54 protein-coding genes (2 of these 54 running past the window's edge) are annotated in these 55,588 nt (G+C 61.3%); 22 read left to right on the forward strand and 32 right to left on the reverse strand.

What is annotated here, in order from left to right; genetic code table 11:
- From CAG02_RS07980 to CAG02_RS08005, 6 genes are all read left to right on the forward strand, one after another.
- Positions 1 to 334, forward strand: the end of a protein-coding gene (locus tag CAG02_RS07980) for a pitrilysin family protein (protein WP_085713060.1). Its footprint begins 1,058 nt before the window's first position; only the last 334 of its 1,392 coding nucleotides appear in the window; the start codon falls outside the window, past its left edge; its stop codon occupies positions 332 to 334.
- 76 nt (positions 335 to 410) lie between these two features.
- Positions 411 to 1,439 carry a DUF5924 family protein gene (locus CAG02_RS07985; RefSeq protein WP_085713059.1) on the forward strand — a complete coding sequence of 343 codons (1,029 nt, stop codon included), beginning with the start codon at positions 411 to 413 and terminating at the stop codon, positions 1,437 to 1,439.
- Between the two features lie 55 nt (positions 1,440 to 1,494).
- Positions 1,495 to 2,643 carry an ABC transporter permease gene (locus tag CAG02_RS07990; RefSeq protein ID WP_085713058.1) on the forward strand — a complete coding sequence of 383 codons (1,149 nt, stop codon included), beginning with the start codon at positions 1,495 to 1,497 and terminating at the stop codon, positions 2,641 to 2,643.
- Positions 2,644 to 2,657: 14 nt separating this feature from the next.
- A complete protein-coding gene (locus CAG02_RS07995) occupies positions 2,658 to 3,443 on the forward strand; it encodes an ABC transporter ATP-binding protein (RefSeq protein WP_170931578.1) in 786 nt (261 codons plus the stop codon).
- A 1-nt stretch (position 3,444) separates the two neighbouring features.
- A complete protein-coding gene (locus CAG02_RS08000) occupies positions 3,445 to 4,383 on the forward strand; it encodes an MlaD family protein (protein WP_085713056.1) in 939 nt (312 codons plus the stop codon).
- A complete protein-coding gene (locus tag CAG02_RS08005) occupies positions 4,380 to 5,003 on the forward strand; it encodes an ABC-type transport auxiliary lipoprotein family protein (protein WP_085713055.1) in 624 nt (207 codons plus the stop codon). The genes CAG02_RS08000 and CAG02_RS08005 overlap by 4 nt, the downstream gene beginning before the upstream one ends.
- Before the next feature lie 3 nt (positions 5,004 to 5,006).
- Here CAG02_RS08005 and CAG02_RS08010 read toward each other — a convergent pair whose 3' ends face one another.
- The 5 genes from CAG02_RS08010 to CAG02_RS08035 form a co-directional block, all read right to left on the reverse strand.
- A complete protein-coding gene (locus CAG02_RS08010; protein WP_085713054.1) occupies positions 5,007 to 6,236 on the reverse strand; it encodes a nucleoside recognition domain-containing protein in 1,230 nt (409 codons plus the stop codon).
- Between the two features lie 102 nt (positions 6,237 to 6,338).
- A complete protein-coding gene (gene gltP / locus CAG02_RS08015) occupies positions 6,339 to 7,670 on the reverse strand; it encodes a glutamate/aspartate:proton symporter GltP (RefSeq protein WP_085612511.1) in 1,332 nt (443 codons plus the stop codon).
- Positions 7,671 to 8,367: 697 nt separating this feature from the next.
- A complete protein-coding gene (locus tag CAG02_RS08025; protein ID WP_085713053.1) occupies positions 8,368 to 8,832 on the reverse strand; it encodes an inhibitor of vertebrate lysozyme family protein in 465 nt (154 codons plus the stop codon).
- Between the two features lie 2 nt (positions 8,833 to 8,834).
- A complete protein-coding gene (locus CAG02_RS08030; protein ID WP_003177151.1) occupies positions 8,835 to 8,999 on the reverse strand; it encodes a DUF1328 domain-containing protein in 165 nt (54 codons plus the stop codon).
- Positions 9,000 to 9,066: 67 nt separating this feature from the next.
- Complete coding sequence (locus CAG02_RS08035; RefSeq protein ID WP_085713052.1) at positions 9,067 to 9,351, reverse strand: hypothetical protein; 285 nt, start codon at positions 9,349 to 9,351, stop codon at positions 9,067 to 9,069.
- A 427-nt stretch (positions 9,352 to 9,778) separates the two neighbouring features.
- Here CAG02_RS08035 and algB point away from each other — a divergent pair, with 427 nt between their 5' ends.
- Together algB and CAG02_RS08045 are read left to right on the forward strand one after the other, a co-directional pair.
- Positions 9,779 to 11,125, forward strand: a complete 1,347-nt coding sequence (gene algB / locus CAG02_RS08040) for a sigma-54-dependent response regulator transcription factor AlgB (RefSeq protein ID WP_025112294.1) — start codon at positions 9,779 to 9,781, stop codon at positions 11,123 to 11,125.
- A gap of 10 nt (positions 11,126 to 11,135) precedes the next feature.
- Positions 11,136 to 12,926 carry a KinB sensor domain-containing domain gene (locus CAG02_RS08045; protein WP_085713051.1) on the forward strand — a complete coding sequence of 597 codons (1,791 nt, stop codon included), beginning with the start codon at positions 11,136 to 11,138 and terminating at the stop codon, positions 12,924 to 12,926.
- On the opposite strand, the gene CAG02_RS08050 is transcribed toward CAG02_RS08045, so the two are convergent.
- From CAG02_RS08050 to CAG02_RS08085, 7 genes are all read right to left on the reverse strand, one after another.
- On the reverse strand, positions 12,923 to 14,536 hold the full coding sequence (locus CAG02_RS08050) for an EAL domain-containing protein (RefSeq protein ID WP_085713050.1): 1,614 nt from the start codon (positions 14,534 to 14,536) through the stop codon (positions 12,923 to 12,925). The genes CAG02_RS08045 and CAG02_RS08050 overlap by 4 nt on opposite strands.
- Before the next feature lie 74 nt (positions 14,537 to 14,610).
- Positions 14,611 to 15,390 (reverse strand): N-acetylmuramoyl-L-alanine amidase, encoded by a 780-nt coding sequence (locus CAG02_RS08055; protein ID WP_085713049.1) that lies wholly within the window; start codon positions 15,388 to 15,390, stop codon positions 14,611 to 14,613.
- A gap of 95 nt (positions 15,391 to 15,485) precedes the next feature.
- On the reverse strand, positions 15,486 to 17,576 hold the full coding sequence (locus tag CAG02_RS08060) for a GGDEF domain-containing protein (RefSeq protein ID WP_085713048.1): 2,091 nt from the start codon (positions 17,574 to 17,576) through the stop codon (positions 15,486 to 15,488).
- Positions 17,573 to 18,451, reverse strand: coding sequence for an endonuclease/exonuclease/phosphatase family protein (locus tag CAG02_RS08065; protein ID WP_085713047.1), 879 nt, complete (start codon positions 18,449 to 18,451; stop codon positions 17,573 to 17,575). Before CAG02_RS08065 ends, CAG02_RS08060 begins: the two co-directional genes overlap by 4 nt.
- A 14-nt stretch (positions 18,452 to 18,465) precedes the next feature.
- Positions 18,466 to 19,107, reverse strand: coding sequence for a thiol:disulfide interchange protein DsbA/DsbL (locus tag CAG02_RS08070; protein WP_085713046.1), 642 nt, complete (start codon positions 19,105 to 19,107; stop codon positions 18,466 to 18,468).
- A 211-nt stretch (positions 19,108 to 19,318) separates the two neighbouring features.
- Entirely contained in the window at positions 19,319 to 19,930 is a 612-nt protein-coding gene (locus tag CAG02_RS08080) for a cytochrome c (RefSeq protein ID WP_065260178.1), read from the reverse strand.
- A 32-nt stretch (positions 19,931 to 19,962) separates the two neighbouring features.
- Complete coding sequence (locus CAG02_RS08085) at positions 19,963 to 20,268, reverse strand: cytochrome c5 family protein (RefSeq protein ID WP_085713044.1); 306 nt, start codon at positions 20,266 to 20,268, stop codon at positions 19,963 to 19,965.
- Between the two features lie 191 nt (positions 20,269 to 20,459).
- Between CAG02_RS08085 and yihA the strand changes: the two genes are divergently transcribed.
- Positions 20,460 to 21,110, forward strand: coding sequence for a ribosome biogenesis GTP-binding protein YihA/YsxC (gene yihA / locus CAG02_RS08090; protein ID WP_085713043.1), 651 nt, complete (start codon positions 20,460 to 20,462; stop codon positions 21,108 to 21,110).
- Positions 21,111 to 21,533: 423 nt separating this feature from the next.
- Here the strand turns inward: yihA and polA are convergent, their stop codons facing one another.
- Complete coding sequence (gene polA, locus CAG02_RS08095) at positions 21,534 to 24,338, reverse strand: DNA polymerase I (RefSeq protein WP_085713042.1); 2,805 nt, start codon at positions 24,336 to 24,338, stop codon at positions 21,534 to 21,536.
- A gap of 74 nt (positions 24,339 to 24,412) precedes the next feature.
- Here polA and CAG02_RS08100 point away from each other — a divergent pair, with 74 nt between their 5' ends.
- Together CAG02_RS08100 and CAG02_RS08105 are read left to right on the forward strand one after the other, a co-directional pair.
- Entirely contained in the window at positions 24,413 to 24,703 is a 291-nt protein-coding gene (locus tag CAG02_RS08100) for a DUF2782 domain-containing protein (protein ID WP_085713041.1), read from the forward strand.
- 60 nt (positions 24,704 to 24,763) lie between these two features.
- Positions 24,764 to 25,717: a homoserine kinase gene (locus CAG02_RS08105; RefSeq protein ID WP_085713040.1), complete on the forward strand. Its 954-nt coding sequence runs from the start codon at positions 24,764 to 24,766 to the stop codon at positions 25,715 to 25,717.
- A gap of 42 nt (positions 25,718 to 25,759) precedes the next feature.
- Here CAG02_RS08105 and CAG02_RS08110 read toward each other — a convergent pair whose 3' ends face one another.
- The gene (locus CAG02_RS08110) at positions 25,760 to 26,689 is read right to left on the reverse strand and encodes a zinc ABC transporter substrate-binding protein ZnuA (RefSeq protein ID WP_085713039.1); all 930 of its coding nucleotides are present in this window, start codon (positions 26,687 to 26,689) and stop codon (positions 25,760 to 25,762) included.
- 57 nt (positions 26,690 to 26,746) lie between these two features.
- Between CAG02_RS08110 and zur the strand changes: the two genes are divergently transcribed.
- From zur to CAG02_RS08130, 4 genes are read left to right on the forward strand one after another with little or no spacing between them, the layout of a single operon-like run.
- Complete coding sequence (zur, locus tag CAG02_RS08115) at positions 26,747 to 27,229, forward strand: zinc uptake transcriptional repressor Zur (RefSeq protein ID WP_011331783.1); 483 nt, start codon at positions 26,747 to 26,749, stop codon at positions 27,227 to 27,229.
- On the forward strand, positions 27,229 to 28,014 hold the full coding sequence (znuC, locus tag CAG02_RS08120; RefSeq protein ID WP_065260667.1) for a zinc ABC transporter ATP-binding protein ZnuC: 786 nt from the start codon (positions 27,229 to 27,231) through the stop codon (positions 28,012 to 28,014). The genes zur and znuC overlap by 1 nt, the downstream gene beginning before the upstream one ends.
- Entirely contained in the window at positions 28,007 to 28,795 is a 789-nt protein-coding gene (gene znuB, locus CAG02_RS08125; protein WP_065260666.1) for a zinc ABC transporter permease subunit ZnuB, read from the forward strand. Before znuC ends, znuB begins: the two co-directional genes overlap by 8 nt.
- Before the next feature lie 37 nt (positions 28,796 to 28,832).
- Entirely contained in the window at positions 28,833 to 29,546 is a 714-nt protein-coding gene (locus tag CAG02_RS08130) for a PA5502 family lipoprotein (protein WP_085713038.1), read from the forward strand.
- Between the two features lie 96 nt (positions 29,547 to 29,642).
- On the opposite strand, the gene katE is transcribed toward CAG02_RS08130, so the two are convergent.
- Positions 29,643 to 31,850 carry a catalase HPII gene (katE, locus tag CAG02_RS08135; RefSeq protein WP_256576828.1) on the reverse strand — a complete coding sequence of 736 codons (2,208 nt, stop codon included), beginning with the start codon at positions 31,848 to 31,850 and terminating at the stop codon, positions 29,643 to 29,645.
- A 194-nt stretch (positions 31,851 to 32,044) separates the two neighbouring features.
- Between katE and CAG02_RS08140 the strand changes: the two genes are divergently transcribed.
- The 3 genes from CAG02_RS08140 to CAG02_RS08150 all read left to right on the forward strand — a co-directional run bounded on the left by CAG02_RS08140 (position 32,045) and on the right by CAG02_RS08150 (position 34,574).
- Positions 32,045 to 33,052, forward strand: coding sequence for a methionine ABC transporter ATP-binding protein (locus CAG02_RS08140; protein ID WP_085713036.1), 1,008 nt, complete (start codon positions 32,045 to 32,047; stop codon positions 33,050 to 33,052).
- On the forward strand, positions 33,052 to 33,726 hold the full coding sequence (locus CAG02_RS08145; protein WP_065260662.1) for a methionine ABC transporter permease: 675 nt from the start codon (positions 33,052 to 33,054) through the stop codon (positions 33,724 to 33,726). Before CAG02_RS08140 ends, CAG02_RS08145 begins: the two co-directional genes overlap by 1 nt.
- A gap of 77 nt (positions 33,727 to 33,803) precedes the next feature.
- A complete protein-coding gene (locus tag CAG02_RS08150) occupies positions 33,804 to 34,574 on the forward strand; it encodes a MetQ/NlpA family ABC transporter substrate-binding protein (RefSeq protein WP_085713035.1) in 771 nt (256 codons plus the stop codon).
- A 61-nt stretch (positions 34,575 to 34,635) separates the two neighbouring features.
- On the opposite strand, the gene CAG02_RS08155 is transcribed toward CAG02_RS08150, so the two are convergent.
- From CAG02_RS08155 to CAG02_RS08175, 5 genes are read right to left on the reverse strand one after another with little or no spacing between them, the layout of a single operon-like run.
- Positions 34,636 to 35,271: an SCO family protein gene (locus CAG02_RS08155; RefSeq protein ID WP_085713034.1), complete on the reverse strand. Its 636-nt coding sequence runs from the start codon at positions 35,269 to 35,271 to the stop codon at positions 34,636 to 34,638.
- On the reverse strand, positions 35,268 to 36,167 hold the full coding sequence (cyoE, locus tag CAG02_RS08160) for a heme o synthase (RefSeq protein ID WP_085713033.1): 900 nt from the start codon (positions 36,165 to 36,167) through the stop codon (positions 35,268 to 35,270). The genes CAG02_RS08155 and cyoE overlap by 4 nt, the downstream gene beginning before the upstream one ends.
- Positions 36,155 to 37,234, reverse strand: coding sequence for a heme A synthase (locus CAG02_RS08165; protein WP_085713032.1), 1,080 nt, complete (start codon positions 37,232 to 37,234; stop codon positions 36,155 to 36,157). The genes cyoE and CAG02_RS08165 overlap by 13 nt, the downstream gene beginning before the upstream one ends.
- 10 nt (positions 37,235 to 37,244) lie before the next feature.
- Complete coding sequence (locus CAG02_RS08170) at positions 37,245 to 37,838, reverse strand: hypothetical protein (protein WP_085713105.1); 594 nt, start codon at positions 37,836 to 37,838, stop codon at positions 37,245 to 37,247.
- Positions 37,804 to 38,544 carry an SURF1 family protein gene (locus CAG02_RS08175; RefSeq protein ID WP_085713031.1) on the reverse strand — a complete coding sequence of 247 codons (741 nt, stop codon included), beginning with the start codon at positions 38,542 to 38,544 and terminating at the stop codon, positions 37,804 to 37,806. The genes CAG02_RS08170 and CAG02_RS08175 overlap by 35 nt, the downstream gene beginning before the upstream one ends.
- A 71-nt stretch (positions 38,545 to 38,615) precedes the next feature.
- Here CAG02_RS08175 and CAG02_RS08180 point away from each other — a divergent pair, with 71 nt between their 5' ends.
- Positions 38,616 to 38,819 (forward strand): twin transmembrane helix small protein, encoded by a 204-nt coding sequence (locus CAG02_RS08180; RefSeq protein WP_065260656.1) that lies wholly within the window; start codon positions 38,616 to 38,618, stop codon positions 38,817 to 38,819.
- 13 nt (positions 38,820 to 38,832) lie between these two features.
- Here CAG02_RS08180 and CAG02_RS08185 read toward each other — a convergent pair whose 3' ends face one another.
- The 4 genes from CAG02_RS08185 to coxB form a co-directional block, all read right to left on the reverse strand.
- The gene (locus CAG02_RS08185; RefSeq protein ID WP_085713030.1) at positions 38,833 to 39,720 is read right to left on the reverse strand and encodes a cytochrome c oxidase subunit 3; all 888 of its coding nucleotides are present in this window, start codon (positions 39,718 to 39,720) and stop codon (positions 38,833 to 38,835) included.
- Between the two features lie 25 nt (positions 39,721 to 39,745).
- Complete coding sequence (locus CAG02_RS08190) at positions 39,746 to 40,297, reverse strand: cytochrome c oxidase assembly protein (RefSeq protein ID WP_085713029.1); 552 nt, start codon at positions 40,295 to 40,297, stop codon at positions 39,746 to 39,748.
- Positions 40,298 to 40,324: 27 nt separating this feature from the next.
- Positions 40,325 to 41,911: a cytochrome c oxidase subunit I gene (ctaD, locus tag CAG02_RS08195; protein ID WP_085713028.1), complete on the reverse strand. Its 1,587-nt coding sequence runs from the start codon at positions 41,909 to 41,911 to the stop codon at positions 40,325 to 40,327.
- An 82-nt stretch (positions 41,912 to 41,993) separates the two neighbouring features.
- Positions 41,994 to 43,121, reverse strand: a complete 1,128-nt coding sequence (gene coxB, locus CAG02_RS08200; protein WP_085713027.1) for a cytochrome c oxidase subunit II — start codon at positions 43,119 to 43,121, stop codon at positions 41,994 to 41,996.
- Positions 43,122 to 43,490: 369 nt separating this feature from the next.
- Between coxB and CAG02_RS08205 the strand changes: the two genes are divergently transcribed.
- Positions 43,491 to 44,123, forward strand: coding sequence for a hypothetical protein (locus tag CAG02_RS08205; RefSeq protein WP_065260651.1), 633 nt, complete (start codon positions 43,491 to 43,493; stop codon positions 44,121 to 44,123).
- Positions 44,124 to 44,173: 50 nt separating this feature from the next.
- Here the strand turns inward: CAG02_RS08205 and CAG02_RS08210 are convergent, their stop codons facing one another.
- The 3 genes from CAG02_RS08210 to CAG02_RS08220 all read right to left on the reverse strand — a co-directional run bounded on the left by CAG02_RS08210 (position 44,174) and on the right by CAG02_RS08220 (position 47,796).
- Positions 44,174 to 45,700, reverse strand: a complete 1,527-nt coding sequence (locus tag CAG02_RS08210) for a SulP family inorganic anion transporter (RefSeq protein ID WP_085713026.1) — start codon at positions 45,698 to 45,700, stop codon at positions 44,174 to 44,176.
- Between the two features lie 90 nt (positions 45,701 to 45,790).
- On the reverse strand, positions 45,791 to 46,522 hold the full coding sequence (locus tag CAG02_RS08215; protein ID WP_085713025.1) for a carbonic anhydrase: 732 nt from the start codon (positions 46,520 to 46,522) through the stop codon (positions 45,791 to 45,793).
- A 215-nt stretch (positions 46,523 to 46,737) separates the two neighbouring features.
- Positions 46,738 to 47,796 (reverse strand): PA0069 family radical SAM protein, encoded by a 1,059-nt coding sequence (locus CAG02_RS08220; RefSeq protein ID WP_085713024.1) that lies wholly within the window; start codon positions 47,794 to 47,796, stop codon positions 46,738 to 46,740.
- 233 nt (positions 47,797 to 48,029) lie between these two features.
- On the opposite strand from CAG02_RS08220, the gene CAG02_RS08225 reads away from it, so the two are divergent.
- On the forward strand, positions 48,030 to 48,332 hold the full coding sequence (locus CAG02_RS08225; RefSeq protein ID WP_085713023.1) for a hypothetical protein: 303 nt from the start codon (positions 48,030 to 48,032) through the stop codon (positions 48,330 to 48,332).
- Between the two features lie 53 nt (positions 48,333 to 48,385).
- Here the strand turns inward: CAG02_RS08225 and CAG02_RS08230 are convergent, their stop codons facing one another.
- From CAG02_RS08230 to CAG02_RS08240, 3 genes are read right to left on the reverse strand one after another with little or no spacing between them, the layout of a single operon-like run.
- Positions 48,386 to 49,687, reverse strand: a complete 1,302-nt coding sequence (locus CAG02_RS08230) for a cytochrome c (protein ID WP_085713022.1) — start codon at positions 49,685 to 49,687, stop codon at positions 48,386 to 48,388.
- Between the two features lie 12 nt (positions 49,688 to 49,699).
- Positions 49,700 to 51,484, reverse strand: a complete 1,785-nt coding sequence (locus CAG02_RS08235; RefSeq protein WP_085713021.1) for a GMC family oxidoreductase — start codon at positions 51,482 to 51,484, stop codon at positions 49,700 to 49,702.
- 2 nt (positions 51,485 to 51,486) lie between these two features.
- Entirely contained in the window at positions 51,487 to 52,233 is a 747-nt protein-coding gene (locus CAG02_RS08240; RefSeq protein ID WP_085713020.1) for a gluconate 2-dehydrogenase subunit 3 family protein, read from the reverse strand.
- A 300-nt stretch (positions 52,234 to 52,533) separates the two neighbouring features.
- Between CAG02_RS08240 and CAG02_RS08245 the strand changes: the two genes are divergently transcribed.
- Positions 52,534 to 53,178 carry a dual specificity protein phosphatase family protein gene (locus CAG02_RS08245; protein ID WP_085713019.1) on the forward strand — a complete coding sequence of 215 codons (645 nt, stop codon included), beginning with the start codon at positions 52,534 to 52,536 and terminating at the stop codon, positions 53,176 to 53,178.
- Here the strand turns inward: CAG02_RS08245 and CAG02_RS08250 are convergent.
- Together CAG02_RS08250 and CAG02_RS08255 are read right to left on the reverse strand one after the other, a co-directional pair.
- Positions 53,165 to 55,216, reverse strand: coding sequence for a M3 family metallopeptidase (locus tag CAG02_RS08250; RefSeq protein WP_085713018.1), 2,052 nt, complete (start codon positions 55,214 to 55,216; stop codon positions 53,165 to 53,167). The two genes, CAG02_RS08245 and CAG02_RS08250, sit on opposite strands and share 14 nt — an antisense overlap.
- A 112-nt stretch (positions 55,217 to 55,328) precedes the next feature.
- A protein-coding gene (locus CAG02_RS08255; protein WP_007953955.1) for a YheV family putative zinc ribbon protein crosses the window boundary here: on the reverse strand, positions 55,329 to 55,588 show its 3' portion. 31 nt of this gene lie beyond the right edge of the window; 260 of the gene's 291 nt are visible here — the last part of the coding sequence; its start codon lies off the right edge, out of view; it ends in the stop codon at positions 55,329 to 55,331.

A 55,588-nucleotide genomic window follows, 5' to 3' on the forward strand; every position in this document is an offset into this window, starting at 1 on the left:
CGATACCTTCAACCGTATCAAGCAAGCAGCCATCGCCCACCAGGCCTGGGCCGTGCAGGGCAACAGCGGCATGGCCGACTATTACTGGAGCGCGCTGGGCGACTACGAAGATGGCCGTTTCGCCGATCCCGCCCGGGAACTGCAAGGGGTCACGCTGGAGGCGGCGAACAAAGCCATGCGTGAACTGCTGTTGCAGCCGGGGTATCTGCGGATCGAGAAGCCGCTGTTCAGTGACGATCAGGTGCTGTGGCTGATTGGCGGCGCGGTCGGTGTTCTGGGGCTTGTCCTGCTCGGCTGGCATCTGCGCCGGCGCAAATCCGTGCCTTCAGACTGATCGACAGCCTCGCCACAGCCCCCGGCGGGCGGTACTCTGTCGAGGTTTTTTTCTTCGACTGTCGTGAACCGCCCAAATGCCCAAATTGACCCTTCTGATCCAGCGCATCCTCGAACTGATGAAGCGCTACCCCGGGGTCATTGCGCTTGGTGGTTTCATCGCCGGCGTCGGCAGTTTCATCCTGGTCGACCGGCAACAGGGGCTGGCGAGCTGGATCACCACGATCATGCTGCTGAGCTGGATCTGGCTGATGCTGGAAAACAGCCTGACCGAGCTGTTCACGCGGGTTTTCAAACGGGAAATCCCCCAGCCGCTGCTGCGTTATGCGACGCAGATGATCCATCAGGAAAGCCTGTTTTTCGTCCTGCCGTTCTTCTTTATCACCACCACCTGGAACAGCGGCCAATTGGTGTTCACCGGGTTGCTGTGCATCGCCGCGCTGATCTCGATTGTCGACCCGCTCTACTACAAATGGCTGGCGCCGCGACGCTGGGCGTTTCTCGCGCTGCACACTCTGACGCTGTTCGCCGCCTTGCTCACCGCGTTGCCGGTGATCATGCACCTGACCACGTCGCAGAGTTTCAAATGGGCTCTGGGGACTGCCGTGGTGCTGTCGTTCCCGAGCCTGGCGTCGATCTTCCCGATCCGCACCGTGCGCAACGCGCTGGCGATCCTCAGCATCACCATTGGTATCGGCGGCGTCGGTTGGGTGCTGCGCTCTTGGGTGCCGCCAGCGACACTGTGGATGACCGATGTGGCGATCAGCACCCAGTTGCAGGATCGCACCCCCGGCGCCAGCCTCGAACAAGTCAGCGCCGAGCAGATCCGCAACGGCGGGCTCTACGCCTACACCGCGATCAACGCACCGCGCGGGCTCGATGAGCGGATCTATCACGTGTGGCAGTTCAACGGCAAAGAGGTCGACCGCATTGCCCTCGACATCCACGGCGGGCGCAAGGAAGGCTACCGGGCGTGGACCCACAAGCAGGTTTTCCCCGGCAACCCGGTCGGTGACTGGCAGGTGCGGGTGCTGACCGAAGACGACCAGGTGATCGGCGTGCTGCGCTTCGAAGTCACGGACAGCACACCGACCAAAGAAAAGTAATCCGGTTCGTGCTATTACGTAGGTTCGCGAATTCAGCCGAACAAGCACGGAGCTTATGACCAGCAGCTCGATGACCGGTAATGCCCGACTGGACACCACGATCAGCCCTGCCCGTCTGCGGGTCACCGGGGACTGGACGCTCGCCCATTACGCCGAACTCAAGCATCTGAGCGAAACGCTCCGCGGTCAGTACGACGCCAGCACCACCATCGATCTCAATGGCCTCGGCGCCCTCGACACCGCCGGCGCCTCGCTGCTGGTGGAACTGCTTGGCTCCGAGCGACTGGGCAAATCCGCCGAACATCCCGACTGCACGATTTCCACGGCCGACCGCGCGTTGCTGCAAACCGTGTATCGCTCGCTGACCGACTTCTGCGTGCCGATCAAGGAGCCGGAAATCAGCGTCAGCGTGCAGCTGCTGACCCGCATCGGCCGCGCCGTGGACACGGTCTGGCAAGACACCCTGCAATTGCTCGGTTTCGTCGGCCTGATCCTCGAAACCATCGCCCGCAGCCTGTTCCGGCCCAAGCGCTGGCGGATCACGCCGATGATCGCGCACATCGAACAGACCGGCCTCGACGCCGCGCCCATCGTGGCGTTGCTGACCTTTCTGGTGGGCGCCGTGGTGGCGTTTCTCGGGGCGACGGTGCTGGCCAGTTTCGGCGCCAGCGTGTTCACCGTGGATCTGGTGGGCTTCGCCTTCCTGCGCGAGTTCGGCGTGTTGCTCACGGCGATCCTGATGGCCGGCCGCACCGCCAGTGCCTTTACCGCACAGATCGGCTCGATGAAGGCCAACGAGGAAATCGACGCAATCCGCACCCTCGGCCTCGACCCCATGGAATTGCTGGTGGTGCCCCGCGTGCTGGCGTTGCTGGTGGCGCTGCCGATGCTGACCTTTCTCGCGATGATCTGCGGGATCATCGGGGGCGCGGTGGTCTGCGCCGTGTCGCTGGATATTTCGCCGGCGATGTTCCTGTCGCTGCTGCAAAGCGACATAGGGATTCAACATTTCCTGGTTGGCCTGGTCAAAGCCCCGATCTTCGCGTTCCTGATTGCCGCCATCGGCTGTCTGGAAGGCTTCAAGGTCAGCGGCAGCGCCGAATCGGTCGGCGCCCACACCACCTCGAGCGTGGTGCAATCGATCTTCGTGGTGATCGTGCTCGATGCGGTCGCCGCGCTGTTCTTCATGGAGATGGGCTGGTGAGTCGTCTACCCCGCATGCCGTCCGAGGCGGTGATCGAAGTCCGTGGCCTGTGCAATCGCTTCGGCAGCCAGAGCGTGCACGAGAACCTCGACCTGGACTTGTACAAAGGCGAAATCCTCGCCGTGGTCGGCGGCTCCGGCAGCGGCAAATCGGTGCTGCTGCGCAGCATCGTCGGCCTGCGCCGGCCCAGCGAAGGCAACGTGAAAGTGTTCGGCCAGAACCTGCCGAGTCTGTCCGAGCACGAGCGGTCGTTGGTCGAGCGGCGCTTTGGCGTGCTGTTCCAGAAAGGCGCGCTGTTCTCCTCGCTGACGGTCACCGAGAACGTCGCCCTGCCCCTGATCGAACATGCCGGCCTGAGCCGTGACGACGCCGAGCATCTGGCGGCGGTGAAGCTGGCGCTGGCCGGGCTGCCGCTGTCGGCGGCGGACAAATACCCGGCGTCGCTGTCCGGCGGCATGATCAAGCGCGCGGCGCTGGCCCGGGCGCTGGCACTGGACCCGGACATCCTGTTTCTCGACGAACCCACTGCCGGCCTTGATCCGATTGGCGCGGCGCAGTTCGACCAGTTGATCCTGACCCTGCGCGATGCCCTGGGCCTGAGCGTGTTTCTGGTGACCCACGACCTCGACACGCTCTACACCATCACCGACCGGGTGGCGGTGCTGGCGCAGAAAAAAGTGCTGGTGGCCGGGCCCATCGACGAGGTCTCGGAAACCGACGACGCGTGGATTCACGAATATTTCCACGGCCCTCGCGGCCGCTCGGCGCTGGACGCCGCCAAACTGCTCAACGAGGTCTGACATGGAAACCCGAGCCCATCATGTGTTGATCGGCCTGTTCACGGTGATTGTGGTGGCCGGCGCCCTGCTCTTCGGTCTGTGGCTGGCCAAGTCCAGCGTCGACACCGAGTTCAAGGATTACGAAATCGTCTTCAACGAGGCGGTCAGCGGCCTGTCCCGGGGCAGCCCGGTGCAGTACAGCGGGATCAAGGTCGGGGATGTGGTCAGCCTGCGGCTCGACCCGAAGGACCCGCGCCGGGTGCTGGCGCGGATTCGCCTCGGCGGCGACACGCCGGTCAAGGAAGACACCCTGGCCAAACTGGCCCTGGCCGGGATCACCGGCACCTCGATCATCCAGCTCAGCGGCGGCACGCCAGAGAGCCCGAAACTGCGTGGCAAGGACGGCGAGCTGCCGACCATCGTCGCCTCACCCTCGCCTATCTCTCGGTTGCTTAACGACAGCAACGATTTGATGAGCGGGGTCAGCACATTGCTCAACAATGCCAACCAGATGTTCTCCGCCGACAACATCGAGCGCGTGAGCAAAACCCTCGAACACCTGGAACAGACCACCGGCTCGATCAACGATCAGCGCGGCGACCTGCGCCAGGCCATGCAACAACTGGCGACCGTCGGCAAGCAGGCTGGCAGCATGCTCGAGCAGACTTCGGCGCTGATGCGCAACGCCAACGGCCTGCTCAACGATCAGGGCAAACAGGCCCTGGGCAGCGCCGAGCAGGCGATGAAGTCGCTTGAACAGAGCAGCGCCACCATCAATGGCTTGCTCAGCAAGAATCAGAATTCCCTCGACAGCGGCATGCAGGGCCTCAATGGCCTCGCGCCGGCAGTGCGCGAACTGCGTGAAACCCTGACCTCGCTGCGGGCCATTTCCCAACGTCTGGAGGCCAACCCCAGCGGTTACCTGCTGGGCAGTGAAAAGAACAAGGAGTTCACGCCATGAAGCTGACTCGCCTCGCCCTCCTCGCCGGCTTCACGCTGATCGGCGCCTGCTCGATTCTGCCCAAGTCCGAGCCGCTGGACGTTTATCGCCTGCCTTCTGCACAGGCGCCGGCCTCCGCCAGCGTGGCGACGCAGCACTGGTCGCTGCGTCTGAACAAACTGCAAGCCAGCGAAGCGCTGAACCGTCCGGGCATCGCCGTGATTCCCCAGGGCGATGTGATCAGCACCTACAAGGCTTCGCGCTGGAGCGATCCGGCGCCGGTGCTGATGCGTAACAGGCTGCTCGATGGCTTTGCGCGTGATGGCCGGGTGACGTTGCTGAGTACCGATGACAGCAATTTTGCTGCGGATCTGGAGCTGGGCGGCAGCTTGCAGGCGTTCCAGACGGAGTATCAGGGCAATCAGGCCAGCGTCGTGGTGCGGGTCGATGCGTTGCTGGTGCGCGGCTATGACCAGAAGATTCTCGCCAGCCGCCGCTTTGAAGAGCGCCAGCCGTTGAGTGATGTGAAAGTCCCGGCGGTGGTGGCCGGGTTTGGTCAGGCCAGTGATCGGCTCACCGCGAAAGTCGTGGCATGGGCGGTGGAGCAAGGGCAGAAAGTTGCCCCACCTGCCCGTCCTTGAGCCTTAACCGAAGAACCAGTAGCAGACGCCGATAGCGCCGAGCACGCCCGCCAGCTCGGCCAGCAGCGCGCAACCCACGGCATGCCGGGCACGCTGGATGCCCACCGCGCCGAAGTACACCGCCAGCACGTAGAACGTGGTCTCGGTGCTGCCCTGGATCGTCGCCGCCACCAGCGCCGGGAAGCTGTCGACGCCGGAGGTCTTCATCGTTTCGATGAGCATCGCCCGGGCGGCGCTGCCGGAGAACGGCTTGACCATCGCGGTCGGCAGCGCATCGACGAAGCGCGTGTCCCACCCTGCCCACTGCACCAGATGACGAATGCCGTCGAGGCCGAAATCCAGTGCGCCTGACGCGCGCAATACGCCGATCGCGCAGAGCATCGCCACCAGATACGGCAGCAGATTCTTGGCGACGTCGAAACCTTCCTTCGCACCTTCGACGAACGCCTCGTAGACCTTCACCTTGCGCAAGGCGCCGATCACCAAAAACAGCATGATCAGGCCGAACAGCGTCAGGTTGCCGAGGATCGACGACAACCCCGCCAGCGCCGTGGCCGACATCGTCGCCAGCAACGCCATGAAGCCGCCGAGGATCAGCGCGCCGGGAATCAGGTAGGCCAGCACCACCGGGTCCCAGACCCGCAGCCGCTGCATGAACGCCACCGACAGGAAGCCGACGATGGTCGAGCAACTGGTGGCCAGCAGGATCGGCAGGAATACCAGCGTCGGGTCCGGCGCGCCTTGCTGGGCGCGGTACATGAAGATCGTCACCGGCAGCAAAGTCAGGGATGACGCGTTGAGCACCAGAAACAGGATCTGCGCGTTGCTGGCGATGGTCGAGCTGGGGTTGAGCTCCTGCAGCGCCTTCATGGCCTTGAGGCCGATCGGCGTGGCGGCGTTGTCCAGGCCCAGGCCGTTGGCGGCGAAGTTCAGGGTAATCAGGCCCAGCGCCGGATGCCCGGCCGGCACCTCCGGCATCAGCCGCAGGAACAACGGCCCGAGTACCTTGGCCAGCCATTCGACAATCCCGGCTTTCTCGGCAATGCGCAGGAAGCCCAGCCACAGGGTCAACGTGCCGAACAGCAGCACCATGACCTCGACCGACAGCTTGGCCATGGCAAAAATGCTTTCCACCATCGCCGCAAAGATTCCGGCGTTACCGCCGACCAGCCACTGCACCAGTGCCGACACGGCTGCCACGATGAAGAAGCCAAGCCACAGGCCATTAAGCATCAGTCAAATCCCCCGGAAGATGCGGCGAATGATAGCGGGGTCGCCAGAAACGACAAACCCCGGATTTCTCCGGGGTTTGTCAGGGTGCCTTGCGGGCGGGGATCAGTTTTTCGAAACGTCACCGGCCGGCAGTTTTTCCTTGCTGCGCCAGTGCGGCAGCGAGTTCCAGTAGCGCTGGCCTTTCGCGTCGTCGTACATGCCTTCCCAACGGGCGATGACCAGTACGGCGAGGGCGTTGCCGATCACGTTCAGGGCGGTACGCGCCATGTCCATCACACGGTCGACACCGGCGATGAAGGCCAGGCCTTCCAGCGGAATGCCGACGCTGCCCAGAGTGGCCAGCAGTACCACGAAAGACACGCCCGGCACGCCGGCGATGCCTTTGGAGGTCACCATCAGGGTCAGGACCAGCAGCAGTTGCTGGCTGATCGACAGGTCGATGCCGTACAGCTGGGCAATGAAGATCGCCGCGATGGACTGGTACAGGGTCGAACCGTCGAGGTTGAACGAGTAACCGGTCGGGACCACGAAGCTGCAGATGGCTTTCGGCGCGCCGTAGGCTTCCATCTTCTCGATCACACGTGGCAGCACGGTTTCCGAGGAGGCGGTGGAGTAAGCCAGCACCAGCTCATCCTTGAAGATGCGCATCAGCTTGATCACCGAGAAACCGAACATCTTGGCGATCAGGCCCAGCACCACGAAGGCGAAGAAGGCGATGGCGACGTAAACCAGGATCACCAGCTTGGCCAGCGGCAACAGCGAAGCGAAACCGAAGTTGGCCACGGTCACCGCGATCAGGGCGAACACGCCGATCGGGGCGTAGTTCATGATCATGTGGGTGACTTTGAACATGCTTTCCGAGACGCCCTGGAACATCTTCACCAGCGGCTCGCGCAGGTCCGACTGCAGGCTCGACAGACCGAGACCGAACAGCACGGAGAAGAAGATGATCGGCAGCATTTCACCGCGGGCCATGGCCGCGAAGATGTTCGACGGGATCAGGTTGAGGATGGTCTCGATGAACGCGTGTTCATGCTGTACCTCGGCGGCGGTCGCCTGGTACTTGGAGATGTCCACGGTGCCCAGGGTGCTCATGTCGATGCCGGCACCCGGATGGAACAGGTTGGCCAGCAGCAGGCCGACGACAATGGCGATGGTGGTGACGATTTCGAAGTAGATGATGGTCTTCAGGCCGATGCGCCCGAGCTTCTTGGCGTCGCCCACGCCGGCGATGCCGACAATAAGGGAAGAGATGACGATCGGGATCACGATCATCTTGATCAGACGGATAAAGATATCGCCTGCCGGTTGCAGGACGTTGCTGATCCACCAGGCCTTCTCGGCACTGAAATGGTTGAGCAACGCACCGATTGCAATCCCCAATACCAGACCGATGAGGATCTGCCAGGCGAGGCTAAGCTTTGCCTTCTTCATATTCTTTACCCTTACTTGCGTTTGACTCAAGGCACATGCAGGAACTGGAACGCTCTTGGCGGAAAAGTCTGTGCATCTGCCTCCGTATAAGGTGCCCCGAAGCGCGTGTTTACGGCTCTCCGGCAGGCGAAAAAAGGCGCAACTATTCCGATGCGAGGTTGCGCCGTCTAATGCCGTAAACGCCTACCCTATGCCGAATCGGCATGAGCTTTTTTAAATGAAACTGGCGTCCCAACCGGTTCGAATACGACATTTCGGCAGGCATAAGTGCCGTGAACCGGCCATTACAGCGTAGATTGGTTATTTTTTGAACGAGTGATTTCGACGAAAATTTTCCGAAAAAGCCTACGTTTCGAATCTAAAACGCCGACTGGCTTTATCGACTCTTTCTCGATATACGGTCGCGAGGAAACACCGCGAAATGCTTTTCGCGCGCAGTGTGATCGATAAAAAGATGAGCAGAACGCTCTGGATCAATGTTTTGTCACTTTGAAAGCCCAGCGCAAGTCCGTCGAACCGCTCCGGGTTGGCGAACTTGCGTCGCAGCTTTTACCCTGACCCGGCCCTCATCGCAGGCACTCCCTGTACCCGTAGGTCACTCCGACCCTGCAACAGTCAGAACGTCCCGGCCCCCTGGTCATGCACCGGCCTTCCTCGGGCGGGCGCAATGGAAGGCAGCTGTGGGCTGCCTTCATGTTCAATACCAGTTCGGATCTTTCTTCAACGTTTCCATCAACAGATCCTGCATGCCCTGATCGGGTTTGCCGAGGAAGCGGTAGGTGGCATGTCGCGTCGGCGACTTGTCGGCCGGCAATCCTTCGGGCACATCGACCAGCATGGCGTACGCGTGCTTCTTGTCGAAGCTGAACGCGACGATCAAGCGATGGTTGAGGCATTTGTCCTGCGATTCGCAGAGCGGCCCGACCAGATACTTGTCGCCGTCTTCAGTGACGGCATTCATCTGTTGGTCCGGCGTACCGGAGAGGTTCATCACCCATTCCGGCAGGCGTTCTTCCTTCTTCACCACGCCTTCCCAGGTTTCCCTGTAGTGCGGGTCTGAACTCAGCAGTTCGTTGACCCGCGTCTGGCCATCATTGGCCGCCATCGCCATGGCACTACCGCCCAGAAGCAGGGCGGCTGCCAGTGTCTTTAAAGCACTCATGGTCAACCTCGGCCGCGACGGCCAAAGAAGAACGAGGCGATGAACATCACCAGGAACACGACAAAGAGAATCTTGGCGATACCCGTGGCGGTGCCCGCGATACCACCGAAGCCCAGTACTGCAGCGATGATGGCAATGATCAGGAATGTGATTGCCCAGCTCAACATGGTGATTCTCCTTGTTTCTATTTAGGGGTGTTGCCGGTCTCGGCGCAGCGGCGCCCAGATTCGTGGATCAGAAAACCCAGCGTTCTTCACGTGGCATGTCGCCCAGCGGCTGCGGCTGGTCGACATCCATCATGCGCATCGCACCGTTGTCGGCCTGGCTGCTGCTGACGGCGCTGAAGTGCGTTTGCGTCGCGTGCTGCATCGAGATCAGGGGCTCAGGTTGCTGACTCTGTTCCCAGCGCAGGTATTGCTGGCAGGCGATCAGAGTAATCAGCAGCGCAAGTGCGCCAAACAGGGCCTGCTGCAGGTGCAGTGGCGAGATACGCATTTGGGCGGCACTTGGGCGAGTCATCCTGGGTTCCTCACTCTTATTCGGTTAGGGCAGTGCATATCTGCCCGGGCTGAGAGAGGTATTGCAGCCTGCATGCCAGCTTTTTTGTTTTAAAAAATCCAATAAAATCAGATAGTTACAAGCGCGATGAGAAATCGTGACGACGCATCCTGCACGATGGGTCATCCAAGGTCGTGCGAAATGCACGAATGTTTCGTAGGAGAAATCATTCTTTTTGAATTGAGAGCAGGGTGCGGATGTCAGAAAAGGAAGCAGGCAAATGCCTGAAAAACGCCGTTTGTTTAAAAAATCAACAAAATCAGTGAATTAGCCGTGAGGGCAGGAGAGAGCTACCCTGCTATGACTGGAATCGATCAGAATCAACCATGCAACTTGCCCGATTTTTCCGGGACTAACCCAAGACATTCACTTATGGAGCGTAGGAAAAATGGAATCAGCCACTGAGCATCAAGGCCGCATTCTGCTGGTGGACGATGAATCCGCCATCCTGCGAACCTTCCGTTATTGCCTCGAAGACGAAGGCTATACGGTTGCCACCGCCAACAGCGCGGCCCAGGCTGACGCGCTGTTGCAGCGTCAGGTGTTCGACCTGTGCTTCCTCGATCTGCGCCTCGGCGAAGACAATGGTCTCGACGTGCTGGCGCAGATGCGCATCCAGGCGCCGTGGATGCGGGTGGTGATCGTCACCGCGCATTCGGCTGTCGATACGGCGGTGGACGCGATTCAGGCGGGCGCCGCCGATTATCTGGTCAAACCGTGCAGCCCTGACCAGCTGCGCCTGGCGACCGCCAAGCAGCTTGAAGTCCGCCAGTTGTCTGCGCGTCTGGAAGCCCTCGAAGGCGAGATCCGCAAACCCAAGGACGGTCTCGATTCCCACAGCCCGGCGATGAAAGTCGTACTGGAAACCGCGCGGCAAGTGGCGAGCACCGACGCCAATATCCTGATACTCGGCGAGTCCGGTACCGGTAAAGGTGAGCTGGCCCGGGCGATTCACGGCTGGAGCAAGCGCGAGAAGAAATCCTGCGTCACCATCAATTGCCCGTCGCTGACTGCCGAGCTGATGGAAAGCGAGCTGTTCGGTCACAGCCGTGGCGCGTTCACCGGGGCCAGTGAAAGCACCTTGGGTCGGGTCAATCAGGCGGATGGCGGCACGCTATTTCTCGACGAGATCGGCGATTTTCCACTGACATTGCAGCCAAAGTTGCTGCGATTCATTCAGGACAAGGAATACGAGCGGGTAGGGGACCCGGTCACCCGCCGCGCCGATGTGCGCATCCTCGCGGCCACCAACCTCAACCTTGAAGACATGGTGCGCGACGGTCGTTTCCGTGAAGACCTGCTGTATCGCCTGAACGTCATCACTCTGCATCTGCCACCGCTGCGCGAGCGGGCCGAAGACATCCTGACCCTGGCCGACCGCTTCCTCGCCCGTTTCGTGAAGGAATATGCCCGCCCGGCCCGGGGCTTCAGTGACGAGGCGCGGGAAGCGCTGTTGGGTTACCGCTGGCCCGGCAACATCCGCGAGCTGCGCAACGTGGTCGAGCGGGCGAGCATCATTTGCCCGCAGGAACGCGTGGAAATCAGCCACCTCGGCATGGCCGAGCAACCCGCCAACAATGCGCCGCGCGTCGGTGCGGCCTTGAGCCTCGACGAACTGGAGAAGGCCCACATCGGCGCTGTGCTGGCGACTGCCGGCACCCTCGACCAGGCGGCCAAGACACTCGGGATCGACGCCTCGACCCTGTATCGCAAGCGCAAGCAGTACAACCTGTGAGCGCCCGCCGATGAAACTGGCGATGAAGTTGCGGACCCGCTTGTTCCTGAGCATTTCCGCACTGATCACCGTGGCCTTGCTCGGGCTGATGCTCGGGCTGGTCAGCGTGATGCAAATGGCCGGTACTCAGGAGGCGTTGATCCGCAACAACTTCGTCACCCTCGATCTGGGCCTCAAGCTGCGCCAGACCTTGGGCGATCAACTGATCATGATGCTTGCCGAGAAGCCCGATCCGGTGGCCTTCGAAGCGTCCAAGCAGCATTACTTCGAACTGCTCGACGAGGGCATCGCCCAGGAACAGAAGGACGACGGACGCCAGTACGGGTTCAGTCAGGCCAAAGCGGATTATCTGAATTTCCTTCAAGCGTTCGATGTGTCCCGCGACCCGGCTGCGGCCCTGAGCGGCAGCGGCGATCTGCGCGAACGCTTCAATACTCTGCGCAACGGCTTGATCGCCGAGCACAAGCACGCACTGGATAACATCAACTCCGTACAACATGCCGCCCGCGACCGGGCCTTGCTGATTGCCGGCCTGCTCGGGCTGGTGGGGCTGGCGGTGTTGATCATCGGTTTCATCACCGCCCAGGGAATCGCCCGCCGGTTCGGTGCACCGATCGAGGCGCTGGCGAAAGCCGCAGACAACATCGGCCAAGGCAATTTCGAGGTGACCTTGCCGGTGTCTTCGGCCATGGAAATCAACCTGCTGACCCGGCGTTTCGGGCTGATGGCCGAAGCCCTTCGCGAGCATCAGGCGACCAATGTCGATGAACTGCTGGCCGGCCAGCAACGTTTGCAGGCCGTGCTCGACAGCATCGATGACGGTTTGTTGATGATCGACCGCCAGGGGCATCTGGAGCACTTGAACCCGGTGGCCCAGCGGCAATTGGGCTGGGACAGCGACCGTTTCGGCGAAGGGCTTGGCAGTGCGCTGCAACGTCCAGAGCTGGATGCGCAACTGCAACTGGTATTGCGCGGTGGCACCCTTGAGCGCGCGCCGGAAGATTTGAGCATTGAAGTCGATGGCGAATCGCGGCTGCTGACCTACAGCCTGACGCCGGTCAGCCATACCCAGGGGCATATCCTCGGCGCGGTGATGGTGCTGCACGACGTCACCGAACAGCGGGCGTTCGAGCGGGTGCGCAGCGAATTCGTATTGCGTGCCTCCCATGAACTGCGCACGCCAGTGACCGGCATGCACATGGCGTTCGGGCTGTTTCGCGAGCGGGCGAAGTTTCCGGCGGAATCCCGCGAGTCGGATCTGCTCGACACGGTCAATGAAGAAATGCAGCGCCTGATGCAGTTGATCAACGACCTTCTGAATTTCTCACGCTATCAAAGCGGCTTGCAGAAACTCACGCTGGCGCCGTGCTCCATCGAGGATTTGCTGACTCAGGCGCAATCGCGTTTTGCCGACACGGCGGCGCAGAAGGGCGTGGCATTGAATGTCGAGGTACAGAGCCCGTTACCGCGTTTGCAGGCCGATCAGGCCCAGCTGGATCGGGTGCTGGACAACCTGATCGACAACGCCTTGCGCCATACGGCCCGCGACGGCCTGATCCGGTTGCAGGCGCGCCGACATGGCGAGCGGGTGATCATCAGCGTCGAGGACAACGGCGAAGGCATCGCTTACGGCCAGCAAGGGCGAATTTTCGAACCGTTCGTCCAGGTCGGACGCAAGAAGGGCGGGGCCGGACTCGGGCTGGCGTTGTGCAAGGAAATTGTCCAGTTGCATGGCGGCCGGATGGGCGTCTATTCGCGGCCGGGGCAGGGCACGCAGTTCTACATGGCGCTGGCGGTCTAGGCTTCGTCGTCCATCCGGCGGCCGGCGAGCCGCCGTCCCCGGGTAATCAGCTCGATGAATTGCACGGCGCTCAAGGCATGGGCGAACAGCCAGCCCTGACCGAACTTCACGCCTTCGCTGCTGAGCAGCGCCGCCTGGGATTCATGCTCGATACCTTCAGCGATCACTTTCAGATCCAGTGCCTGGGCCATGTGAATGATGTGCGGCGCCACACCGCTGCTGGCCGCGTCATGGCCGAGGGCATCAATAAACGCCTTGTCGATTTTCAGGCAGTCCACGGGCAGGGTCTGCAGGTAGGCGAGGCTGCAATAGCCGGTGCCGAAATCGTCGATCAGCACTTGATGGCCGACATCGCGCAGCGCTTGCAGGTTTTCCCGTGCGACCACCACATCGATCAGCCCGCGCTCGGTCACTTCAAACGCAATCTGCCGCGCTGCCACCCGGTGCAGGCTCAGCAGCCGCGCCATGACCTGGCCAATGCGCGGCACCATCACGTCACAGGCCGCCAGGTTCACCGAAATATACAGCTGCGGATTGGCTCGCAGTAATTGACCCAGTTGCTCCAACAGGCGCTGGAGGACGAAATCGGTCATCTGGCGGATCTGCCCGGTGTTTTCCGCCATCGGGATAAACAGGTCGGGGCTGGTCAGCGTGCCGTCCGGCCGGCGCCAGCGCAGCAAGGCTTCGGCGCCGACGCAGTTGCGGCTGTCGAGATCGAAGATCGGTTGATACAGCACCTGCAATTCGCCTCGACGGATCGCACCGTGAAGCTCGGCATCCAGAGACTGACGCTGGCGGACGATCCAGAACACCAGCACGCCCACCAGCGCCCCGAGTACCAGGCAGAACGGCACCATCCACCACCACAGCTCCGGAATGTGCATGCCCGTGCGCGGACTGATCAGCACCAGCTGATATTCCGGGTTGTCGGTGGGCATGCGATAGATCAGACGCGTCTGGGTGACTTGCAACGCGTCGGTGGATTTCGGCGGCCACGGCTCAGTGGGCGGCCAGGCCTGTGGCACGCCGAGCACCGGAATCGCCCGGGTCCCGTGATCCAGCACCACCAGCAGGCTGCTGTCGGGAGACAGGTCGACCATGTCGGTCAGGTGCCCGCGTGAGGTGGCCACGCGAAAGTTGCCGCGGCCGAGCATCAGCGCTGCGCGGTTTTCGTCGGGTTCGGTGGTGGTGTTCAACCAGTAGCTGTATGTCGGGCCCTTGATGTCCGGCGGGCGGACGACTGACAGGCCTTCCTGGCGCGGGCGGTTGGAGCAGATGCGCGATGCATCCATGTAGGCGGCTTCATAGACGAAGCGGTAGTTGAAGGTCACTTGCTGCAGCGTGGCGATCATTTCGTCGTCGCAACTGCGCAATGGCTGGGCTTCCAGATCGTCCAGACTCTCGCGCAACTGGCCGAACAATTGCTCCAGGCGAGCCAGGAAGCGCTCGCCCTGGGCGTTCATTTCCTGGCTTTCGCTTTGTTCGACCTGATGCATGGCGACGAACAGCCCGCCGGTGATCAACAGGCCTGCACTGAGGACAGCCGCCAGCATCGCCAGAAACCACGGACGATAAAACCAGCTACGCAGCGTCTCTCGGGTAGCAACCATATGGATATCCGAAGAATTACCAATGAGTTATAGCTGCTGATTGCGTTTTCGCCCTGACCGTCGGGCGGGCGTCATTATTTTGTCTGATTCAACACCAGCAGCAACGCTGCCGTTTGCGCATCCGGAGTACCGTCAAAGCGGGCAGGGCGGAAGTGCATCTGGAAGGCTGCGAGTACATGGCGGGTCGCCACGTCCAGCTCGCCGTTCTGCGGCGTTGCGTAACCCAGGCGCGCCAGTTGCGCCTGGAACCAGCTGATGCTCGGCAATTCCACCTCGAACCGCACTTGCTGGCGGGCGACGGCTTGTTCGTCCGGCCACAAGCCAAGGCCTTCGGCAGCCAGGCGCTTCCACGGGAACAATGGGCCCGGATCAAGCTTGCGCAGCGGTGCGATGTCGCTGTGACCGATGATGTGGTCCGGGCTGATGCCGTTGCGTTTGCTGATGTCCTTGAGCAGGACGATCAGCGACTGAACCTGGGCTTCGCTGTACGGATACCACACGCGCCCGGTCGGGGTGTCCTTGAAGCCCGGGTTGACGATTTCGATGCCGATGGAGCTTGAGTTGAGCCAGGTACGGCCTTGCCATTCGCTTTCACCGGCATGCCAGGCGCGCAGGTTTTCGTCCATCAACTTGTAGATCGTGCCTTTCTTGTCGTCGCCGATCAGGTAGTGGCTGCTGACTTCGCCGTGGGTCAGCAGTTGCAGGGAGCGCTCAAGGGAGGCGGAGGTGTAATGCACGATCACGAATTGCGCGCGGCTGTCGTGATTGGCAGAAGGATGGCTGGTGTCGTAGCGCGGCCCGCTGGCACAACCGGCCAGAATGAGCAGCGAAGTGATGAGGGCAACGAATTTCATGGCAGTACACGCAAGTCAGTAATGCAACAGTGTAACGTACTGACCTGCGTGCGAACGGCAAAAGGGCTGATTTAAATGAAATGGAACAATTGTCTTCAGCCTAGCTCCACCCGGTTGCGACCTGCGTTTTTGGCTCGGTACAGTGCCTGATCGGCTCTTTTGAGCACCAGATCGCTGTGTTCTCCCGGTCTGAATGCCGCCAGCCCCATGGAAATGGTGATCGTGACTCGCTCACCCTTGAAGTGGAACGGGCAGGCCTCGATGGACGCGCGCAGGGTTTCCAGCAGTTTGGCGCCGACGGCCGGCGGAGTTGCCGGCAGCAGCAGGACGAATTCCTCGCCGCCGAACCGGGCAATGAAATCGCTGCCGCGCAGGCGCTTGCGCAGCACCGTGGCAATGATCTTCAACACTTTGTCGCCGGCCAGATGGCCGTAGTTGTCGTTGATCCGCTTGAAGTGATCGAGGTCGAGCATGGCCAGGCTCAGAGTATTGCCATGCTGCTGCCATTGGGCGATTTCGTGTTCGAGCCGCTCGCTCCAGGCGGCGCGGTTGGGCAGGCCGGTGAGCGGATCGATCAGGGCTTTCTGGCGTTGCTCTTCAAGGTGTTCGCGATAGCCCAGTGCTTCCTGTTCCATATGCGCCACCCGTTCGGCGAGGCTTTTCAGGCGCCCAGCCACTTCCTGCTCACGGGCGTCACGCTGTTTCTGATGCTGGTCCATCGTGCCGAGCAGGCCTTCCAGGTGGTTTTCCAGTACCTGCTTGAGATCGTCCAGGTCCGCCGCTTCCTGCACGCTGGTCTGCAGGCCATCGACTTGTTCGCGGATCTGCGTGTCCATCGCTCGCGCCGCCGAGCTGTTGTCGGCGTGACCTTCGCTGGCAGCCTGCAGGTTGCTCTGGAACGCTTCGAGGCGCTCGTTGAGCTGCTGCAGATAGGCTTCGAACTCGTGCTGACCGCTGTCGGTGATGGCCAGCATCAAGGTCGCCAGATCGTCGAGGATCGGTAGCAGTTCGTACCAGTTCAGGCCATTTTTCAGCCGGTCGCGCATGGCCTCGGCTTGCGGTCGGTGGCGCTCAGGCAGGGTCAGGTCGTCCAGCAGGCCGATCAGCGTATCTTCGATGTGCTTGGCCACCGAGCTGTAGGAGGGTTCGGGCGAATCCGGCAGGGCGTAGAGAATGTCTTGCTCGGGTTGCTCCGGATCGATGGCCGCCAGGGCCTGCGCGATGGGCTCGGGCAGGGGCAGGCTGTCGAGGAAGACCGGGGGCGGGTTATCGCCGGGGTGGATCAGTTCGTCAGGGTTGATGGCGATCGGTGTCGATGGCGCAAAGACCGGAGGCGGTGTGAAGGCTAGCGGCTCGGGTTCTGGCTCGGAGGGTTCCGGTTCGCTGGGAGACGGAACGACTTCTGTGAGGATCCGGGCAGGCTCGAAGGCAACCACTTCCGGCTCTGCAACAGGCTCAGGTGTTGATATTGCTGCTTGCATTGGCGCGGCCAGAGGTACAGCGACCGGTGCTTCACTGACGGTGGCAACAGCTGCCGGCTCGGCGATTGCGGCAGGCGCTTCTGGCATTGGCGCGCTTTCAGGCGCGGCGGGCGGTTGCTCTGGCTGAGCGGCCGGAGTGATCACGGCAGGCTGAGCTACAGGTGCAGGCGTTTCCTCGCTGTCGCGGCTGCCAAACAGGCGTTGCAACAATCCAGGACGTCCCGGTTCCGCCGGCGTCTCCAGTTGACTCAGGGCCTTGCCCTGCAAGCCGCTGAGCTCACTGAGCAGCAGCGGCATTTCTCGCGCCTGACTGACTCGCCCATCAAGTTGTTTGGCGAATTTCTTCAACGGCTGGGCGACTTCCCGGGGTAACGGCAACGCTTGCAACTGAGTGACCAGCGAGTTCAGCGCGGTGCTGACCTGCTCGATCCGGGTTTCACGGCGTTGCTCGGAGTCGAGCACGGCTTTTTCAAGACGCGGCAACAGGGCGGCGAGGCCGGCATCCATGTCGTCGGTGCGCACCACATCGCGCATTTCCTTCATGCATTGATCGACCACGCGATCAGTGCCTTCCGCTGCCAGGGTGCTACGCACCAGGCCGCGACGCAGCAGGTCGAGCCGGGCGTCCCATCGACGTTCGAGCTTTTCCTGTTGTTCGATGCTTTTGAGGTATTTCTCTTTCCAGCGCTGGGCTTCGTCGCTCATTCAGGCGTTCCGCGAGGGGCAGGACTCAACGCGGGCAATGCATCGGCCGTGAGCGAACCCGGCAGACGAATCTCTACCGCGACGGGCAGGTGATCGGAAATCGGTTGGGCCAGCACTTCGACCTTTTCCAGCGTCAGGGTCGGGCTGAGCAGAATATGGTCCAGGCAGCGCTGCGGGCGCCAGCTGGGGAATGTCGCTTCGAGTTGCGGGGCCAGCAGGCCGAGGTCGCGCAGGGGCGAGTGTTGCAGCAGGTCGCTGGCGTGGGTGTTCATGTCGCCCATCAGCACCTGATGCTTGTAGCCGCCGATCAGCTCGCGAATATAGGCCAGTTGCATGGTGCGTACCCGGGCGCCGAGCGCCAGGTGCATCATCACCACCACCAGCGCCTCGGGACCTTCACCAAAGCGCACCAGGATCGCCCCGCGACCTTTCGGCCCCGGCAGCGGATGATCCTCGATCGCCCACGGGCGCAGGCGACTGAGCACGCCGTTGCTGTGCTGGGCCAGTCGGCCGAGGTTGCGATTGAGTTGTTGATACCAGTAGGGGAAGGCGCCGAGATGGGCCAGGTGTTCGACCTGATTGACGTAGCCTGAGCGCAGGCTGCCGCCATCGGCTTCCTGCAGGGCGACCAGGTCGAAGTCGCCGAGCAGATTGCCGATCTTCTGCAGATTGCCGGAGCGCCCGGGGTGCGGCAGCAGATGCTGCCAGCTGCGGGTCAGGTAATGCCGATACCGCTCGGTGCTGATGCCAACCTGGATATTGAAACTGAGCAAGCGCAAACGGCTGTCTGCGGGCAGGCCCGTGGACTCCAGGTGATGCTCGTTGACCTGCGGATCATGCAGGCCGACGAGACGTTCGGTTCCCCAGCGGCGCATGGCGATTGCCGCGCTTAGTTGGCGGCTGCCTTGTTGGCCGCTCGCTCTTTGGCGACCAGTTGGTCAGCCAGTTTCAGAGCTTCCTCGGCACCACCGGCGGAGCCGATGTCAAAGCGGTATTTGCCGTTGACGATCATGGTTGGAACGCCGGAGATTTCATATTTCTTGGCCAGTTCGCGAGCCTTGACGATCTGGCCCTTGATGGCGAAGGAGTCGAAGGTGGCCAGGAACTTGTCCTTGTCCACGCCTTGGGTGGCGAGGAAATCGGCCATATCATTCTTGTCGGTCAGCTTCTTGTGTTCTTTCTGGATCGCGTTGAACACGGCAGCGTGAACGCTGTGCTCGACGCCCATGGCTTCCAGGGTCAGGAACATCTGACCGTGTGCGTCCCAAGGGCCGCCGAACATGGCAGGAATGCGCACGAAGTTGACGTCGGAGGGCAGCTTTTCAACCCAAGGATTGATCACGGGCTCGAACGCGTAGCAGTGCGGGCAGCCGTACCAGAACAGTTCCACCACTTCGATCTTGCCAGGCACGGCAACCGGAACCGGATTGCTCAGCTCGACGTACGGGGCAGCAGGTGCTTCGGCAGCCTGGGCGGTCACGCCGAACAGGCTGGCAGCGACGAGAGCGGCGCTGATGATCAGATTACGCATGCTTTACTCCTGGACAATTTTGTTCGCCTCGCGCGGGCTGTTTTCAGACAGATCCTGGCGGGCATGAGTTCTGTAGTGTAACGGCAGCGGCCACAAAAAAGGGCGGCCAAAGCCACCCTTTTTATACTTCATGCAACGGATTAATCGAGCGTTAACGTGGCAGGCGTTGCCCTTCGCGCGCAACGCTCGAATCACCATCGCAGGCCTGGCCTTAGTGCAGGCCTTGAATGTAGCTGGAGACCGCCGCAATGTCCTCGTCGCTCAGCTTGCGAGCGATGGTGCGCATGGTCATGGCATCGCCGTCGTTGTTGCGACCGGCTTCTTCCTTGCGGAAATCGGTCAGCTGTTTGGCGATGTATTGAGCGTGCTGGCCACCCAGGTGCGGGAAGCCGGCGGCGGCATTGCCCGCGCCGTTCGGCGAGTGGCAACCGGTGCAGGCTGGCAGGCCTTTTTCCAGGTTGCCGCCACGGAACAGGGCTTCGCCGCGAGCGACGATCTTCGGATCGGCGGCGCCGACGCTGCCTTTCTGGCTGGCGAAATAGGCGGCGATGTCGGAAAGGTCCTGATCGCTCAGGTTGGTCAGCAGTCCGGTCATTTCCAGAACGGTGCGCTTGCCCGACTTGATGTCGTGCAGTTGCTTGGTCAGGTAGCGTTCACCCTGGCCGGCCAGTTTCGGAAAGTTTGGCGCCATGCTGTTGCCATCCGGGCCATGGCAGGCCCCGCATACGGCAGCCTTCGCCTGGCCTGCGGCGGCATCGCCTGCAGCATGGGCGAAACCTGAGATTCCCACGGTCAACAGCAGACTCACGATCAGTTTGTTCATCAGCTAATCCAACTACGGCTAAGGGTTAAGAGTTATGGACCGGGTTTACTTCCGCTCATCCAGAGGATGATGGCCTGGTAATCCTCGGCACTGCAGTCCATGCACAAACCACGCGGCGGCATCGCCTTGAAACCCTGGGTCACGTGTTGCACCAGCGTCTCCATACCTTTCGCCAACCTCGGCGTCCAAGCTTCCTGATCGCCTCTTCTGGGCGCCATGGGTAGTTGGCCGGAATGACAGGCACCACAAACACGGTTGTACACGGCTTCCGGATCCTGTGTAGCCTGTGCGCTGTAAAGCGGCATCAGAACTCCGGCAGCCAGCAGCCATTTCGTCATAAAACGACCTTTTCAGGGTTGAGAGCGATCTGCGTTCTGTTGCGCAATCAAAGTCTGTCGCTCTCGTGAACTTCATCCTTCGCTGGGACAAAGCACACACAAAATCTGCGGCATTATATACTGGCGTCACTGAAACGGAAGCGACACCGCGTTCCGCGCCCAATCCCGGCGCCGCCCACATCGGAAATCCCATGCAACTCAAGAATCCCATCCTCGGCCTGTGCCAACAGTCCACGTTCATGCTCAGTGCCGCCAAAGTCGATCAGTGCCCCGACGACGAAGGCTTCGAAGTGGCGTTCGCCGGTCGTTCCAACGCCGGTAAATCCAGCGCGCTGAACACCCTGACTCACGCCAGCCTGGCGCGCACCTCGAAAACCCCGGGTCGCACACAGCTGTTGAACTTCTTCAAGCTAGACGATGAACGGCGTCTGGTCGACCTGCCGGGCTACGGTTATGCAAAAGTACCGATCCCGCTCAAGCAACACTGGCAGCGTCACCTCGAGGCTTACCTCGGGGGCCGCGAGAGTTTGAAGGGGCTGATTCTGATGATGGATATCCGTCATCCAATGACCGACTTCGACCTGCTCATGCTCGACTGGGCCGTTGCGGCCGGCATGCCGATGCACATTCTGCTGACCAAGGCCGACAAGCTGACCTACGGCGCAGCCAAGAACACGCTGCTCAAGGTGCAGTCGGAAATCCGCAAGGGGTGGGGCGATCTGGTAACGATCCAGCTGTTCTCCGCACCAAAACGCATGGGCCTGGAAGAGGCCTACACCAAGCTGGCGGGCTGGATGGAATTGGCGGATAAAGGCGCGGAAACGGCGGCTGAGGCAGAGTAAGGGGATTTCAAAACTGTCTGTGGTGCTGCGAGGCAAGGCAAAAGTGCAACAAAAACGGCCGGGGTCGCGCTCGACTTTAGGGGACCTAAATGAGCATTTTTTGTTGTGCTTTTAACGCAGCATGGCTGCGCCACAGCCAGTTTTGGGGCAAAAAAAGCCCCGGACTTCATATGGGGAGGGAGAAGTTCCGGGGTCCAAGTTCCGAACCGCTAGGGCGGGGTTCAGATATCTGCCAACACTTAACACAACATAGGAGCATCGAAGGGCTTCACCAGCCATTCAGTACCTCTGAGTATCAGCCTGCAAGATTAGTTCAGAATTTTCTAGAAAAGGTTTGGAATAAATTCCAGAACCTTAAGGACTAAGTGCCTGCAAAGGGCTCTGCTGCGGCGTTATGCCCCGGCAGAGCCGGCCTCTGACCGATCAGTGGGCCTCGTCCCAGTTGTTGCCGACTCCCACTTCCACCAGCAACGGCACATCCAGCTTCGCCGCTTCGCTCATGTGGACGCGAATTTCGTCGCGAACCTGATCCACCAGATCCTCGCGAACCTCCAGCACCAGTTCGTCGTGCACCTGCAGGATGACTTTGGCGTCCAGACCCGAAGCGCTCAGCCAGTTGTCCACCGCCACCATGGCTTTTTTGATGATGTCCGCTGCGGTGCCCTGCATCGGCGCGTTGATCGCCGTGCGTTCAGCGGCAGCGCGTTCCTGCGGCTTGTTGGAGTTGATGTCCGGCAGATACAGGCGGCGGCCGAAGATCGTTTCTACGTAGCCTTGATCCGCCGCCTGTGCACGGGTGCGGTCCATGTATTCACGAACGCCCGGGTAGCGTGCGAAGTAAGTATCGATGTAGGCCTTGGCGGTCTTGGTGTCGACGCCGATGTCCTTGCCGAGCTTCTGCGCGCCCATGCCGTAGATCAGGCCGAAGTTGATCGCCTTGGCGCCACGGCGCTGGTCGGACGTCACTTCGTTCAGCTCGACCTTGAACACTTCGGCGGCAGTTGCGGTATGCACGTCCAGATTGTTGCGGAACGCGTTCATCAGGCCTTCGTCGCGGGACAGGTGGGCCATGATCCGCAATTCGATCTGCGAGTAGTCCGCTGCCAGCAGTTTGTAGCCTTTCGGCGCGACAAAGGCCTGGCGGATGCGTCGGCCTTCAGCGGTGCGCACCGGAATGTTCTGCAGGTTCGGGTCGCTCGACGACAGGCGCCCGGTCGACGCGACGGCCTGATGGTACGAGGTGTGGATACGCCCGGTGCGCGGGTTGATCTGCTCCGGCAGGCGATCGGTGTAGGTGCTTTTCAGCTTGCTCATGGAACGGTGTTCCATCAGCACTTTCGGCAGGCGGTGATCGTCTTCGGCCAGTTTTGCCAGCACTTCTTCGGCGGTGGATGGCTGACCCTTGGCGGTCTTTTTCAGCACCGGCAGGCCAAGTTTTTCGTAGAGGATCACGCCCAGTTGTTTCGGCGAACCCAGGTTGAATTCTTCACCGGCGATTTCGAACGCTTCACGTTCCAGTGCGACCATCTTGTCGCCCAGCTCGATGCTCTGAACGCCCAGCAGCGCGGCATCGACGAATGCACCCTGGCGCTCGATGCGGGCCAGCACCGGCACCAGCGGGATCTCGATGTCGGTCAGTACGCTGGCCAGGCTCGGGATGGCGCTGAGTTTTTCGAACAGGGTCTGGTGCAGGCGCAGGGTCACGTCGGCATCTTCGGCGGCATACGGCCCGGCCTGTTCCAGCGCGATCTGGTCGAAGGTCAGTTGCTTGGCGCCTTTGCCGGCGATGTCCTGGAAGCTCACGGTGGTGTGATCCAGATACTTCTGCGCCAGGCTGTCCATGTCGTGGCGGGTGGCGGTGGAGTTGAGCACGTAGGACTCGAGCATCGTGTCGAAGGCGATGCCGCGCACGGTGATGCCTTCGTTCTGATCGCCGCCGATGGCGCAGTTGGCCAGGATGTTCATGTCGAATTTGGCGTGCTGGCCGACCTTGAGCTTGTTCGGGTCTTCGAGGATTGGTTTCAGCGCGCGCAACACGGTGTCGCGATCCAGCTGCTCCGGCACGCCGATGTAGGAGTGGGTCAGCGGAATGTAGGCTGCTTCATTGGCCTGCACCGCGAAGGACAGGCCGACCAATTGCGCCTGCTGTGCGTCGACGCCGGTGGTTTCGGTGTCGAAGGCGAACAGCTTGGCGTTCTTCAGTTTTTCCAGCCAGACATCGAAACGGGCCTGATCGAGGATGGTTTCGTACGCGGCCTCGGCCGGAGCGACCGGCGCTTCTTCCGCAGGCGCGCTGAACAGATCGCCGGCCGGCTCAGGCGCGGCGGCGCTGCTCAGTTCCAGGCGTTTGGCATCGCGCTCCAGATCGTTGATCCAGCTCTTGAACTCCAGCAGGGTGTAAAGCTCAAGCAGCTTGGCCGGATCTTCCGGGCCCATTTGCAGGTCGTCGAGGCCGATGTCCAGCGGCACGTCGACCTTGATGGTCGCCAGTTGATAGGAGAGGAACGCCATCTCCTTGTGCTCTTCGAGCTTGGCCGGCAGGGTCTTGGCGCCACGAATCGGCAGGGTCGGCACGATATCGAGCTGCGCGTAGAGCTCGGTCAGGCCGCCGTTGACGCCGACCAGCAGGCCGGACGCGGTTTTCGGCCCGATGCCGGGAACGCCGGGGATGTTGTCGGAAGAATCGCCCATCAGGGCCAGATAATCGATGATCTGCTCCGGAGCGACGCCGAATTTCTCCTTCACGCCCTCCACGTCCATCGAGCTACCGGACATGGTGTTGACCAAGGTAATGTGGCCGTCGACCAGTTGCGCCATGTCCTTGTCGCCGGTGGAGATGATCACCGGGCGGTTGGCGGCCGCGCTGCTGCGGGCCAGGGTGCCGATCACGTCATCGGCCTCGACGCCTTCGACGCACAACAGCGGGAAGCCGAGGGCTTTCACGCTCTGGTGCAGCGGCTCGATCTGCAGGCGCATGTCGTCGGGCATGCTCGGGCGGTTGGCCTTGTATTCGGCGTACATCTCATCGCGAAATGTCCCGCCCTTGGCGTCGAACACCACAGCGAAGGGGCTGTCCGGATACTGTTTGCGCAAGCTCTTGAGCATGTTCAGCACGCCCTTGACCGCGCCGGTCGGCAGGCCTTTGGACGTGGTCAGCGGTGGCAGCGCATGAAAGGCGCGGTACAGGTAAGACGAACCGTCCACCAGGACGAGGGGGGCTTGGCTCATGAGCAGGATCAACCTTTTCGGCGGGTCCGGCGCTAGAATAGCGGGACCGTTGACGACAAAGGGACAAGGTTATCATGCGTACGTTAAATCGCTTGCTGCTGGTCAGTTTGATTGCTGTCTCACCCTTGCCTGCGATCGCGGCGGATGATGCGCCGTCAGCGGAGCCGGAAGTCACCATCCGCACCGAGGGTGACAGAACCATCCAGGAGTACCGGCAGAACGGTTTCCTGTACGCGATCAAGGTGACCAAGAAGGGTTTCCCGCCCTATTTTCTGGTGCGTGCGGACGGTACTGATGCAAACTTCATCCGCTCGGACCAGCCGGATATGCTGATCCCGTCGTGGAAGATTTTCGAGTGGAAGTAGTTTCTTAATTTCAACCGGCGCCGGCTCGATGGCGGCGCCAGAACTGAGCAGTTTTTAACCATGTCTGTGTTCACCCCCCTGGCTCGGCCCGAGCTGGAAACCTTTCTCGCCCCTTACGGGCTCGGCCGTCTGCTCGATTTCCAGGGGATCGCCGCCGGCAGCGAAAACACCAACTTCTTCATCAGCATGGAAAAGGGCGAGTTCGTCCTGACCCTGGTCGAGCGCGGCCCGGTGCAGGAAATGCCGTTCTTCATCGACCTGCTCGACGTCCTCCACGAAGCCGACCTGCCGGTGCCCTACGCACTGCGCACCACCGACGGCGTGGCCCTGCGCGAGCTGAAAGGCAAGCCGGCGCTGCTGCAACCGCGCCTGGCCGGCAAGCACATCAAACAGGCCAACGCCCAGCATTGCGCGCAGGTCGGTGACTTGCAGGCGCACCTGCACCTGGCGACCCAGGGCGACAGCATGATCAAGCGCAAGACCGATCGTGGCCTGGACTGGATGCTGGAGGAGGGGACCGAGTTTCTCTCGCACCTGAGCGACGAGCCGCGTGCGCTGCTGCAAAAGGCGCTGGACGAAATCACCCAACAGAAAGAGAAAATTCTCGCGCTGCCGCGGGCGAACATCCACGCCGACCTGTTCCGCGACAATGCGATGTTCGAAGGCACGCACCTGACCGGGCTGATCGACTTCTACAACGCCTGTTCTGGACCGATGCTCTACGACGTGGCGATTGCCTTGAACGATTGGTGTTCGGACGATGACGGCCTGATTGACGGCCCACGTGCGCGGGCCTTCCTGGGTGCCTACGCGGCACTGCGTCCGTTCACGGCGGCTGAGGCCGAACTGTGGCCGACCATGCTGCGCGTGGCGTGCGTACGGTTCTGGCTGTCGCGGTTGATTGCGGCGGAATCGTTCGCCGGGCAGGACGTTTTGATTCATGATCCGAAAGAGTTCGAGCAGCGACTGGCGCAGCGTCAGCAGGTCAACACACCGCTGCCGTTTGCCCTGTAGAAGAAAAAAACCGCAGCCTGTGCAGGCTGCGGTTTTTTTGTATCAGAGCGACTCCAGGCAACCCGCCAGATCATTCCCCAGCTTCTCCAGCACCTGCTCATAACCCTGAGCCGTCGCTGGCGTATACCCGCCCAGTGCATCCAGTTCCGCCAGTTTCACCGGCAGGCCAGCCACCAGGGTTTCCGCCAGGCGTGGGCGCAGCGGTGGCTCGCTGAACACGCAGGTCTTGCCGACTTCCTGCAACCGCGCGCGCATTGCCGCGACATGCTGAGCGCCCGGCTGCACTTCCGCCGCCACGCTGAATACACCGGTGTGTTTCAGGCCGTAGGCATCTTCGAAATAGTCGAAGGCTTCGTGGAAGACGAAGTAGGGTTTGCCTTCAACGCTGGCCAGACGCTTCTTCAAGCGTTGATCCAGTGCATCGAGACGCTCGTCGAACGCCTTGGCGTTGCTCTGGTAGCGCTCGGCATTGGCCGGGTCGGCAGCGCTCAGGTCAGCGGCCATCTTGTCGGCAATCACCCGCGCGTTCACCGGCGATAGCCACAAATGCGCATCGAGGGTGCCCGGGCGGTGATCGTGATCATGCTCGTCGGCATCTTCGGCGTGGGAGTGGCTGTCTTCAGCGAAGCGGCGCAGCTTCATGCCCGGCAGGTCCTGCACGGCGACGCTCGGCAGTGTACGACCGTTCAGCACGCGAGGCAGGAAACCTTCCATGTCCGGGCCGATCCAGTACAGCAGGTCCACCGATTGCACCTTGCGCACATCGGACGGGCGCAACGCATAGTTATGCGGCGAGGCCCCCGGCGGCAGCAACACTTCCGGAATCGCCACACCGTCCTGCACCGCAGCGGCAATCAATTGCAGCGGCTTGATGCTGGTGAGGACTCTGACTTCGGCCTGAGCCGAACCGATCAGCAGAAAACTGGCGACAAAGGCCACAAAAACAGAAAAAAGTCGGGACACGATGACCACTCAAGGAGGCGAGAACGGGTAACATAATAACGTCTCTAACCAAACTCGTCGCCGCTCATGCCTATTACCCCGATTGCCAGCCGTCCCCACGACCACTCTCATTGCGTCCACAGCGCCCTGTCCGAGGCCGATGCCTTGTGTGCACAGAAAGGCCTGCGCCTGACCGCATTGCGTCGGCGGGTGCTGGAACTGGTCTGGCAGAGCCACAAGCCGCTGGGTGCCTACGACATCCTCGCCGTGCTCAGCGAGCAGGACGGCCGTCGCGCCGCGCCGCCGACCGTGTACCGCGCGCTGGATTTTCTGCTGGAAAACGGCTTGGTGCACCGTATCTCCTCGCTGAACGCCTTTGTCGGCTGCGTTCATCCGAAGCATTCGCACCAGGGCCAGTTCCTGATCTGCCGCGAATGCCACGCGGCTATCGAGCTTGAGCAAAAAACCATCAGCGACGCCATCGTCCATAGCGCCAAGGACGTCGGCTTCATCGTCGAGGCCCAGACCGTCGAAGTGGTCGGCCTCTGCTCCGGTTGCCGGGGGGCTTGATGAGCGATGCGTTGATCCGTCTTGAGCAGGTGGCTGTCCGGTTTGCCGGGCAGAACGTGCTGGACAACATTCACCTGAGCGTCGAGCCGGGGCAGATCGTCACCCTGATCGGCCCCAACGGCGCCGGCAAAACCACGCTGGTACGCGCCGTGCTCGGGCTGCTGAAACCCGACAGTGGCAGCGTCTGGCGCAAGCCGAAACTGCGCGTCGGTTACATGCCGCAAAAGCTGCACGTCGATCCGACCCTGCCGCTTTCAGTCCTGCGCTTCCTGCGGCTGGTGCCGGGCGTCGATCGTCCGCGTGCGCTGGCGGCACTCAAGGAAGTCGGCGCCGAACACGTCATCGACAGCCCGGTGCAAAGTGTTTCCGGCGGCGAAATGCAGCGCGTGCTGCTGGCCCGGGCGCTGTTGCGCGAGCCGGAACTGCTGGTCCTCGACGAGCCGGTGCAAGGCGTCGATGTCGCCGGGCAAGCCGAGCTGTACAGCCTGATCACCCGGCTGCGCGACCGCCACGGTTGCGGCGTGCTGATGGTGTCCCACGACCTGCATCTGGTGATGAGCACCACGGATCAGGTGGTGTGCCTCAACCGTCACGTCTGCTGCTCCGGGCATCCCGAGCAGGTCAGTGGCGATCCGGCCTTCGTCGAGCTGTTCGGCAACCACGCGCCGAGCCTGGCGGTCTATCACCACCATCACGACCACGCCCACGACCTGCACGGTTCGGTGGTCAAGGGGCCTGTGAAAGGCCAACCTCACGTTCACGGAGATAGCTGCAAGCATGGCTGATTTTCTGTTCTACGCCCTGCTTGCAGGTCTGGCGCTGGCGGTGGTCGCGGGGCCGCTGGGCTCGTTCGTGGTCTGGCGGCGCATGGCCTACTTCGGCGATACCCTGTCCCACGCCGCACTGCTCGGCGTGGCGCTGGGCTTTCTGCTGGATGTCAGCCCGACGGTCGCAGTCACCGTGGGCTGCCTGCTGCTGGCGGTACTGCTGGTGACCCTGCAACAGCGCCAGCCGCTGGCGTCCGACACGTTGCTGGGCATTCTTGCGCCGAGCACACTCTCTCTCGGGCTGGTGGTACTAAGCTTCATGCATGAAGTGCGGATCGACCTGATGGCCTATCTGTTTGGCGATCTGTTGGCGATCAGCCCGACTGACCTTGCCTGGATCCTCGGCGGCAGCGCGGCGGTGCTGGTGCTGCTGGTGACGCTGTGGCGACCGCTGCTGGCGATCACCGTGCACGAAGAACTGGCCCGGGTCGAAGGCCTGCCGGTGGCCGGTTTGCGCATGGCGCTGATGCTGCTGATTGCGGTGGTGATCGCCGTGGCGATGAAAATCGTCGGTGTGTTGCTGATTACGTCGCTGTTGATCATCCCGGCAGCTGCGGCACAACGTCACGCCCGTTCGCCGGAGCAAATGGCACTGGGCGCGAGCCTGCTGGGCATGCTCGCCGTGTGTGGCGGGCTGGCGCTGTCCTGGTTCAAGGACACCCCGGCCGGCCCGTCAATCGTTGTGACGGCGGCCGCACTGTTTCTGCTGAGTTTTGTTCTGCCCCGTCGAGGGGTGTAGACTTGCTCGTTTTTTGCGCAAATAGAGAGTCGCAGGAATGAAGCCGTTCGCCTCCCGTTATCTGCTCCTTGTCGCATTTTCAGTGCTGCTGGGCGCCTGCCAAAGCACGACGCCGGTGGCCGAAGCCCCCGATGCGCGGGCCACGGCCATCGCACAGCTGGAGCAAAGCCTGGCCAGCAGCGAACTGGCCACTGCCGAAGACCAGTTGGCAGCCTTGCAGGCCGAAACGCCCAACGATCAGTCCCTTGAGCAATACCAGCGCCAGTTGGCCGAAGCCTATCTGCGCCGCAGCCAGATCGTCCTGCAGAAGGGCGATGTGAATGCTGCCGCAACCGCTTTGGCCCGGGCCCGCGCGCTGATGCCCAAGGCCCCGGCGCTGACCGGTGGCGTCAACGGCGCCATCACCGAAGCGCGCAAGGCTGAGCTGGAAAAAGCTGAAGCAGCGCTCCTGGCCGCCGAGGCCAAGCCGAAAGCCAAGGTGATCGATCCGACCGCCGAGAGCACCACGGTTGCGTTGAATATTAACGATAGCCGCAAACTTCGCCGTCAACTCGACGCGATCGCCGCCGATGTGGTGAATTACGACTGTGCGGTGAGCATTCAGGCGCCGCGTACCAATGATTACCCATGGCTGGCGACATTAATCACCAAGCGCGTGAAGAAACTCGATCCGGATTTCGATCTGCAGATCGAGAAGCAGATTCTGCGCACAGTGCCGGCACAGATGGTTCTGAGCCCGCGCAAACCTTAAAAAGCATCGCGGGCAAGCCCGCTCCCACAGGTACAGCGTGATTCTTGTGGGAGCGGGCTTGCCCGCGATGGCTATTTATCAAACGCTACATAACCATCAGGCCGGAATCGTTTTGGCCTTCGCCTCCCGATCCCAGACCCGATGCTGCCCGATCGCCGCAAAGAACGGCTTGGTCAGCGCTTTCACATCCTTGCCCTCGATCAATCCGGCATCCGCCTCCAGCTTCAGCACATCCAGCAATTGCTTGGCCTCGCCTTGCAGGGCAATCGCCTTCAGGTGCTTGTACGCCTCCAGCAGGTAATGCAACGCCACGCCGTCTCCGCTCAACGCCTTGACCGACGCCGCGCCACCCGGCACGAACACCGCGTCGAACGCCACCGACGGCAAACCTTCCATCGACGCATCCACCGCCAGGCTTTTGCCATCGGCCGCCTTCACCGGTGCCGAAGTCGGGCCGAGCAGTTTGGCGCGCGCGCCTTCTGCCGCCAGAGCCTTCTTCATTGCATCAATCGCGGCACCATCGACGCCGTTGGCTGCCAGAATCGCCACTTTTCGCGTCTTGATATTCTCCGGCAACAGGTTGGCCTGACTCAGTGCCGGTGAGTGATCCAGTGATGTCTTGCGCACCTCGACCGTCCCTTTGGCTGGCGCCGGCAACCCGAGGTTCTGAGCCACGCGCTTGGCCAGTTCCAGGTCGATGTTGGCCAGAATCTCGTTCACCTCCCGCGCCCGGATGTGTTCCCGCTCGACTTTGCCCAGTTCGAAGCTGTAGGCCGAAATGATGTGTTCCTGCTCGTGTTTGCTCATGCTCTTGAAGAACAGCCGCGCCTGGGAGAAGTGATCGCTGAACGACTCGCTGCGCTGGCGGATCTTGTTGGCGTCGATGCGCTCCGCATAGCTCTCGAACCCGCCGTCTTGCGCGGCTGGCGGGGTTTCTTTCGGCCAGCCACCATCAATCGAGTTCGGCTCGTAGGACGCACGGCCCTTGTCGATCACCGTACGGTGCTGGGCATCGCGCTGGCCGTTGTGGAAGGGCGCCACCGGGCGATTGATCGGCAGCTCATGAAAGTTCGGCCCGCCGAGTCGGCTGATCTGCGTGTCGGTGTAGGAAAACAGCCGACCTTGCAGCAGCGGGTCATTGGAGAAGTCGATACCCGGCACGATATGGCCGGGGCAGAACGCGACCTGCTCGGTTTCGGCGAAGAAGTTGTCCGGGTTGCGGTTGAGAGTCATCTTGCCCAGCGGCGTAATCGGAACGATTTCCTCGGGAATCAGTTTGGTCGGGTCGAGGATGTCGAAATCGAAGTCGTGCTCGTTTTCCTCCTCGATGACCTGTACGCCAAGTTCCCATTCCGGGTAGTCCCCGGTCTCGATGGCCTCCCAGAGATCGCGCCGATGGTAGTCGGTGTCTTTACCGGCCAGCTTCTGCGCCTCGTCCCACACCAGCGAGCAGGTGCCGGCGGTGGGGCGCCAGTGGAATTTGACGAAGCGTGATTTGCCTTCCGCGTTGATCAGCCGAAAGGTGTGTACGCCGAAGCCCTGCATGCTGCGCAGGCTTTTCGGGATGGCCCGGTCGGACATGGCCCAGATGACCATGTGCGCCGATTCCGGCACCAGCGACACAAAGTCCCAGAACGTGTCGTGGGCCGAACCACCGGTAGGCATTTCGTTGTGCGGTTCGGGTTTTACCGCGTGGACGAAGTCGGGAAACTTGATCGCGTCCTGGATGAAGAACACCGGCATGTTGTTGCCGACCAGGTCGAAGTTGCCTTCGTCGGTGAAGAATTTCACCGCAAAACCGCGCACGTCACGCACGGTATCGCCGGAGCCCCGTGGCCCTTGCACCGTGGAAAAACGCACGAAGACCGGTGTTTTCTTCCCCGGATCCCGCAGGAAACCGGCCTTGGTCAGCGCCGAATGATTCTCGTAGGTTTGAAAGAAACCATGGGCCCCGGTACCGCGGGCATGGACGATGCGCTCGGGAATCCGCTCATGGTCAAAGTGCGTGATTTTCTCACGCATGATGAAGTCTTCCAGCAGCGACGGCCCCCGCGGCCCGGCCTTGAGGGTGTTCTGGTTGTCCGCGACCTTCACGCCCTGATTGGTGCGCAGGGCCTGGCCGGTGGCGTCGGAACGGAATTTTTCCAGGCTGTCGAGTTTGGCGTTGGTGTTGGCGCGATCCGGGGTGTCGGTGCCGGCCATCTGGCTTTTGTCTGTGGCAGGTTTTTTCGTACTCATCAGTCGTGAACTCCTGTCTGCTCCGGCGTTGCGCCGGGGCGCTCGAGTGGTTCCCGGGCACGGCACCCAGGGTTTTCAAGTCGCTTACCTAGTGACTGACGAGGGTTTTGGGCGTTCCTTTTTTATGACCTTTGATCCTGTTATTGCCAAATCGAAGGTTAATTGCGAAATAAATGCTAAGAACCTCTATACGGACAGGCTAAAATGCGCGCCCGGCTAACCGCTGATCCTTTTCTAACGCGCCCCACAAGGTTCGCTACGTGATCGAGTTTCAAAACGTCCATAAGACTTACCGCGTCGCCGGTAAGGACATCACCGCGCTGCATCCGACCAGTCTCTCCATTGAGAACGGTCAGGTGTTCGGCCTGATTGGCCATTCCGGCGCGGGAAAAAGTACCCTGCTGCGTCTGATCAATCGCCTGGAAGATTCCAGTGGCGGCAAGATCATCGTCGACGGCGAAGAAGTCACCGCGCTGGACGCCAACGGCCTGCGCCGTTTCCGTCAGCAGGTCGGGATGATCTTCCAGCACTTCAACCTGCTGGCATCCAAGACCGTGGCCGACAACGTCGCGCTGCCGCTGACCCTGGCCGGTGAACTGTCCCGCGCCGAGATCGACCAGCGTGTGGCCGAGTTGCTGGCGCGGGTCGGTCTGTCCGACCACGCGAAGAAGTACCCGGCGCAGTTGTCCGGTGGCCAGAAGCAGCGCGTCGGCATCGCCCGCGCCCTGGCGACCAAGCCGAAAATCCTGCTGTGTGACGAAGCCACCAGCGCCCTCGATCCGCAGACCACCGCTTCGGTCCTGCAACTGCTGGCCGAGATCAACCGCGAGCTGAAACTGACCATCGTGCTGATCACCCACGAGATGGACGTGATCCGCCGTGTCTGCGATCAGGTGGCGGTGATGGACGCCGGCGTGATCGTCGAACAGGGTTCGGTGGCCGAGGTGTTCCTGCATCCGAAGCACCCGACCACCAAGCGTTTCGTGCAGGAAGACGAGCAGATCGACGAAAGCGAGCAGCGCGATGACTTCGCTCACGTGCCGGGCCGCATCGTGCGTCTGACCTTCCAGGGCGAAGCGACCTACGCGCCGCTGCTGGGTACCGTCGCCCGGGAAACCGGCGTGGACTACAGCATCCTGGCCGGTCGTATCGACCGCATCAAAGACATTCCTTACGGGCAATTGACCCTCGCCGTCACCGGTGGCGACATGGAAGCGGCCTTCGCCCGTTTCACCGCCGCTGACGTTCACATGGAGGTGTTGCGCTAATGGCAGACCTGATGAGTTTCTTCACCAATATCGACTGGTACGAAATCTGGCTGGCCACCGGCGACACCATGATGATGCTTGGCGGTTCGCTGCTGTTCACCGTGTTGCTCGGCCTGCCGCTGGGCGTGCTGCTGTTCCTGTGCAGCCCGCGTCAGTTGCTTGAAGCAAAAGGCGTATATGCGCTGCTGTCGCTGGTGGTGAACATCCTGCGTTCGCTGCCGTTCATCATTCTGTTGATCGTGATGATCCCGTTTACCGTGCTGATCACCGGCACCTCGCTGGGCGTAGCCGGTGCGATTCCGCCGCTGGTGGTAGGTGCGACGCCGTTCTTCGCGCGTCTGGTGGAAACCGCCCTGCGTGAAGTCGATCGCGGGATCATCGAAGCGACCCAGTCCATGGGCGCGACCACTCGCCAGATCATCATGAACGCCTTGCTGCCGGAGGCCCGTCCGGGCATCTTCGCAGCGATTACGGTGACGGCGATTACACTGGTTTCCTACACGGCGATGGCCGGTGTGGTCGGCGCCGGTGGTCTGGGTGACCTGGCAATCCGTTTCGGTTACCAGCGTTTCCAGACCGACGTGATGATCGTCACCGTGGTGTTGCTGCTGATTCTGGTGCAAGTGCTGCAAATGGTCGGCGACCGACTGGTCGTGCATTTCTCGCGCAAATAACCCGGTTTGGTAATCAAAAAATGAGCCGGCCATTCGCTGGCAGGTGCCACACGGGCACCTCAAAAGGAGTTAGCTGAATGAAAAAACTGATCGCTGCTTTCGCTGCCGTAGCCGCTTTTTCGGCTCACGCTGAAACCCTGACCGTAGCTGCCACCCCGGTGCCGCACGCGGAAATCCTCGAATTCGTGAAGCCGGCACTGGCCAAAGAAGGCGTGGATCTGAAGGTCAAGGTCTTCACCGACTACATCCAGCCGAACGTGCAGGTGGCCGAAAAGCGTCTGGACGCCAACTTCTTCCAGCACCAGCCGTACCTCGATGAGTTCAACAAGGCCAAGGGCACCAGCCTGGTGGCCGTGACCGGTGTGCACCTGGAGCCGCTGGGCGCCTACTCGAGCAAGATCAAGAAAATCGAAGACTTGCCAGGCGGCGCCAACGTGGTGATCCCGAACGACGCCACCAACGGCGGCCGTGCGCTGTTGCTGCTGGACAAGGCGGGCGTGATCAAGCTGAAGGATTCGAAAAACATCCTGTCGACTGTCAAAGACATCGCCGAAAACCCGAAAGACCTGAAGATCCGTGAACTGGAAGCTGCGACCATCCCGCGTGTGCTGACCCAGGTCGACCTGGCGCTGATCAACACCAACTACGCGCTGGAAGCCAAACTGGATCCGTCCAAGGACGCGCTGGTCATCGAAGGCAACGACTCGCCTTACGTGAACATCCTGGTGTCCCGTGCGGACAACAAGGACAGCGACGCCATGCAGAAACTGGCCGCTGCACTGCACAGCCCGGAAGTGAAGAAATTCATCACCGAGAAGTACAAAGGTGCGGTGTTGCCGGCGTTCTGATTCGGACGCTGCAACGAAAAAGGGGACGCCAATGGCGTCCCCTTTTTTGTGCGTCCAGCGTTTACTTGCGGTTCAACATCACCGGCAACTGCGCCACCAGCTTGGCATTGTTCAACGGCGCCCGAATAAACCCACGCTGCGTCCCGTCCGGCCCGATCACCGCCAGATTCCCACTGTGATCCACCGTGTAATTCGGCTTGCTGGTATCCGCCGGAATGAACGGAATGCTCACCGCGTTCGCCACCTTCTGCAGCTCCTCGATCGACTTCGGCGTCAGGCCGATGAATTGCGGATCGAAGTAGCCCAGGTACTGCTTCAACTGCGCAGGGTTGTCGCGGTTCGGGTCGACGCTGACCAGCACGATCTGCAACTTGTCCACAGCATCCTTCGGCAGTTCGCTCTTGATCTGGCGCAGCTGGGCGAGGGTGGTCGGGCAGATGTCCGGGCAGAAGGTGTAGCCGAAGAACAGCAGGCTCCACTTGCCCCTGAGCTCGTTGACCGTGACCGGCTGGCCGTCCTGATTGGTCATCGTCACGTCCGGCAGGTTGCGGCTCTGCGGCAGCAGGATGATGCCGGCGTCGATCAGCGCGGTCGGGTCGCCCTGGCCCTTGCCGCTCAGCACTTTGTTGACGGTCAGGCCGAGGATCAGCGCGATCACGGCCACGAGGATGAAGACGGTTTTCTGGGTTCGAGTCATAGGTTCAACAGTAAGTAGTGGTCTACGAGCAGGGCGATGAACAGCAGAAACAGGTACCAGATAGAGTACTTGAAGGTGTTGATCGCCGCGTGCGGCCGAGTGCCACGGTACAGCACCACGGCCCATTGCAGAAACCTGGCGCCCAGTCCGAGGGCGCAGATCAGGTACAGCGCGCCGCTCATGTGGATCACGTACGGCAACAGGCTGACCGCCAGCAGGGCGAAGGTGTACAGCAGAATGTGCACCTTGGTGTAGTGCTCGCCGTGGGTGACCGGCAGCATCGGGATGTCGGCCTTGGCGTATTCCTCCTTGCGATGGATCGCCAGCGCCCAGAAGTGCGGCGGGGTCCAGGCGAAGATGATCAGCACCAGCAGCAACGGTTCGGCACCGATATGGCCGGTGGCGGCGGTCCAGCCGAGCAGCGGCGGTGCGGCGCCGGCGAGGCCGCCGATGACGATGTTCTGCGGTGTCGCGCGTTTGAGGAAACCGGTGTAGATCACCGCGTAGCCGAGTAGCGAGGCCAAAGTCAGCCACGCGGTCAGCGGATTGGTGAAGGTCAGCAGCAAGGCCTGCCCAAGCAGCGCCAGCACCAGTGCAAAGGTCAGTGCCGCCGTGGGCGAAACCCGGCCCTCGGCCAGCGGCCGTTTGTGGGTGCGTGCCATGACCGCATCGATGCGCCGGTCCACCACATGATTGACCGCCGCCGCACCTCCGGCACACAGCGCGATTCCCAGGTTGCCGAACACCAGTACTGTCCATGGCACGCCGGCGCGGGTCGCGAGGAACATGCCGACCAGCGAGGTGATGAGCATCAGCACCACGACTTTCGGTTTGGTCAGCTCAAGATAGTCCCGCCACAACGCCTGTGCATGACGCTCGCCGATCAGAATCGCCATGGCGTCTCTCCTTTTAGGGTGATGGGCGCCGCCGAGGGTTTACGCGGGCTCAGGCGCCAGCGCGCGAGCATCGGTTGCTTGACCCGGACCAGACTGGTTCGCGCGTGATAGTTGACCAGCACCATGGTCAGCAGCAGCGCAGCGCCGCCGGCGTTGTGCGCCACGGCCACCGGCAGCGGCAGATGAAACAGCACGTTGCTGATACCGAGGGTGATCTGCGCGCCGAGCGCAACCAGCACCAGCCCGGCCAGTCGCGTCATACCCACCACTTTCAGTTGCCACGCCAGACCGAGCAGGACAATCGTCACCAGCAGGGCGCCGATGCGGTGGGTCAGGTGAATCGCCGTGCGTGCATCGCTGTCGAGTTGCCCGCCGAGGTAGTTGGGGCCGATGTGCTGGGTCAGGTGAAAACCGTTGGCGAAATCCGCCGGCGGCAGCCATTGGCCGTGGCAGGTCGGGAAGTCGATGCAGGCCACTGCCGCATAGTTGGAACTGACCCAGCCACCGAGGGCGATCTGGCCGATCACCAGCAGCAGTCCGGCGGTGGCCCAATATTGCAGACGCTTGGGCACGGTCAGCGCCGGCAGCACGCCGGACAGTCTCAACGTCAGCAGAAACAGCAGACTCAAGGTCGCGAAGCCACCGAGCAAATGCCCGGTCACCACTTGCGGCCAGAGCTTGAGCGTCACCGTCCACATGCCGAACGCCGCTTGGGCAAACACCACCGCCAGTAGAAACAGCGGCAGTTTCAGCGGCTGCCCGGGATGCCGCCGATTGACCCACGCGCGACCGGCCAGAATCGAGATCAGCATGCCGAGGGTGCCGGCGAAGTAGCGGTGGATCATCTCGTTCCAGCCTTTGTGCGCCTCAACCGGCGAGTCCGGGTAATGCAGTTCGGCATGGGCCAGTTGGGCTTCGCTTTTCGGCACGCTGATGAAGCCGTAGCAGCCCGGCCAGTCAGGGCAGCCGAGGCCGGCGTGGGTCAGGCGGGTGTAGGCGCCGAGCAGCACCACGATCAGTGCCAGCAGGGTGGCAAACAGCGCGAGGCGAAATCCAGGTTTGGCCATGACGATGCCCTTATCCGATGTTCGACAGTTTCAGCAGGTGACGCAGGTCGTTGAGCAGATCCTTGCCCTTCACACTCGGGTCGTAGCGCAGCACGAGATTGCCGTGGGGATCGATGATCCACAGCTGCGGCGTGGCTTTGTCGCCGGTGGCCTTGCTGAATGCGGCGGCGTCCAGCGGATAGCGTTGCAGCTGCGGATATTCGCGAGTCAGCTTGGCTTCGTAGTCGGCCGGCAGCGGTTGCGCGGCGGCGAGGGCATGGCTGGCGCGCCCGGCATCGCGGCCAAGGCCGATCTGGATCTGCCGCGCCAGATAAACCAGTTGCTGGCAGTCCACCGCGCAGTCTTTCGGTGCGGTCACCAGCATCTGCCAGCGCTCTTCGTCAGCCGTCACGCCGAGGTCGGCGCGGCTCTGGCCGTTGCCGATCAGTTCGCCGTGATAGCTGCGACCTTCCGGCACCCAGAACTGCAATTTGTACATGCCCGTGGCGAGGATCATCGGGCCGATCACGCCGAGCAGGATCAACAGCAGTTGAATGCGCCCGCGGCGGCGACCGGCCGGGGCCTTGGCTTCAGACATGCTGGGTGGATTCATGGCCGCTCCCATGGTGTTTCTCCTTCGCGTTGTGCAATCCGAGGTAGATGTAGAGACCGAACAGGGCGGTGGCCATGGCGAACCACTGCACGGCGTAGCCGAGGTGTTTTTCCGGGCCCATGGCAACCACCGGCCAGTCGGCCTGATAGCTGGCGGGACCGGGTTCAGCGCGCAATTCATAGGCGAAGCCGTCGCGCTCGAGGGTTTTCCACAATTTGGCCGGTTCGACGGCGGTGACGGTTTGCGGCCAGGTGCTGCTGACCGGGTCGGCGTGCAACTGGAAGGTCGCGCCGGGGGCGACGTAAACCCAGGCATCAACATTCACGGCATCGGCCGGTGTGTTGAATTGCGGGGTAACGCGGCGGTCCGGCCACGGCAGCCAGCCGCGATTGACCAGCAGCCACAGGCCGGTGCGCTGATCCTGAAACGGTTGCAGCAATTCGACGCCGACCTTGCCGTCCCGCTGCCGGTTGTCCAGCAGCAGGCTGTGCGCCGCATCGAACTGGCCATGCAGATGCACCCGACGAAAGGCCGGGTCGGCGCTGTGCAGCAGCTCCGTACTGGCCATCGGCTCGGCGGCCCGGCGTTCGGCGTAACTGGCGAGCAGGGCGGTTTTCTCCGCGCCCCGGCCCAGTTGCCAGAAGCCCAGCGAAATCAGCAGCGGCAGCAGCAAGGCGACCACCAGCGTCGGCACGACGCCCGGCCGGAAGCGCTTCATGGCCGCGCCAGAAAAGCAGTGAATGCGACCGCTATACTTGATTGCATCGCCTGTACCCCCGGAGTCTTCCCATGCTCAAAGCAGCGATCGTCCTGATGCTGATTGCCACGGTGATCAGCCTGTTCAGCGGCCTGTTTTTCCTGGTCAAGGACGACAGCAGTTCAAATCGCCTGGTCATCGCCTTGAGTGTTCGGGTGGCATTGGCCGCTTGCACCGTCGGCTTGATTGCCTGGGGTTTTTACAGCGGCCAACTGGTGTCGCACGCGCCCTGGTAGCTCTGTCCGATCCTCAGAGCACGTAAACGAAGATGAACAGACCGATCCACACCACATCGACGAAGTGCCAGTACCAGCTCGCGGCCTCGAAGCCGAACTGGTGCTCGTTGTCGAAGTGGCCCTTCATGATGCGCATCAGCATCACGAACAGGATGATCGTGCCGATGGTCACGTGGGCACCGTGGAACCCGGTGAGCATGAAGAACGTCGCGCCGTAGATCCCCGAACCGAGGGTCAGGCCCAGTTCGTGGTACGCGTGCATGTACTCCTCGGCCTGCAAGGCGAGGAAGCCGCAACCCAGCAGCACGGTAATCGCCAGCCAGATTTTCAGCGCGCCGCGATGGCCTTTCTTCAGCGCATGGTGGGCGATGGTGATGGTCACGCTGGAACTCACCAGCAGGATGGTGTTGACCAGCGGCAGGCCCCAGGGACTGATGACTTCCTTGGGCGGCGGGAACAGTTTCGGGTCAGGCGTGTGCAACAGCGGCCAGGTGAACTGGAAGTTCGGCCAGAGCATGTGCGCAATGCCCTTGGTGCCTTCGCCGCCCAGCGCCGGGCCGGAGATGTGCCGCACGTAGAACAGCGCGCCGAAGAAGGCGATGAAGAACATCACCTCGGAGAAGATGAACCAGCTCATGCCCCAGCGGAACGAGCGATCCAGCTGCGGGCTGTACAACCCCGCACGGCTTTCCTTGATCACCGCGCCGAACCAGCCGAACAGCATGTACGCCAGCAACAGCCCGCCGACGAAAAAGATGTATGGCCCGTGGGATTCCGGGCGTGCCGCCTTCAGATCGTTGAACCAGGTGGCCAGGCCGTAAACGGTGATGACCATGCCGAAGGTGGCTATGATCGGCCACTTGCTCTGGGCCGGGACGTAATAGTGCTCATGAGTTGCCATTTATTGTTCTCCTTATCGGGCACGCTTAACCGCCAGTGTTTGCAGCCACCGGAGGATGTCGGGCGGTGATATCGAACAGCGTGTAGGACAGCGTCAGGTGCTTCACGTCCTTGGGCATGTCGCGGTCAACGATGAAACGCACCGGCATCTCGATCTGCTGACCGGGCTGCAGCACCTGCTGGGTAAAACAAAAGCATTCGGTCTTGTGGAAATACGCCGCCGCTTCGCTCGGGGCGATGCTTGGCACGGCCTGGGCGCTCATCGGCTTGTCGGTGGGATTGCGGGCGATGAAGATCATCTCGTTCACCCCGCCCGGATGGGCAACCAGCTCTTCGCCTTTGGGGTAGAACTCCCAGGGCATGTCGGCGTTGTTCATCGAAAGGAACTGCACCCGCACCTGTCGCGAGTTATCCACAACCTGCTCGCCCTCGTACTGCCCGGCGGTCTTGCCATTGATGCCGAACGCCTTGCACATCACGTCGTAGATCGGCACCAAAGCAAAACCGAAAACAAACATCGCCACCACCACGCCCAGCAGTCGGGTCACCAGTTTCTTCAGCGAAATCGAGTCAGCCATGGCGGCGGCCCTCAAGGGCTACAGGGTTCATTTCACTTCCGGCGGCGTGGTGAAGGTGTGATACGGCGCCGGCGACGGCACACTCCACTCCAGACCTTCGGCGCCATCCCACGGTTTGGCCGGTGCCGGCTCCCCGCCCCGGATGGTCTTGATCACGATGAACAGGAAGAAGATCTGCGTGGCGCCGAACATGAACGCGCCGATCGACGAGACCATGTTGAAGTCGGCGAACTGCAGGTTGTAGTCCGGAATCCGCCGTGGCATCCCCGCCAGTCCCACGAAGTGCATCGGGAAGAACGTCAGGTTCATGCCGACGAAGGAGAGCCAGAAGTGCAGCTTGCCCAGGGTTTCGTCGTACATGTGGCCGGTCCATTTCGGCAGCCAGTAGTAGGCTGACGCGAAGATCCCGAAGATCGCCCCCGGCACCAGCACGTAGTGGAAGTGCGCGACCACGAAGTAGGTGTCCTGGTACTGGAAGTCCGCCGGAGCGATGGCCAGCATCAGCCCGGAGAAACCGCCGATGGAGAACAGGATCACGAACGCCACGGCAAACAGCATCGGCGTCTCGAAGGTCAGCGAGCCTTGCCACATGGTGCTGGCCCAGTTGAACACTTTCACCCCGGTCGGCACCGCGATGAGCATCGTCGCGTACATGAAGAACAACTCGCCCACCAGCGGAATGCCCACCACGAACATGTGGTGCGCCCAGACGATGAACGACAGGAACGCGATGCTCGCGGTGGCGTAGACCATCGAGGTGTAGCCGAACAGCGGCTTGCGCGAGAAGGTCGGGATGATCTGGCTGACGGCACCGAAGGCCGGCAGGATCATGATGTACACCTCGGGGTGGCCGAAGAACCAGAACACATGCTGGAACAGCACCGGGTCACCGCCACCGGCGGCACTGAAGAAACTGGTGCCGAAGTGGATGTCCATCAGCATCATCGTCACGCACCCGGCCAGCACCGGCATCACCGCGATCAGCAGGAACGCGGTGATCAGCCAGGTCCAGACGAACAGCGGCATTTTCATCAACGTCATGCCGGGGGCGCGCAGGTTGAGGATGGTGGCGATCACGTTGATCGCGCCCATGATCGAACTGATCCCCATCAAGTGGATGGCGAAGATGAAGTAGGTCACGCTTTCCGGCGCATAGGTGGTGGACAGCGGCGCATAGAACGTCCAGCCGAAGTTCGGCCCGCCACCGGCGGTGAACAGGGTCGACACCAGCAACAGGAACGCCGCCGGCAGCAGCCAGAAGCTGAAGTTGTTCATCCGTGGCAGGGCCATGTCCGGCGCGCCGATCATCAACGGGATCATCCAGTTGGCGAGGCCGACGAATGCTGGCATCACCGCACCGAATACCATCACCAGACCGTGCATGGTGGTCATCTGGTTGAAGAACGCCGGTTCGACGATCTGCAGGCCGGGCTGGAACAGCTCGGCGCGGATCACCATGGCGAACGAGCCGCCGAGCAGGAACATGCAGAACGCGAACCACAGGTACAGCGTGCCGATGTCCTTGTGGTTGGTGGTCAGCACCCAGCGCATCAGGCCTTTGGCGGGGCCGTGGGCGTGGTCGGCATGACCGTGGTCATCGATGACAGCGCTCATGGCCGGTCTCCTTCAAGTGAGTGGACTTGGCAGACCGGGGCGCCTTGCCCCGGCCGGTTCACGAAGTACGCAATAGACCGGCTCATTTGCTTTCCGCCTGTTTCAGCTCCAGCACTTCTTTTGGCGTGACCATGTCGCCCTTGTTGTTGCCCCAGGCGTTACGTTCGTAGGTCACGACCGCTGCGATATCGACTTCCGAGAGTTGCTTGCCGAACGCCGCCATGGCGGTGCCCGGTTTGCCGAAGTACACGCGGTGCAGGTGATCGGCTTTCGGCCCGGTGGCAATCGGCGAGCCCTTGAGCGCCGGGAACATCGGCGGCAAGCCCTGGCCTTCGGCCTGGTGACAGGCCACGCAGGTGGTGTGGTAAATCTTGTCGCCGCGCTCCTTGAGCTCGTCGAGGGTCCACTCCTTGCTGGTCAGCTCCTTGAGTTGCGCAGCCTCGGCCTTGCGGTCGGCCAGCCATTTTTCGTAGTCGGCCTTTTCCTTGACGTCGACTACGATCGGCATGAAGCCGTGATCCTTGCCGCACAGCTCGGCGCACTGGCCACGGTAGATGCCGGGCTTGTCGATGCGCGTCCAGGCTTCGTTGACGAACCCGGGGATCGCATCGCGCTTGACCGCGAAGGCCGGCACCCACCATGAGTGGATCACGTCGGCAGACGTGACGAGGAAGCGCACCTTGGCGCCGATCGGCAGCACCAACGGCTTGTCGACCTCGAGCAGGTAATGCTCGCCCTTGGCTTCCTTGTTGTGGATCTGTTCGGCGGGGGTGGCCAGGTTGCTGAAGAACTCGACGTCCTGGCCCAAGTATTTGTAGTGCCACTTCCACTGGTAGCCGGTGATCTGGATATCGATATCCGGCTCACTGGTGTCGTACATGCGGATCAGCGTGGCGGTCGCCGGAACGGCCATCGCCACCAGAATCAGCAGCGGGACGACGGTCCAGAGAATCTCGACGGTGGTGCTTTCGTGGAATTTTGCGGCGACCTGACCGGTAGAACGGCGGTGCACCATCATCGACCAGAACATGGCGCCGAAGACGATGATCCCGATCACCACACAGATCCAGAAAATGGTCATGTGCAGGTCGAATACTGCGTGACTGATTTCAGTCGCTCCAGGCGCCATATTCACAGTCCAGGCGGCGTTGGCCTGACTGAAAATCGACCACAACAGGAGGCCCATCCAGACGTGTGGATGTCGCATCATTGCGGGTTCCCCTTATCGTTCTTGTTATCCCGCCGGCTTTCGCCTGCGGCAAGGGAGCGGCTGCATCAGACTACGAACTTGAATCGCCGGGCCTTGCTGCGGGTGCAGTCGGGCGTCATCAGCTAACTCCATTCAATGGCGAGTATAGACAGCGGCGGAAAAATGCAATGTGCGGACGTAAATCGAATGAAACAGCTGGCACTTGCGTTCCAGGGCACGAATGGAGAAGGATGCAGACGAGTGGTGGCAAACCGATATAACGCAGGTGTATCAAGGATGAAATAATTATGACAAATGCGTCTTAGCATTTTTCGTAAGCCAGCTAAGTTATGTCTTCCCTATTTCATTGCCTTGTTTCCTGGAGTTTTCATGAACACCGCCGCATTGCGCGAGCAGATCCACATAGCCCGACAACACGAGATCGAAACCGGAAAGCTGACCCGTCAGCTCGAAAATCAACTGCAACACCTGCACCCGGCCATCCAGTTGCCGGAAACCGACGCCAACGGCGTGCTGACGCGTTTTGTCGCCGCCTACATCGATGAAGTGCCAGACCTGCTGGATGCAGCCAATGAAGTCGCCAGGGAAGCGGGAATCGAGTCACAGATCAAACCGGTGCTGAAAATCGCCGAACAGTACTTTCTCCAGCCGCCGGTCGGCCTGGACAGTCTGCTGGACGAGGCCTATCTGGCCCACCGCTTTGTCGAAGAGGTCAACGACCTGTACATCAAGCATTTCGGCCAGCCACTGATCCCCCTGGACATGACGGTCGCCAATCTGATTGCTCACCAGTTGCTCGGTGAGGAATTTGCCAATCAACTCGATGAAGTAGTGCACCACGCAGTGGACAGCATGCTCGACGACGACAGCTTTGCGCTGGAGTCGGTGGAAGCCTACCGCGAGAAACTCAGCAGCCCGGACACCGGCGCGGCGTGGAAGCGCTGGCCGTGCATGAGTCGCCGTCTGGGCGTGGGCCTGGAACTGGATCAGCCTGCGGCTTGATCTCGGCGCAAACGTTTGGGGGAACAGATTGCTCTGTTCCCCCAGATTTTTCAGCCTGCCGCACCGATACCGGTAGTGGTACGGATCCGTCCTTCAAGCCTGCGTTTCAGTCCGCGCGACTCGATCAACAGCTTCGAACCCTTGGCCGCATTGGCCCGGCCCCACTCTTCCAGCAGTTCCAGACAGGAATGGTCGATGTAGCTCAGGTTGTTGAGCGGCACATGCACCGTCGTGCCCGGTGGAATACTGCCCAGCACCTGAGTCAGTGCCGGCACCTTGAGGAATGTCGCCGCGCCCACCAGACGCAACTCCATCTCCCCGTCCTGCGGCAGATCGATCAGGCTGATCTTCAGTCGCGAAGCCTTGAACGCCAGTTTCACCAGGGTCAGGCCGAAACCGATCAACACGCCGGTCAACAGGTCAGTGAAAATGATCGCCAGCGCTGTCGCCGCGTAGGTGAACATCGGCATCCGGCCATAACGCCCCAGACCACGAAACGCCTTGAGATCCACCAGTTTGAAACCGGTGTAGACCAACACCCCGGCCAGACTCGCCACCGGAATGCTTTGCAGCAGACTCGACAGCAACAGCACGAAAGCCAGCAGCCACAGACCATGGAAAATCGTCGAGTAGCGCGTGGTCGCACCGGCCTGGACGTTGGCAGAACTGCGCACGATCACCCCGGTCATCGGCAACGCGCCGACCAGGCCGCAGAGCATGTTGCCGACCCCTTGTGCCGACAGTTCACGGTCGAAATCCGAACGCGGACCGCTGTGCATGCGATCCACCGCCGCGGCGGACAGCAGGGTTTCGGCGCTGGCGATGAACGCCACGGCAAACCCAGCGATCAGCAGCGTCGGGTCGGCCAGGCTCAGCAGGTCCGCCGGCTTCAGCCAGTCGATGGCTTCGGCGAGATTCGCCGGTACTTCAACCCGCTTGACCTGCAATGCCAGCAGCAGACTGGCGCCGGTTGCCAGGCCGACACCGAGCAGCGCACCGGGAATGAAACGCAGCGAGTGCGGACGGAATTTCTCCCACAGCCACATCACGGCGATGGTCGACAATCCGAGCAACCCGGCCTGCCAGCCAAAGGACGGCAAGGCCTGCGCCACTGCGCCGGGGAACGCCGTCAGGTTGTCCAGCCCGGAGGGTTTCGGCGCGGCATCCAGCATCACGTGCACCTGTGAGAGCACGATCAGCACACCGATCCCCGCGAGCATCCCGTAGACCACCGCTGGCGCCGTGACCCGGAACCAGCAACCGAGCTTCAGACGCCCGGCCAGCAGTTGCAGAAAACCGGCGAGCAGCAGGATCGGTCCGAGCATCTCGATCCCGTGCTGGCGCACCAGTTCGAACACCAGTACCGCCAGCCCCGCCGCCGGCCCGCTGACCTGCAACGGCGACCCCGCCAGCCAACCCACCACCAGACCACCGATGATCCCGGTAATCAGGCCTTTGGCCGGCGGCAACCCTGAAGCAATCGCAATGCCCATGCACAATGGCAGGGCGACCAGAAACACAACCACCGAAGCCAGCAGCTCCCGTGGCAACACCGCTTTCAATTGAGCTGCACGCATGATGACTCTCCCGAAGTTTTCTTCAGGCATGGCGAAGCCGGGTCGCTTGAACAGCGACCGGCATCAGACCACACGGATTTTTAGGAGGATTCAGAAGCGCGCTTTGGGCGTCGCCACCGGAATCGGATGGCTGCCGTCGAGCGGCAGGAAGCGTCCCTGATCCGCGTCGTAAGCTTTGATTTCACTGGTTTCGATGTTGTAGACCCAGCCATGGATGAACAGATGACCGTTCGCCATGCGCGAGGCTACCGAAGGATGGGTACGCAAGTGCTGCAGTTGGGCTATGACGTTTTCCTCTGTGAGGATCGGCATGCTCTCTTTTTCGTCGGTGCAGTTGCAGTTGTCATGCACCATGGTTTTCGCGACTTCAGCGTGGCGCAGCCAGGCTTTGACCGTCGGCATCTTTTCCAGGCTGCCCGGATTGAGTACCGCGCGCATGGCGCCGCAATCGGAATGGCCGCAAATGATGATGTGTTGCACGCCAAGGGCCAGTACCGCGTATTCGATGGCGGTGGAAACGCCGCCGTTCATCTGGCCGTAGGGGGGAACCACGTTGCCGACGTTACGGGTCACGAACAGATCGCCGGGAGAGCTCTGGGTGATCAGTTCGGGAACGATGCGCGAGTCGGCGCAAGTGATGAACATCGCCCGTGGCGACTGGGCCGTGGCGAGTTTCTTGAAGAGCTCTTCCTGTTGCGGAAAGACCTCATGATGAAAATGCAAAAAGCCGTCAACGATATGTCGCAGTGCTGCATCGGCGGAATCCGCCCCGGGGACGGCTTGCGCCGACGCAGCCAACGGCTGTTTATCCTTGTCACTCATGATTCATCCTCTTTGGCGGATTCGGGGAGTCATTCCCGTGTATTCCGGTATGAAGCCAGTGGCTGTTTAAAACATCCGGGTCATCCCGACCCGTCAGTCACTCGATGAACACGGTAACCGCCGAAACTTAACTCAAACTGAATGAAGCGCTCTAGAACGTGTGTTCCAGGTCACAAAAAACGTGACTGGGGTGAACCTGGCCAGTCATTCCCTCCTTAAATCAGCGCCATCTGACGACCCGGCGGGCAAAAGGCTGTGCAGTCGAGATTGAAACCTTCGCGGTGATTGAGTCCAAGGCGTTTCAGGGCCTTGGCGAAGCGTTGCGCGAGCAGGTCGGCGAACGGCCCTTCGCCGCGCATCCGGGCGCCGAAACGGCTGTCGTACAGTTCGCCGCCTCGGCTCTGGCGGATCAGGCTCAACACATGGGCGGCGCGCTGCGGGTAATGCGCCCCGAGCCATTCCTCGAACAGCGGCGCCACTTCCAGCGGCAAGCGCAACATCATGTACGCGGCACTTTGAGCGCCTGCAGAGTGGGCTTCGGTCAGCAGGCTTTCGATTTCGCTGTCGTTGATCATCGGAATCATCGGCGAACACAGCACGCCGACCGGAATCCCCGCCTCGCGCATCACCCGGATCGCCCGCAACCGGGCCTTGGGCGCTGCGGCACGGGGTTCGAGGATGCGTTTGAGCTCATCGTCCAGGGTGGTGAGGCTGATCATCACCGCCACCAGCCGTTGCTGCGCCAGTTCGGTGAGCAGGTCGAGGTCGCGCAGGATCAGCGAGCCCTTGGTGACGATGGTCACCGGGTGCCGATAGCGCAGTAGCACTTCGAGGGTCTGGCGGGTGATTTTGTGTTCACGTTCGATCGGTTGATACGGGTCGGTGTTGGAGCCCAGATTGATCGGCGCGCACTGATAGCCTTTCTTGCCAAGCTGTTCCTCCAGCACCTGGGCGGCATTGGTCTTGGCGATCAGCTTCGTTTCGAAATCCAGCCCCGGTGACATGTCCCAATAGGCGTGGCTCGGTCGTGCGTAGCAATAGATGCAGCCATGCTCGCAGCCGCGATAGGGATTGATCGAGCGGTCGAAGGGCAGGTCCGGCGAGGTGTTGCGGGTGATGATGGTTTTCGCCGTCTCGAAACTGACTTCGGTGCCCTGGGTCAGTGGCACTTCCTGAAACCAGCCGTCGTCCTCGGCCACCGAACGGCTCGGCGCGAAGCGGTTATGCGGATTGGTGGCGGTGCCGCGACCGCGTGGGGGCAAGAGGCTGGTCATCACGGGTTCCCTTTGTCTGTATATGCATACAGTATCTGCAAGGTCGCGGATGATCCACTACCGTTCGGCCGTCCATCAATAAAACGCACGGTTAGTTGTAAGTTTGTTTAGATGTAAAGTTGTAATGGTGCAAATTGAAGAAACATAAGTCGGCTGTTCGTTTGCTATTCAAGTTCGTAGTATTCACCCCGCTTCACAGCACTTGAATATATAAAAGACAAAAGGAATTGATGATGTCGTTTTTTAATTCGCGCGGTATTTTCCTGCAACTGATGCAGCCCGGCCCATCGGAACCCAATACACTGGTTTCCATGCAACTTGCGCGTAAGGAACTGGGCTGGGATGCCGAGGCCGGCGAGCAGACTGAAAGGCTGGTTGACCCGATTTTTGTAACCGCAACCTCCAGGGATGGTGGCCATACCTTCAGCATTGGCCGTCTGGAGCACGATGTGGATCGTGACGGTGAAATCGGTGAGCAGGATCGGGCCAAACTGGTTGCCCTGGCCAAAGCCTATGCCAGTATTACCAACCCGTAACAACGATTGAATGAATAACCCCTGCATGATTAGTCATGCAGGGGTTATTGCGTTTAGTTGTGACTTGTTACTTGTCCAAGGTCGCCGGCTGATGTTGTGTTCATATCGTCGGTACGTAACTTGGCAACATCTTTTGCAGTGACGGCGGAGCCCTTGTTACCCCAACTTTCACGAATAAAGCTCACGACATCCGCCACTTCCTGATCCGACAGACGCCAGGCAAAACCCGGCATGGTGAAAGTGGATGGTGCCGTGTGCGTTGCAGGCAGGGTGCCGCCCTTGAGCACGATGTGGATCAACGAGGTCGGATCCTCCGATTGCAGCACCGGATTGCCCGCCAGCGCCGGGAACACCCGGGTGTAGCCGTGGCCGTCAGTACGGTGGCAGGCCGCGCAGTTGTCGATGTACACCGAGGCGCCACGCTGACTGTCGTCACCGTTCCACAAGGTCTTGGCAGCTTTTTCGTCGTACTGGTGCGGCTGGTCGGCAGAATCGTTGGCCGGCAGCGATTTCAGGTAACGGGCGATCGCGGTCAGGTCGGCATCGGTCATGTACTGCATGCTGTGGGTGACCACGTCGCTCATGCCACCGAACACCGCACTGCGGTCGCTGCGGCCGGTCTTGAGGAACTGCACCAGTTGCTCTTCGCTCCAGCTGCCGAGGCCGTCCTTGTGGTCACCGCGCAGGCTTTTGGCAATCCAGCCTTCAAGTGGCGCACTGCCTGACAGAAAACTGCTGCCTTCGGCCGCACTCAGGGATTTTTCCTGCATGGTCAGGGCCCGTGGCGTATGGCAGGCGCCGCAATGTCCGAGGCCTTCCACCAGATACGCCCCACGACTGATGACGGCATCGTCCGACGCGGGTTTGTAGTCCTCGACCTTCGGCGCGAACAGCCAGCGCCAACCCATCAGCGGCCAGCGCATGCTCAACGGCCACGGGATGTCGCTGGCCTTGTTTTCCTGTGCCACCGGTTCAACGCCGTGCATGAAGTAGGCGTACAGCGCCTGCATGTCATCCTGACTGACGCGGGCGTAGGACGGGTACGGCATCGCCGGGTACAACGTACTACCGTTTTTGGCGACACCATGACGCACGGCCTGGTCGAACTCCTCGAAGCCGTAGCCGCCCAGCCCGGTGTTGTCCGGGGTGATGTTGGTCGAGTAGATCGTGCCGATCGGGGTCTCCATCGGCAGGCCACCGGCGAACGGCTTGCCGTCCTTGGCCGTGTGGCAAGCCACGCAGTCACCGGCACGGGCGAGGTATTCGCCTTTTTTGATCAAGGATTGATCAACTTCGGCACTGTGAGCGGCAACGCTGCCAAGCAGCGCCAGGGTCGCGATAACGAAAGTCTTCATGGTCATCGCTCCTTAAGCCTGAACCAGCGGGCCGGGGTTTTTCAGGTATTGCTCGCGGATCGCTTTCGCCGACCAGTAGGTCAGTGCGGCAACCAGCCCGGTCGGGTTGTAACCCAGGCCCTGCGGGAATGCCGAGGCACCCGGGACGAACACGTTGTGCACATCCCAGCTCTGCAGGTAGCGATTCAGGGCGCTGGTCTTCGGATCAGTACCCATGATCGCGCCGCCGTTGAGGTGGGTGGTCTGGTAGGACGCCGTGTTGAAATGTTCGCCGACTTTCTTGCCAAGCACGGCAATGGCTTTCGGGCCCATGGCTTGCGCGACCTTGCTCATTTTCTCGACCATGAAGCGATTCATCTTGATGTCGTTTTCCTGCCAGTCGAATGTCATCCGTAGCAGCGGCAGGCCGTAGGCATCCCGGTACACCGGGTCCAGATCGAGGTAGTTGCCACGGTAGGACTGATGCGCACCGTGGGCGTCCATCGACACCTGGTGGGTGTAGTAATCGGCGGTCGCGCGCTTCCAGTCACTGCCCCAGGCCGGGGTGCCCGGCGGGTTGGAGGTGCCGGCAATCGGTCGGCTGCCGGCCTGGTTGACCCACATCGGCGAGCCGCCAACGAAGCCGTGCGGCCCGTGGTCGAAGTTATCGGCGTTGAAATCGTCCAGCGCCACACCGTTGCCGCCGGCGCCGATGAAGTTGTTGGTGTGGGTGTCCTTGTCGAAGAATGCCTTGATGGTCGCCATGTTCTGGTAGGCGAAGTTACGCCCGACCACACCTTCACCGCTGACCGGGTCATACGGCTTGCCGATGCCGGAGAGCAGCATCAGGCGCACGTTGTGCAACTGGAACGCGCCGAGAATCACCAGATCCGCCGGTTGCTCGATCTCCCGGCCCTGGCCGTCGATGTAGGTGACACCGGTGGCTTTGGTTTTCGTGCTGTCGAGGTTGACCCGGAGCACGTGGGCGTTGGGCCGCAGTTCGAAATTCGGCAGCGGTTTCAGCGCCGGCAGAATGTTCACGTTCGGCGAGGCCTTGGAATACATGTAGCAAACGTAGCCGCTGCAGAAACCACAGAAGTTGCACGGGCCCATTTGCGCGCCATAAGGGTTGGTGTACGGCCCCGAAGTATTCGCGGAAGGCAGGTTGTAGGGTTTGTAACCGACCTCTGTGGCCGCTTTGCCGAACAGCTGTGCGGAAACCGTGTTCTTCTGCGCTTCCAGCGGGAACGGGTTCGAGCGATCCGGCGCGTACGGGTTGCCGCCCTTGCCCTGACCGACCAGTTGGCCTTTCACGGTCCAGGCCTGGCCCGAGGTGCCAAAGACTTTTTCGGCGAAGTCGAAGAACGGTTCCAGCTCTTCATAGCTGACGCCGAAGTCCTGGATGGTCATGTCCTTGGGGATGAAGCTTTTGCCGTAGCGTTCTTCGTAGTGGCTGCGCATGCGCAACTCGATCGGATCGACGCGAAAGTGCACGCCCGACCAGTGCAGGCCGGCGCCGCCGACGCCGTTGCCCGGCAGGAACGCGCCCAACTGGCGGTTCGGCAGGGCGATGTCGTTGACGCTGTGGCGGATGGTGACGGTCTCTTTGGAGATGTCCTGGAAGAGTTTTTTCCGCACGCTGTAGGTGAGTTCGTCGATCACCTGGGGATAGTTGCCGTCAGGGTAGGTGTCCTGCATCGGCCCGCGTTCCAGCGCCAGCACGTTGAGGCCTGCCTCGGTCAGCTCCTTGGCCATGATTGCGCCTGTCCAGCCGAAACCGACGATCACTGCGTCGACCTTCTTCATTACCGTTGCCATGCTCACGCCCTCTCGCCGCGAATCGAAACTGCCGGGAAGGGGTATTGCTCGTTGCGTTCCACCCAATCCATGAAATCGGCGCGGGCGCCGGGGAAGCCGATCATGGTCCAGCCGACCATGCCTTTATTGCCACCGTGGATCGGGTCGCAGAAGAACCCTTCCTTGGTGTTTTGCAGCAGCAAACTGAAGAAAATCTTCGCCGGAACGCTGTCGAATTGCGGTTTCCCGGCTTCGAGCTGCTTGAGCAGATCGTCTCGGGTAGCGCTGTCTTGCTCGGCAAATGTTTTGCCGTTGAGGGATTTTGTCCACTGATCCGTGGCGGCGATGCCGAGGCGATAGATTTCTTTGGGAACCAGTTTGCTCTGCCAGCCCATCTCGGGCGCAGCGTCGGCGTTGAACGGGCCTTGCATGTACCACAGGGCACCGGCGGCGTACGGTGTGTTCATCTGACGGTCGATGTATTCCGGCACGCCGGCCTCCAGAGCTCCGGGGCCCTGGGCATCGTTGGGGATCAATTGCGCGACGGCGGCATTGATGAACGCCCACTCTTCGGCGGTGAAGTAGCTCGGCTGGTAGGCGCTTGTCTCTGCGGCAACCGATTTGACGGGGGCCGGGGCTGGCGAGCTTTCGGGAGCCGCTTGCAGCACGCTGCTACCCAGGCCGGTGCCGGCGAGGGTGACCACCGGGATCAGGGTCAGGGATTTGCGCAAGAACTCACGCCGCGGGTTGTCTCGATCTTGATCAGACATGGGGGTGCACCTCATCAGGCATTGATGGTTATCAGCCGTTTCTGGGGACGGCTTTTTGAGTGGTCGGTTGCAACGTGGCAGGAAATGACCCGGAAAACGGGGACGCGTCTGCAACATGATGTGACAAATGGTAGCAGCCTAACCAACCGGATGAATCGATTCAGCCGAAAAAAAGCCCAGAAATGCGACGAAGGAAGTCCCCGGCTTCACGTTTCTTTGACAATCGCCTCACAGGGATTTGACTGGACAACCCGCAAGCTGCCGCCCTCACTGACGAATCCCATACGGTCACCGCACAGCATGTCCTTGAAGCGTTTTTCCTCCGCGATCTGTTTCTCGCTGTTTGCCCTGCTTGGCTCGATTTCGGCCCATGCCGCAGATGCGCCGGTTTCTCGCCCTCCGGAATGGGCACAACCGGTCGAAATGAAATACAACTTCTTCCAGATGTCGCCCACGCTTTATCGCAGTGCGCTGCCTGACGCCGGTGCCGTGCCGTTGCTGCAAAATCTGAAAGTGGCCACGGTCATCAACTTCCTGCCGGAGGCGGACTCGAGCTGGTTGAAAACCCCGGGCATCAACCAGGTGCAATTGCCGTATCGCACCAATCATGTCGATGATGCCGACGTCCTCAAGACCCTGCGTGCGATCCAGACCGCCGAGGCCAACGGCCCGGTGTTGATGCATTGCAAGCACGGCTCCGACCGCACCGGCCTGATGGCTGCGATGTACCGCATCGTCGTGCAGGGATGGAGCAAGGAAGACGCCCTGAACGAAATGACCCAGGGCGGTTTCGGTGAAAGCGGCCACTTCAAGGACGGCGTGCGCTATGTGATGCAGGCCGACGTCGACAAGCTGCGCACCGCGCTGGCCAATGGCGATTGCAGCACCAGTGCGTTCGCTACCTGCTCGATGAAGAGCTGGTTCCAGACGGTCAATCTGAAGTAACCCGCCGGTTGATCGGCCGGCCGACACACAGTTCTTCACAGATCGGCTGGCCAACGAACGCCTCCACCGCTTCCAGCAACGGGCGCCCGGCCCCGGGCGCAAAGAACGTTTCCCGGAACGCCCGGCCGGTCTGCACGTTGAACACCCAGTCACGACTGAAGCGTTTGAACGCTTCCTGAGCCAGCACCCCTGACCAGACATAGGCGTAAACCGAAGCGTCGTACTGGGTCACCATGTAATCGAAACCATTGGCGAACCGGTGACTGTCGGGCAGTTGCAGGTGAGCCATTGTGCGCTGCACGTCGGCGCAAACCTCTTCGACAGAACGCCCGTCGCCGTAGGTGGCGTGCAGTTCGAAATCGATGAGCGCTCCCATCAGTATCAAGGCCTGTTGCCGACTGGAGTGGGCCTGGCTGGCCGAGAGGGCGGCGTCGACCCGTGCAGCGCTCAAGCGTTCGCCGGTCTGGAAATGCGCGCCGAGCCACAGCACGAACTCCCGCGACTGACACCACTGCTCGAACAATTGCCCGGAAAACTCCGCCGCCTCATGGCCCAACTGCTGGATGCCGGAAAGGGTGTGATGGGGCGAGCGCGTCAATACGTGCTGAAGGCAGTGGCCGAATTCATGAAAAAGTACCCGCAACTCACTGAGTTCGAGGCGGCAAGGATGGCCGTCGGTGGCCGGCGTGAAATTGCTGTACAGCACGGCAATGGGTAGCGCCGGTCGGCCTTCGGCATTGATCCGACGATTGCGCAGTGTGGACGTTCCAGCGAAATCAGCAGCGTTATCGCGATGAAACGGGTCGAGGTAGATGTAACCGATGACCTGCTCATGCTCGCTGATTTCCAGCAGTCGCACATCCTCATGCCAATGTTTCCCACTGACCTGTTCGACGATACGGATCCCGAACATGCGTTCGCAGAACAGACAGAGCCGGCGCAGGGTGCCATCGAACGCGAAGTAGTCACGCAGGTTATCCAGCGCTCCGGGAAACTGTTGCTGCCGCCATTGCTCGGCGAGAAATTCTTCATCCCATGGCTGGACCCGGTCGATTCCGTGTTGCCGGGCGAATGCGGACAGTTGTCCGGAGTCCTGCTCCAGGATGGGGGTCAATTGCGTGACCTGGCACTCGAGAAAATCCCTGACCCAGGCCGTTGTTCCGACCGTACTTTTTGCCAGACTCAGTTGCGCGGCGTTTTCGTGGCCAAGCAAGCGGGCTTTCTGCTGGCGCAAGGCAAGCAGCTTCGTCAGCACCGGACCGTTGTCGAAGCGCCCGGCCAGTGGCCCTTGATCGGAGGCGCGGGTCGCGTAGGCCACACAGCATTCCTCGCGCAACGTACGATTTTCCGCGTATTTGAGGATGTGCTGGCAGGTGTTCTGGTCCAGTCGAATCAGCCAGCCTTCATGTCCGGCCTCGCGTGCGGCGCGCGCCAGGTGATCCTTTATCGACGGGGTCAGGCCCGCAAGCTGTGCAATATCGTCGACCCGTTTACTCCAGGTCTCGGTCCAGCGTTCGAGGTGGGTCAAGAATCTGGATTCCAGTCCGCCGATCTCAAGGTTCAACCGGGCCAGTTCCTGCTGCTGCGCGGTGGGAAGCTCGATGCCCGACTGCCTGAATTTGCGCAGTATCCGCGCCAGCACGGTCTTGCGTGATTCATCGAAACTGGCCGCGATCGAGCTCTGCGCCAAACGCTGGTAAGCCTCGTACAACGGGCGATTGCGGTTTCTTTCGGAACGATATCGGTTGATCGCAAGCTGAGCCTTGGCGCTTTCCACGAGCCAGTCGGCATCGTCGGATCCGACCATGGACAGTGTTTCGAGAATCGACCGGAATTCACCGAGGCGGGCATCGGCTTCGTCGATGCTCAGTACCAGATCGTCCCAGTCGGGATGTTCCAGCTGAGTGGCGAGCACTTGCGCAATGATTCGTCGGTGGTCGGCAATGATGCTGTTGATCGCCGGAAGCAAATGCTCGGCGCGAATCGCTGGCCAGGGCGGCAGGATCCAGTGTTGCAGGAGGGGATTGGAGTCAGGCATGGCAACTTCCTTCGAGGCATGGCGGAAACGGCCAGCCTACGAAGCAAGTGCAGGGCACAGGTGTTAAGCCAATACCACCTTCCACCGGAAATCGGTGGAAGGTGGTGCCGGATCAGTGTTGCTCGTCGGGCTTTTTCTTCAGCTTCGGGTTCGGGAAGAACTGCACCGCCTGAACCGTCTTGTCCGGTGCAGGCTTGAGCGCGCTGGTGTTGACCCGCGTGCCCAGTTCCTTCGGAACCGACAACCCTTGGGCATTGAGCGTATCGCTGTAGCCGCACGCCACGCATTCGCGGTGCGGAACATCGTCCTCGCTCCACATCATCAGCTTGTCCGGTTCGCTGCACGCCGGGCAGACCGCCCCGGCGATAAAGC

The organism is Pseudomonas sp. R43(2017), assembly GCF_002112345.1.
Taxonomy (GTDB): Bacteria; Pseudomonadota; Gammaproteobacteria; order Pseudomonadales; family Pseudomonadaceae; genus Aquipseudomonas; species Aquipseudomonas kribbensis.

Excerpts from the sequence above, each read along its gene's own strand:
- CAG02_RS08010 (WP_085713054.1), bottom strand. The coding sequence starts at position 6,236 with ATGCTTAATGGCCTGTGGCTTGGCTTCTTCATCGTGGCAGCCGTGTCG.
- CAG02_RS07990 (WP_085713058.1), top strand. The coding sequence starts at position 1,495 with ATGACCAGCAGCTCGATGACCGGTAATGCCCGACTGGACACCACGATC.
- CAG02_RS08050 (WP_085713050.1), bottom strand. The coding sequence starts at position 14,536 with ATGGTTGCTACCCGAGAGACGCTGCGTAGCTGGTTTTATCGTCCGTGG.
- znuC (WP_065260667.1), top strand. The coding sequence starts at position 27,229 with ATGAGCGATGCGTTGATCCGTCTTGAGCAGGTGGCTGTCCGGTTTGCC.
- cyoE (WP_085713033.1), bottom strand. The coding sequence starts at position 36,167 with ATGGCGATTCTGATCGGCGAGCGTCATGCACAGGCGTTGTGGCGGGAC.
- CAG02_RS08220 (WP_085713024.1), bottom strand. The coding sequence starts at position 47,796 with ATGACCAGCCTCTTGCCCCCACGCGGTCGCGGCACCGCCACCAATCCG.
- CAG02_RS08030 (WP_003177151.1), bottom strand. The coding sequence starts at position 8,999 with ATGTTGAGCTGGGCAATCACATTCCTGATCATTGCCATCATCGCTGCA.
- CAG02_RS08105 (WP_085713040.1), top strand. The coding sequence starts at position 24,764 with ATGTCTGTGTTCACCCCCCTGGCTCGGCCCGAGCTGGAAACCTTTCTC.
- polA (WP_085713042.1), bottom strand. The coding sequence starts at position 24,338 with ATGAGCCAAGCCCCCCTCGTCCTGGTGGACGGTTCGTCTTACCTGTAC.
- CAG02_RS08170 (WP_085713105.1), bottom strand. The coding sequence starts at position 37,838 with ATGGGAGCGGCCATGAATCCACCCAGCATGTCTGAAGCCAAGGCCCCG.
- CAG02_RS08225 (WP_085713023.1), top strand. The coding sequence starts at position 48,030 with ATGTCGTTTTTTAATTCGCGCGGTATTTTCCTGCAACTGATGCAGCCC.
- CAG02_RS08100 (WP_085713041.1), top strand. The coding sequence starts at position 24,413 with ATGCGTACGTTAAATCGCTTGCTGCTGGTCAGTTTGATTGCTGTCTCA.
- CAG02_RS08155 (WP_085713034.1), bottom strand. The coding sequence starts at position 35,271 with ATGACTCGAACCCAGAAAACCGTCTTCATCCTCGTGGCCGTGATCGCG.
- gltP (WP_085612511.1), bottom strand. The coding sequence starts at position 7,670 with ATGAAGAAGGCAAAGCTTAGCCTCGCCTGGCAGATCCTCATCGGTCTG.
- CAG02_RS07985 (WP_085713059.1), top strand. The coding sequence starts at position 411 with ATGCCCAAATTGACCCTTCTGATCCAGCGCATCCTCGAACTGATGAAG.
- CAG02_RS08245 (WP_085713019.1), top strand. The coding sequence starts at position 52,534 with ATGTCCTTGAAGCGTTTTTCCTCCGCGATCTGTTTCTCGCTGTTTGCC.
- CAG02_RS08085 (WP_085713044.1), bottom strand. The coding sequence starts at position 20,268 with ATGACGAAATGGCTGCTGGCTGCCGGAGTTCTGATGCCGCTTTACAGC.
- CAG02_RS08175 (WP_085713031.1), bottom strand. The coding sequence starts at position 38,544 with ATGAAGCGCTTCCGGCCGGGCGTCGTGCCGACGCTGGTGGTCGCCTTG.
- CAG02_RS08060 (WP_085713048.1), bottom strand. The coding sequence starts at position 17,576 with ATGAGCGACGAAGCCCAGCGCTGGAAAGAGAAATACCTCAAAAGCATC.
- CAG02_RS08025 (WP_085713053.1), bottom strand. The coding sequence starts at position 8,832 with ATGAGTGCTTTAAAGACACTGGCAGCCGCCCTGCTTCTGGGCGGTAGT.
- CAG02_RS08130 (WP_085713038.1), top strand. The coding sequence starts at position 28,833 with ATGAAGCCGTTCGCCTCCCGTTATCTGCTCCTTGTCGCATTTTCAGTG.
- CAG02_RS08215 (WP_085713025.1), bottom strand. The coding sequence starts at position 46,522 with ATGAGTGACAAGGATAAACAGCCGTTGGCTGCGTCGGCGCAAGCCGTC.
- zur (WP_011331783.1), top strand. The coding sequence starts at position 26,747 with ATGCCTATTACCCCGATTGCCAGCCGTCCCCACGACCACTCTCATTGC.
- CAG02_RS08250 (WP_085713018.1), bottom strand. The coding sequence starts at position 55,216 with ATGCCTGACTCCAATCCCCTCCTGCAACACTGGATCCTGCCGCCCTGG.
- CAG02_RS07995 (WP_170931578.1), top strand. The coding sequence starts at position 2,658 with ATGCCGTCCGAGGCGGTGATCGAAGTCCGTGGCCTGTGCAATCGCTTC.
- CAG02_RS08045 (WP_085713051.1), top strand. The coding sequence starts at position 11,136 with ATGAAACTGGCGATGAAGTTGCGGACCCGCTTGTTCCTGAGCATTTCC.
- CAG02_RS08035 (WP_085713052.1), bottom strand. The coding sequence starts at position 9,351 with ATGACTCGCCCAAGTGCCGCCCAAATGCGTATCTCGCCACTGCACCTG.
- CAG02_RS08165 (WP_085713032.1), bottom strand. The coding sequence starts at position 37,234 with ATGGCCAAACCTGGATTTCGCCTCGCGCTGTTTGCCACCCTGCTGGCA.
- CAG02_RS08150 (WP_085713035.1), top strand. The coding sequence starts at position 33,804 with ATGAAAAAACTGATCGCTGCTTTCGCTGCCGTAGCCGCTTTTTCGGCT.
- CAG02_RS08185 (WP_085713030.1), bottom strand. The coding sequence starts at position 39,720 with ATGGCAACTCATGAGCACTATTACGTCCCGGCCCAGAGCAAGTGGCCG.
- CAG02_RS08180 (WP_065260656.1), top strand. The coding sequence starts at position 38,616 with ATGCTCAAAGCAGCGATCGTCCTGATGCTGATTGCCACGGTGATCAGC.
- ctaD (WP_085713028.1), bottom strand. The coding sequence starts at position 41,911 with ATGAGCGCTGTCATCGATGACCACGGTCATGCCGACCACGCCCACGGC.
- CAG02_RS08080 (WP_065260178.1), bottom strand. The coding sequence starts at position 19,930 with ATGAACAAACTGATCGTGAGTCTGCTGTTGACCGTGGGAATCTCAGGT.
- CAG02_RS08055 (WP_085713049.1), bottom strand. The coding sequence starts at position 15,390 with ATGAAATTCGTTGCCCTCATCACTTCGCTGCTCATTCTGGCCGGTTGT.
- CAG02_RS08210 (WP_085713026.1), bottom strand. The coding sequence starts at position 45,700 with ATGCGTGCAGCTCAATTGAAAGCGGTGTTGCCACGGGAGCTGCTGGCT.
- znuB (WP_065260666.1), top strand. The coding sequence starts at position 28,007 with ATGGCTGATTTTCTGTTCTACGCCCTGCTTGCAGGTCTGGCGCTGGCG.
- CAG02_RS08145 (WP_065260662.1), top strand. The coding sequence starts at position 33,052 with ATGGCAGACCTGATGAGTTTCTTCACCAATATCGACTGGTACGAAATC.
- CAG02_RS08230 (WP_085713022.1), bottom strand. The coding sequence starts at position 49,687 with ATGAAGACTTTCGTTATCGCGACCCTGGCGCTGCTTGGCAGCGTTGCC.
- CAG02_RS08005 (WP_085713055.1), top strand. The coding sequence starts at position 4,380 with ATGAAGCTGACTCGCCTCGCCCTCCTCGCCGGCTTCACGCTGATCGGC.
- CAG02_RS08240 (WP_085713020.1), bottom strand. The coding sequence starts at position 52,233 with ATGTCTGATCAAGATCGAGACAACCCGCGGCGTGAGTTCTTGCGCAAA.
- CAG02_RS08065 (WP_085713047.1), bottom strand. The coding sequence starts at position 18,451 with ATGCGCCGCTGGGGAACCGAACGTCTCGTCGGCCTGCATGATCCGCAG.
- yihA (WP_085713043.1), top strand. The coding sequence starts at position 20,460 with ATGCAACTCAAGAATCCCATCCTCGGCCTGTGCCAACAGTCCACGTTC.
- CAG02_RS08190 (WP_085713029.1), bottom strand. The coding sequence starts at position 40,297 with ATGGCTGACTCGATTTCGCTGAAGAAACTGGTGACCCGACTGCTGGGC.
- CAG02_RS08000 (WP_085713056.1), top strand. The coding sequence starts at position 3,445 with ATGGAAACCCGAGCCCATCATGTGTTGATCGGCCTGTTCACGGTGATT.
- CAG02_RS08235 (WP_085713021.1), bottom strand. The coding sequence starts at position 51,484 with ATGGCAACGGTAATGAAGAAGGTCGACGCAGTGATCGTCGGTTTCGGC.
- CAG02_RS08070 (WP_085713046.1), bottom strand. The coding sequence starts at position 19,107 with ATGCGTAATCTGATCATCAGCGCCGCTCTCGTCGCTGCCAGCCTGTTC.
- algB (WP_025112294.1), top strand. The coding sequence starts at position 9,779 with ATGGAATCAGCCACTGAGCATCAAGGCCGCATTCTGCTGGTGGACGAT.
- coxB (WP_085713027.1), bottom strand. The coding sequence starts at position 43,121 with ATGATGCGACATCCACACGTCTGGATGGGCCTCCTGTTGTGGTCGATT.
- CAG02_RS08205 (WP_065260651.1), top strand. The coding sequence starts at position 43,491 with ATGAACACCGCCGCATTGCGCGAGCAGATCCACATAGCCCGACAACAC.